This window comes from Pseudomonas morbosilactucae, assembly GCF_023241665.1.
GTDB lineage: Bacteria > Pseudomonadota > Gammaproteobacteria > Pseudomonadales > Pseudomonadaceae > Aquipseudomonas > Aquipseudomonas morbosilactucae.
Genome location: NZ_JALQCX010000020.1, coordinates 1 through 50921, shown reverse-complemented (window position 1 = coordinate 50921; position 50921 = coordinate 1). Strand labels below are relative to the sequence as shown.

Annotated in this window: 39 protein-coding genes and 4 pseudogenes; 17 read left to right on the top strand and 26 right to left on the bottom strand. The window is 61.9% G+C overall.

The window, feature by feature from the left end; translation table 11 throughout:
• Window positions 1-87: 87 nt before the first annotated feature.
• The 4 genes from M1B35_RS12685 to M1B35_RS12670 form a co-directional block, all read right to left on the bottom strand.
• The gene (locus M1B35_RS12685) at window positions 88-621 is read right to left on the bottom strand and encodes a hypothetical protein (protein ID WP_268262081.1); all 534 of its coding nucleotides are present in this window, start codon (window positions 619-621) and stop codon (window positions 88-90) included.
• A gap of 53 nt (window positions 622-674) precedes the next feature.
• Window positions 675-1565, bottom strand: coding sequence for a bestrophin family protein (locus tag M1B35_RS12680; protein WP_123335616.1), 891 nt, complete (start codon window positions 1563-1565; stop codon window positions 675-677).
• A 109-nt stretch (window positions 1566-1674) separates the two neighbouring features.
• On the bottom strand, window positions 1675-3078 hold the full coding sequence (locus M1B35_RS12675) for a sensor histidine kinase (protein WP_268262080.1): 1404 nt from the start codon (window positions 3076-3078) through the stop codon (window positions 1675-1677).
• Window positions 3075-3737, bottom strand: coding sequence for a response regulator (locus M1B35_RS12670; RefSeq protein WP_268262079.1), 663 nt, complete (start codon window positions 3735-3737; stop codon window positions 3075-3077). Before M1B35_RS12670 ends, M1B35_RS12675 begins: the two co-directional genes overlap by 4 nt.
• Before the next feature lie 170 nt (window positions 3738-3907).
• On the opposite strand from M1B35_RS12670, the gene M1B35_RS12665 reads away from it, so the two are divergent.
• From M1B35_RS12665 to M1B35_RS12645, 5 genes and pseudogenes are all read left to right on the top strand, one after another.
• A complete protein-coding gene (locus tag M1B35_RS12665) occupies window positions 3908-4174 on the top strand; it encodes a PepSY domain-containing protein (protein WP_268262078.1) in 267 nt (88 codons plus the stop codon).
• Window positions 4174-4718, top strand: a pseudogene (locus M1B35_RS12660) (cytochrome b/b6 domain-containing protein). Before M1B35_RS12665 ends, M1B35_RS12660 begins: the two are co-directional and overlap by 1 nt.
• Before the next feature lie 45 nt (window positions 4719-4763).
• On the top strand, window positions 4764-6059 hold the full coding sequence (locus tag M1B35_RS12655; RefSeq protein ID WP_268262077.1) for a sialidase family protein: 1296 nt from the start codon (window positions 4764-4766) through the stop codon (window positions 6057-6059).
• Complete coding sequence (locus M1B35_RS12650) at window positions 6059-6688, top strand: hypothetical protein (RefSeq protein ID WP_268262076.1); 630 nt, start codon at window positions 6059-6061, stop codon at window positions 6686-6688. The genes M1B35_RS12655 and M1B35_RS12650 overlap by 1 nt, the downstream gene beginning before the upstream one ends.
• A 3-nt stretch (window positions 6689-6691) precedes the next feature.
• Window positions 6692-8725, top strand: coding sequence for an LTA synthase family protein (locus tag M1B35_RS12645; protein ID WP_268262075.1), 2034 nt, complete (start codon window positions 6692-6694; stop codon window positions 8723-8725).
• A 9-nt stretch (window positions 8726-8734) separates the two neighbouring features.
• Here the strand turns inward: M1B35_RS12645 and M1B35_RS12640 are convergent, their stop codons facing one another.
• The 6 genes from M1B35_RS12640 to M1B35_RS12615 form a co-directional block, all read right to left on the bottom strand.
• On the bottom strand, window positions 8735-9682 hold the full coding sequence (locus M1B35_RS12640; RefSeq protein ID WP_268262074.1) for a PDR/VanB family oxidoreductase: 948 nt from the start codon (window positions 9680-9682) through the stop codon (window positions 8735-8737).
• Window positions 9679-11109 carry an amidohydrolase family protein gene (locus M1B35_RS12635; RefSeq protein WP_268262073.1) on the bottom strand — a complete coding sequence of 477 codons (1431 nt, stop codon included), beginning with the start codon at window positions 11107-11109 and terminating at the stop codon, window positions 9679-9681. Before M1B35_RS12635 ends, M1B35_RS12640 begins: the two co-directional genes overlap by 4 nt.
• Before the next feature lie 40 nt (window positions 11110-11149).
• The gene (locus M1B35_RS12630; protein ID WP_185039400.1) at window positions 11150-11878 is read right to left on the bottom strand and encodes an ABC transporter permease subunit; all 729 of its coding nucleotides are present in this window, start codon (window positions 11876-11878) and stop codon (window positions 11150-11152) included.
• A 96-nt stretch (window positions 11879-11974) separates the two neighbouring features.
• Complete coding sequence (locus tag M1B35_RS12625) at window positions 11975-12817, bottom strand: ABC transporter ATP-binding protein (protein ID WP_268262071.1); 843 nt, start codon at window positions 12815-12817, stop codon at window positions 11975-11977.
• Between the two features lie 57 nt (window positions 12818-12874).
• Window positions 12875-13900, bottom strand: coding sequence for an aromatic ring-hydroxylating dioxygenase subunit alpha (locus tag M1B35_RS12620; RefSeq protein WP_122284082.1), 1026 nt, complete (start codon window positions 13898-13900; stop codon window positions 12875-12877).
• A gap of 76 nt (window positions 13901-13976) precedes the next feature.
• Complete coding sequence (locus tag M1B35_RS12615) at window positions 13977-14999, bottom strand: ABC transporter substrate-binding protein (RefSeq protein WP_268262070.1); 1023 nt, start codon at window positions 14997-14999, stop codon at window positions 13977-13979.
• 675 nt (window positions 15000-15674) lie between these two features.
• Between M1B35_RS12615 and M1B35_RS12610 the strand changes: the two genes are divergently transcribed.
• The gene (locus M1B35_RS12610; RefSeq protein ID WP_268262069.1) at window positions 15675-16496 is read left to right on the top strand and encodes an outer membrane protein OmpK; all 822 of its coding nucleotides are present in this window, start codon (window positions 15675-15677) and stop codon (window positions 16494-16496) included.
• Between the two features lie 51 nt (window positions 16497-16547).
• Here M1B35_RS12610 and darG read toward each other — a convergent pair whose 3' ends face one another.
• From darG to M1B35_RS12590, 4 genes are all read right to left on the bottom strand, one after another.
• Entirely contained in the window at window positions 16548-17636 is a 1089-nt protein-coding gene (darG, locus tag M1B35_RS12605; RefSeq protein ID WP_268262068.1) for a type II toxin-antitoxin system antitoxin DNA ADP-ribosyl glycohydrolase DarG, read from the bottom strand.
• Window positions 17633-18277, bottom strand: a complete 645-nt coding sequence (darT, locus tag M1B35_RS12600) for a type II toxin-antitoxin system toxin DNA ADP-ribosyl transferase DarT (protein ID WP_268262067.1) — start codon at window positions 18275-18277, stop codon at window positions 17633-17635. Before darT ends, darG begins: the two co-directional genes overlap by 4 nt.
• Window positions 18274-18846 carry a DarT ssDNA thymidine ADP-ribosyltransferase family protein gene (locus M1B35_RS12595; protein WP_268262066.1) on the bottom strand — a complete coding sequence of 191 codons (573 nt, stop codon included), beginning with the start codon at window positions 18844-18846 and terminating at the stop codon, window positions 18274-18276. Before M1B35_RS12595 ends, darT begins: the two co-directional genes overlap by 4 nt.
• A gap of 315 nt (window positions 18847-19161) precedes the next feature.
• Entirely contained in the window at window positions 19162-19554 is a 393-nt protein-coding gene (locus tag M1B35_RS12590; RefSeq protein ID WP_268262065.1) for a DUF3077 domain-containing protein, read from the bottom strand.
• Between the two features lie 649 nt (window positions 19555-20203).
• On the opposite strand from M1B35_RS12590, the gene M1B35_RS12585 reads away from it, so the two are divergent.
• The 5 genes and pseudogenes from M1B35_RS12585 to M1B35_RS12565 all read left to right on the top strand — a co-directional run bounded on the left by M1B35_RS12585 (window position 20204) and on the right by M1B35_RS12565 (window position 28832).
• A complete protein-coding gene (locus tag M1B35_RS12585) occupies window positions 20204-24169 on the top strand; it encodes an NACHT domain-containing protein (RefSeq protein ID WP_268262064.1) in 3966 nt (1321 codons plus the stop codon).
• A 616-nt stretch (window positions 24170-24785) separates the two neighbouring features.
• Window positions 24786-25745, top strand: coding sequence for a hypothetical protein (locus M1B35_RS12580; protein ID WP_268262063.1), 960 nt, complete (start codon window positions 24786-24788; stop codon window positions 25743-25745).
• Complete coding sequence (locus tag M1B35_RS12575) at window positions 25745-26431, top strand: hypothetical protein (RefSeq protein WP_268262062.1); 687 nt, start codon at window positions 25745-25747, stop codon at window positions 26429-26431. The genes M1B35_RS12580 and M1B35_RS12575 overlap by 1 nt, the downstream gene beginning before the upstream one ends.
• 39 nt (window positions 26432-26470) lie before the next feature.
• Window positions 26471-26954, top strand: a pseudogene (locus tag M1B35_RS12570) (DUF4265 domain-containing protein).
• Between the two features lie 192 nt (window positions 26955-27146).
• On the top strand, window positions 27147-28832 hold the full coding sequence (locus M1B35_RS12565; RefSeq protein WP_268262061.1) for an alpha/beta hydrolase: 1686 nt from the start codon (window positions 27147-27149) through the stop codon (window positions 28830-28832).
• Window positions 28833-29035: 203 nt separating this feature from the next.
• Here the strand turns inward: M1B35_RS12565 and M1B35_RS12560 are convergent, their stop codons facing one another.
• From M1B35_RS12560 to M1B35_RS12545, 4 genes are all read right to left on the bottom strand, one after another.
• Window positions 29036-30358: an MFS transporter gene (locus M1B35_RS12560; RefSeq protein ID WP_268262060.1), complete on the bottom strand. Its 1323-nt coding sequence runs from the start codon at window positions 30356-30358 to the stop codon at window positions 29036-29038.
• A gap of 48 nt (window positions 30359-30406) precedes the next feature.
• Window positions 30407-31354: a LysR family transcriptional regulator gene (locus M1B35_RS12555; protein ID WP_268262059.1), complete on the bottom strand. Its 948-nt coding sequence runs from the start codon at window positions 31352-31354 to the stop codon at window positions 30407-30409.
• Between the two features lie 31 nt (window positions 31355-31385).
• Complete coding sequence (locus M1B35_RS12550) at window positions 31386-32801, bottom strand: FAD-binding oxidoreductase (RefSeq protein WP_268262058.1); 1416 nt, start codon at window positions 32799-32801, stop codon at window positions 31386-31388.
• 244 nt (window positions 32802-33045) lie between these two features.
• Complete coding sequence (locus tag M1B35_RS12545; RefSeq protein WP_268262057.1) at window positions 33046-33735, bottom strand: hypothetical protein; 690 nt, start codon at window positions 33733-33735, stop codon at window positions 33046-33048.
• A 284-nt stretch (window positions 33736-34019) separates the two neighbouring features.
• On the opposite strand from M1B35_RS12545, the gene M1B35_RS12540 reads away from it, so the two are divergent.
• On the top strand, window positions 34020-35981 hold the full coding sequence (locus M1B35_RS12540) for a methyl-accepting chemotaxis protein (RefSeq protein WP_268262056.1): 1962 nt from the start codon (window positions 34020-34022) through the stop codon (window positions 35979-35981).
• An 85-nt stretch (window positions 35982-36066) separates the two neighbouring features.
• On the opposite strand, the gene M1B35_RS12535 is transcribed toward M1B35_RS12540, so the two are convergent.
• The 4 genes from M1B35_RS12535 to M1B35_RS12520 form a co-directional block, all read right to left on the bottom strand.
• On the bottom strand, window positions 36067-38472 hold the full coding sequence (locus M1B35_RS12535) for an efflux RND transporter permease subunit (RefSeq protein ID WP_268262055.1): 2406 nt from the start codon (window positions 38470-38472) through the stop codon (window positions 36067-36069).
• Entirely contained in the window at window positions 38462-39619 is a 1158-nt protein-coding gene (locus M1B35_RS12530; protein WP_268262054.1) for a WD40/YVTN/BNR-like repeat-containing protein, read from the bottom strand. Before M1B35_RS12530 ends, M1B35_RS12535 begins: the two co-directional genes overlap by 11 nt.
• A gap of 94 nt (window positions 39620-39713) precedes the next feature.
• Window positions 39714-41066 carry a DUF1329 domain-containing protein gene (locus tag M1B35_RS12525; RefSeq protein ID WP_268262053.1) on the bottom strand — a complete coding sequence of 451 codons (1353 nt, stop codon included), beginning with the start codon at window positions 41064-41066 and terminating at the stop codon, window positions 39714-39716.
• 26 nt (window positions 41067-41092) lie between these two features.
• The gene (locus tag M1B35_RS12520) at window positions 41093-42742 is read right to left on the bottom strand and encodes a DUF1302 domain-containing protein (protein WP_425273406.1); all 1650 of its coding nucleotides are present in this window, start codon (window positions 42740-42742) and stop codon (window positions 41093-41095) included.
• A 4-nt stretch (window positions 42743-42746) separates the two neighbouring features.
• Here M1B35_RS12520 and M1B35_RS12515 point away from each other — a divergent pair, with 4 nt between their 5' ends.
• From M1B35_RS12515 to M1B35_RS12505, 4 genes and pseudogenes are all read left to right on the top strand, one after another.
• A complete protein-coding gene (locus M1B35_RS12515) occupies window positions 42747-42926 on the top strand; it encodes a hypothetical protein (RefSeq protein ID WP_268262051.1) in 180 nt (59 codons plus the stop codon).
• Between the two features lie 139 nt (window positions 42927-43065).
• Window positions 43066-44148: pseudogene (locus tag M1B35_RS32205) on the top strand (HAMP domain-containing protein); the annotation flags it as partial.
• A pseudogene (locus tag M1B35_RS32200) lies at window positions 44131-45005 on the top strand (methyl-accepting chemotaxis protein). The pseudogenes M1B35_RS32205 and M1B35_RS32200, both read left to right, overlap by 18 nt.
• An 86-nt stretch (window positions 45006-45091) precedes the next feature.
• Window positions 45092-45778: a GntR family transcriptional regulator gene (locus tag M1B35_RS12505; protein ID WP_123336113.1), complete on the top strand. Its 687-nt coding sequence runs from the start codon at window positions 45092-45094 to the stop codon at window positions 45776-45778.
• 89 nt (window positions 45779-45867) lie between these two features.
• Here the strand turns inward: M1B35_RS12505 and M1B35_RS12500 are convergent, their stop codons facing one another.
• Genes M1B35_RS12500 through M1B35_RS12485 form a run of 4 tightly spaced genes read right to left on the bottom strand, consistent with a single transcriptional unit; the run spans window position 45868 to window position 50426 of the window.
• Window positions 45868-47430 (bottom strand): bifunctional 3-(3-hydroxy-phenyl)propionate/3-hydroxycinnamic acid hydroxylase, encoded by a 1563-nt coding sequence (locus M1B35_RS12500; RefSeq protein WP_268262050.1) that lies wholly within the window; start codon window positions 47428-47430, stop codon window positions 45868-45870.
• Between the two features lie 54 nt (window positions 47431-47484).
• Window positions 47485-48915, bottom strand: coding sequence for an aldehyde dehydrogenase family protein (locus tag M1B35_RS12495; protein ID WP_268262049.1), 1431 nt, complete (start codon window positions 48913-48915; stop codon window positions 47485-47487).
• Window positions 48916-48974: 59 nt separating this feature from the next.
• Window positions 48975-49532, bottom strand: coding sequence for a VOC family protein (locus M1B35_RS12490; protein ID WP_123335697.1), 558 nt, complete (start codon window positions 49530-49532; stop codon window positions 48975-48977).
• 42 nt (window positions 49533-49574) lie between these two features.
• Window positions 49575-50426: a fumarylacetoacetate hydrolase family protein gene (locus M1B35_RS12485; protein ID WP_123335699.1), complete on the bottom strand. Its 852-nt coding sequence runs from the start codon at window positions 50424-50426 to the stop codon at window positions 49575-49577.
• Window positions 50427-50544: 118 nt separating this feature from the next.
• Between M1B35_RS12485 and M1B35_RS12480 the strand changes: the two genes are divergently transcribed.
• The coding region (locus M1B35_RS12480) for an amino acid synthesis family protein (protein WP_268262048.1) at window positions 50545-50921 on the top strand (377 nt) is incomplete at its 3' end.

Genomic DNA, 50921 nt, shown 5'->3' with positions numbered 1-50921 from the left:
GGTGTGTGATGGTCGGCAGGGTAGCAAAACACAGCACCCCGCCCCGTAGGAGCTGGCTTGCCAGCGATAGCGTCCGCAAGACCCCCCTCAGGGCATGGCATACCGCAGCGTTATCGGCGGTGCATCGGCCAAGCGTCGCCCGGACTTTGCCATCAAGTAACCGACGATTTCCTGGGGCGTCAGCTCGACGTCCAACAGGTCGGGGTCGTTGAACCAGTCGTCCGGCCAGAAGATCAGGTCCGATGCCTCGGCGTTGGCAAAGTTGATCTCCAGCAGCTTCAAAGCGTAGTGGACATCCGAATCATCGCCCTCGCTGTGGCTGACAAAACGGGCCAGGGCGCAGGCTTCTTCGAAGCTCAAGTCGTCGACGTATCGCTCGTGATGGAAGGTCGAGCGGATAAAGTCCTCGGCGTTGGTATGGCTGTGCAAATCGCGAAACTCATCAAACTCGAAAGGCCGGCCGACGAGGCTGTTCCACTGCTCGATCAGCGTGCTGATGGCGGCGTTTTCCTGTTCGTGGTTGAGCTCGATTTGTTCTTCCAGCGTGCGCAGCAGGATGCTCATGGCGTCCCACTGCGACGGGGTAGGTTTCAGCGGTTGCAGCCGTTCCGGAAGGGCCATGGATTTTCCTGTTCTGTAAGCGTGATAAGCACCTCGGCTGCCTGCGTCGGGCGTTAGCCAATCCGATCGCCACCCAGTGCATCGCGCTGCATCGACTGCAGGTTTTTCTCGATGGTTTCGCAGATGGTTTCCATCTGGATCTGGTGTTCGCTGGCGCGAAACGGGCTTTGCAGGTCGGTGCCGATGCGTTCGATGGCCAGCAGCATAAAGCCCACCACGGTGGATGCAAGGGGTGTGAACCAGCCCAGGGACTCCACCAGGCCCACGGGCACGATCAGGCAGAACAAGGTGATGAACAGCCGCGGGAAATACACGTAAGGGTAGGGCAGCGGCGTGTTGGCGATCCGCTCCATGCCGCCCTGGCTATTGGACAGTTCCACCAGGGTCGATTCCAGCCGCGCCAGACGAATGCTGTCCAGGCGCCCGGCCTTGTATTCCTTGGCCAAGAGGGCGGCGGAGCCATTGATGATGTCGTTGGCAAAGTTGTTGGTGCTGGGGTGGCGATCGAACTCTTCGGCGGGAATGAACGCCTGGACCTCGGCCGGGCAAGGCTCGCCCTTGAGGTGCGCGGCCAGGCAATTCACATAGGCCACATGGCGCCGCAACAGGGTGGATTTCACCGGGTTGACCTCGCTGCCCGGATCGTCCAGCAGGGTCAGCACTTGCCGAGCGAAGCTGCGGGAGTTGTTGACCATCGCCCCCCACAAGGTTCGCGCTTCCCACCAGCGGTTGTAGGCGCTGCTGTTGCGAAAGCTGATCAGCACCACCAGCGCCGAACCCAGCAGGGTCAGGGGCATCAGCGGCAGGTTGATCTTGGCGTTGAGAAACAGCATGAAATCCACGGTGACCGCCACATCCCAGATCAGCAGCCAGAACAGGGACCAGCCCACGTAACCCAGGGTCTTGATGATCAGGCGGTATTTTTTGACGATGGCAGCTTTCAAACGGGAACCTCGCGGCGAGCAGTAAGCATCAATGCCCTAGCTCGGACGCCGGTTGACGGTGAAAGGTTCGCCGCCACCGGCAATCAATGATCCCGAGGCCTGAAACGTTTCAGGCTGGCGCCGGTAGCGGATGCAACACGGGCCGGGTGCTGGCCTGCAACAACAACTGCGCGCACAGGCCACCTTGCGCCCGGTTGTGCAGTTCCAGGCGGCTGCCGATCTTGCCAGCGATCATCTCGACGATGGCCAGGCCCAGCCCGGCGCCATTCGCATTGCCCTGGCTGTAGAAGCGCTCGAACAGCCGCGCGCGCTCCTGTTCGTTGATACCGGGCCCGGCATCCTCCACGCACAGGTGGATCGTCCCTGAAGGCTGCGGCCGGATGCGCACCCAGACTTCGCTGCCCGGCGGCGAGAAGTTCAGGGCGTTGGTCACCAGGTTTTGCAGGGCAATGGCCAGGGCCACCGGGTCGGTGTCGACCAGGCACGCCTCGTCGCCGTCCAGCACCAGCTCGACGTCTTTTTCCAGGGCCAGGGGTGTCAGCTCCGCCAGCTCTTCGCGCACCAGGGCGGTGAGTGACACGGTGCTGCGCTGGGGGTTGTTGAGCTGGGGCTCGATGCGCGCCATGGTCAGCAACTGGCTGCCAATGCGCGTGGCGCGGTCGACGCCGCTGACCAGGAAGTCCAGGGCTTCCCGGCGCTGTTCCGGGGTGCCGGCGCTCTGGGCGTTTTGCGCGTGGATACGCAGGATCGCCAAGGGTGTGCGCAGTTCATGGGCGGCATCGGCGATAAAGCGCCGCTCTCGCTCTAGCAGGCTGTCGATCTGTGCCAGCAACTGGTTCAAGGCGGTCTGCATGGGCTCCAGGTCCACCGGCAGCGGCTTGAGCTGCAAGGGTTGCAAGGTCGCGGTGTTGCGCCCGCGAATCGCCCGGGCCATGGCTCGCAGCGGCTTGAGCCCCCAGCCGATGGTCAGCCAGATCAACAGCGCCAGCAGCGGCACGCCGATCAGGGTCGGCCACAGGGTGTGGCGCATGATGCGTTGGATCAGGTCCTGGCGAATGTCGTCGCGCTCGCCGACCCAGATCAGTAGCCCCTGTTGCTCGTCGGCCAGGAGGAAGGCGCACCAGTCGTTGCCGTTCTCGACAATGTCGTGGGAGCCCAGGGTGGTGGGGGGCGCAGCCAGGGTCGGGGCCTCGGCGGAGCGCACCAGCAACTGGCCGTCGCGGCGCCACACCTGGAAGGTCAGGCGGGTTTCATAGGGATGGGCCACGCCGTCTTCGCCGACCCGGCTCATGGCCTGGTCAAAGGCCTGGTACAGCTTGTCCCAGTCGGCTTCGCCGGGGTCACGCTGGCGCAATACGCCTTGCAACAGGCGCGCGCTCTGCGCCAGTTGGGCGTCGTACACCTCTTCGATTTCATGGTGGCTGTCGCGCAGCACCAACCAGCTGATCAGCACATCCCCCAGCAGCACCAGGAGCAGCACCGGCAGCAGAATCCGCGCCCGTACCGAGTTCATGGCTTGAGCTCCACCACGTAGCCGACGCCGCGTACCGTGCGGATCAGCTCGGCGCAGAGTTTCTTGCGCAGGTTATGGATCAGCACTTCCAGGGTGTTGCTTTCGACCCGGTCCTGCCAGCCGTACAAAGCCTGGGACAGGCGTTCGCGGGTCACCACCTTGCCCGGGCGCGCCATCAACTGGTGCAGCAACTGGTACTCCATGGGCGTGACCACAATGTCCTGGCCCTGGTAGCTGACTTGTTGGGTGGCCGGGTCGAGGCTGACCCCGGCGTGCTCCAGCAACGGTTGGGCCCGGCCCTGGCTACGGCGCAGCAGGGCGCGGACCCGGGCCTTGAATTCCTCGACGTCGAACGGCTTGACCAGGTAATCGTCGGCCCCGGCGTCCAGCCCGGCGATGCGCTCGGCGGTGCCGTCGCGGGCGGTGAGAATCAGCACCGGCAAGTCGTGCTGTTCGGCACGCAATTGCTGCAACAGCTCCAGGCCGTCCAGGCGTGGCAAGCCCAGGTCCAGCAGCAACAGGTCGAAGTTTTCGCTGCGCAGGGCGTGCAGGGCGCTGAGGCCGTCCTCCAGCCAGTCCAGGGTATAGCCCTCGGCGCTCAAGGCCACGCGAATGCCTTGGCCCAGGGCACGATCATCTTCGACAAGGAGCAAGCGCATGGCGGGTTCTCGGTAGGGCAGCGGACGCTGGAACGGCGGCATGATGACGCCCGCCGTGGGGCTCGGGCAGTGCCTTGTGTCGGGAAAATGTAACCGTTCGTTGCCAACTAAGGTTGCCCTAAGCTTGGTTTTGCACAGTGGGATCTCCCTCATTCGACGAGAGTGTTTCCATGCGCAAAATTCTTCTGCTGTCCCTGGTCATCGCCAGCCCCCTGGCCGTCGCCGGCCCGCAATGCACCACCGCCGAACGCTCGCAATGGCAAGATCAGAAGGCCTTCCAGGAACAGCTCAAGGCCCAGGGCTACGAGATCAGCAAGTTCAAGGTCACCGACGGCAACTGCTACGAGATCTACGGCTTTGACAAAGACAAGCGCAAGGTCGAGATCTACCACGATCCGGTCACCGGCAAAGCCGTGAAGAGCGAGATCAAAGGCTGATGCCGACGCAATCCCTGCGCCTCTGGGACCCGGTGGTCAGGTTGTTTCACCTGTCCATCGCCGGGGTCTTCGTCGCCAACTACTTCTTCAATGAAGCCGGTGACGACTGGCACATCTGGCTCGGCTACTACGCCATGGCCTGGTTGCTGGTCCGCACGGTGTGGGGATTCATCGGCCCGCGCAGCGCACGCTGGGCGGACTTCTGGCCGACGCCAAGCCGGCTCAAGGCCCATGTGCGCTCGCTGCTGGCCGGCGCCCGGCGCACCGCCTGGGGCACTCGCCCCTCGGTGCGCTGGTGATGCTGCTGATGCTCTTGGCGTTGTTGATCATCGGCCTCAGCGGCTGGGCCATGGAGGAAGTGGATGCCCTGTGGGGCGCCGACTGGCCGCTGCTGGTGCATGAAACTACCGCCAATGTGCTGTTGGGCCTGGTGTGTCTGCACGTCTGCGCCGCGTTGTTCGAGAGCTTCCAGGTGCGCGACAACTTGCCGTTGTCGATGCTCACCGGTCGCCGTCGACGCCTGCCGGATGACGCTGCACCCTGATCGTTCTTTCCCTGATTCCCACCCTGCATCTGCAACGGGCTCCTTATGCGTGCGCTTCCTTCTCGCCTGATGTTTATCGGTTGTGCCTTGCTCCTGATGGCGGTGTTCCTGGCGGCCTGGCGCAGCCATCCGCCCCATGTCCTGGCGCCGTTTGCCCAGGTCGGCCCTGCCACCACAACCACGCCGTCCGAGGCCCGCCCGCAATACAGCAGCCGCTTTGTGTCTTCGGAGCTGAAGGATTTTGTCCACTCGTCCTCGGTCACTGCCTTGCCCGGCGGCGACCTGATGGCCGTGTGGTTCGCCGGCTCCCGAGAAGGCGCCGCCGACGTCCAGGTGCGCACCGCGCGCTTTGACGCCAAGAGCGGCGAGTGGGGCGCCGAACAGGTGCTGGCCACCCGGGAAAGCACCCGTTCCGGCACCCAGCGCTACATCCGCAAACTGGGCAACCCGGTGATCGCCCTGGCCCCGGACAACCGTCTGTGGATGTTCTATGTCTCGGTGTCGGTGGGCGGCTGGGCCACCAGCGCGATCAACGTGATGGTCTCCGACGACCTCGGGCAACACTGGGGCGCACCGCGGCAACTGATCACCTCGCCGTTCTTCAACATCAGCACCCTGGTGCGTGCCGCGCCGGTGTTCCATGCCGACGGCTCCATCGGCCTGCCGGTGTACCACGAGTTCATGGGCAAGTTCGCCGAGTACCTGTACCTCAGCGCTGACGGCCAGGTGATCGACAAATTCCGCATCAGCCGCGGCAAAAATTCCCTGCAGCCGACCATCGTGCCCCTGGACGAGCGTCGCGCCATCGCCATGCTGCGTTATGCCGGCGACAACCATCATCGGGTCCTGGCCAGCCGCACCGAAGACGCCGGGCAGACCTGGAGCGAGCCCTATCCGCTGGAGCCGTCCAACCCCAACTCGTCCCTGGCCGCCGTGGGCACTGCCGACAACGGCTTGCTGGTGGCCCTCAACGACCTGCAGGACGGGCGCTTCAAACTCAGCCTGTACGGCACCGATGCCGAGCTGAATGAATGGCGCAGCGTGGTGGAACTCGACCAGTCCCCCGATCCCCTGGGCCAGCCTTTTTCCCCCGAGGCCTACAAAGAGATCATCGGTGAAGGCTTCCGCGCGTCCAGCGGCGCCCGGCGCCTGCCCCTGGAGCAACGTTTCCTGAGCAACCTGGATTACCGGGTGTGCAAGCCCCAAGGCTGTGATTTCGAGTACGAGTACCCGTACTTCAGCCGCAGCCCGGACGGCATGTACCACTTGGTGTACTCGTGGAATAACACCTTTATCAAACATGTCAGCTTCAACGAGGCCTGGCTGGCGGAGCGCCTGTGATGATGTCCCTGTGGCAAGCCCACCTGAGTTTTATCCTCCTTGGCTTTGTGCTGCTCGGCAGCCTGCGGTTGACCGCGCCCTGGCGCCCCTGGCTGTTGCCGGTGCTGGCACTGGTGAGTTTTGTGCCCATTGCAGAACTGCCCCTGGCGGCATATGTGCGCAGCTTCACCGATGACTTGGCCATCAGCACCCTGGTGTTGCTGGGCTGGGTCGGCCTGCAACGCCTGGGCGTGCTGGCGCCGCTGCAACACCGGCAGCGGGCCCAGGTCCTGCTGCTGTTTGCACTGCTGACCCTGAGCCTGTACCCGGCGACCCTGGGCCTGACCTATTTCGATCCCTATCGCTGGGGCTTCAACCCGCGACCGATGATTGTGCTCATGGGCGCAGCGGCCTTGCTCATGCTCTGGCTGCGCAATGCCTTGGGCGTGTGGATGCTGGCGGCCGGCACCTTGGCCTTCTCCCTGCGGCTCAAGCCTTCGGAAAACTACTGGGACTACCTGATCGACCCGTTGCTGGCGGGCTATTGCCTGGTGGCCGGCTGCGGGCTGTTGCTGATGGCCGGCTGGAACAGGCTGCGGCCCAGGGGCGTGCCGAGCCCGCTGAAACCTACTTTGACCACACAGAGGTAAACCATGGGGTGCTTGCAATCACGCCGCCTGCGCTACGGCGTGGGGGCGATCGGCTTGGTATTTGCGCTGCTGGCGCTGTTGCGGCTGGTGTTTGTGCTGGGCTTTTCCGGCATTGATCCGGTGGCGGCCGAGGACAAGGGGCCACTTCTGCAAACCCTGGGCATCGGCCTGCGTTTCGACCTGCGCCTGGCCCTGTTGCTGATGCTGCCCCTGGCGCTGCTGGCATGGCTACCGCGCTGGAACCTGGTGCGCGTGCCGGCCCTGCGTTGGCTGGCCCGGGGTTATCTGCTGCTGGTGCTGGGCGCGGTGGGGCTGGTGTACATCATCGATTTTGGCCATTACGCCTACCTGGGCGTACGCATCAATGCCACGGTGCTGCGCTACCTCGACGACGCGCAAATCTCCCGGCAGATGGTCTGGGAAACCTACCCAGTGATCTGGATCAGCCTGGCGTGGCTGGCCGGCGTGGGGCTGTGGTGGTGGGCGCTGGTCAAGCTGGAACGCGTGACGTTGGATCGTCCGCCTCAGCCCATCGGCACCCTGGCCGTGGTCTCGGCCACGCTGGTGGGTGGGGTCGCGGTGCTGCTGGCGCTGCTGGGACGGGTGGAAAAGCTCAACCTGGAAAACCCCGTGCCGCTGCGCTGGAGCGATGCGTTTTTTTCGGGTAACAGCCAGGTCGCGGCCTTGGGTCTCAACCCGGTGCTGTTTCTCTACGACACCCTCAAGGCCGGCCAGGCGCAATACGATGAAGCTCAGGTGCGCCAACACTACCCGGCTGTGGCGCGCTACCTGGGGGTGCAGCAGCCGGATGCGCAGAGCCTGAATTTCATCCGTGAGCAGGGCGTGCAGCCCTATCGAGCAGCGGGGCAGCGTCCGCCGAATGTGATCTTCGTGATGCTCGAATCCCTCGGCACCAGCGCCGTGGGCGCCTACGGCAACCCGCTGAACCCGACGCCCAACCTCGACAAGCTGGCGAGCCAAAGCTGGTTCTTCAAACACTTCTACGTGCCGGTCACCGGCACCGCCAAGACCGTGTGGGCCAGCATCACCGGCGTGCCCGACGTCACCCGCCAAGAGACCGCGACCCGCCACCCGCTGATCACTCGCCAGCACAGCCTGATCAACGCCTTCGAGGGTTACCAGCGCTTCTACATGATTGGCGGCAACGCCGGCTGGGCCAATATCAACGCGCTGATCCGCCAGAGCATCGACGGCGTGCAGCTGTATGACGAGGGCTACTGGAAATCGCCGCTGGTGGACGTCTGGGGCATCTCCGACCTCGACCTGTTCAAGGAAAGCGACCGCCTGCTGCGCGCCGTGCCCAAGGACCAACCGTTTTTCGCCTACCTGCAAACCTCCGGCAACCACCGGCCGTTCACCATCCCCAAAAGCAACGATGGTTTCGAGGTCAAACAGCTGACCCTGGAGCAGGTGCAAGCCGCCGGCTCCCGCAGCCTGGAGCAATACAACGCGGTGCGCCTGCTGGACTTCAACATTGGCCGGCTGATGGACATCGCCAAGGCGGGGGGCTACTACGACAACACGATTTTCGTGTTCTTCGGCGACCACAACACCCGCATCAGCCAGATCCCGCACATGGCCCCCGCCTTTGAACAGCTGGGTTTGGAAAGCAACAACGTGCCGCTGCTGATCCATGCGCCGGGGCTGTTGCAACCACGGTTCATTGAGGAAGCGGTGGGCTTGGCCGACCTGCTGCCCACGGTGGCCGGCATGGCGGGCATGCCGTTCAGCAACGGCGCCATGGGGCGGGATATTCAGCAGCCCGCGCCGGAAGGGGAGCGGGTGGTGCCGTTGGTGCTCAGGGAAGGCACCTTCCCGGTGATCGGCGGCGTGACCCAGGATTTTCTGTTGCAGATGCAGCACGACGGCAGCGGGCCGACCTTGCATGATTTGGCCTCGCCCACTCCGCGTGATGACGTGGCCCAGCAACACCCCGAGGAATTTCAGCGCTTGCTGGAACTGACCCGGGGGCTGCATGAGAGTGCGCGGTTGATGCTGTATCGCAATGTGCGCTGAGGCTGAGGTTCAGGCGTCCAGCACCAGCCGTGGGCTGCGCGCCCCGGAGACGCAGGGTGCGATCCATTCGCCGCTCTGGCGTTGGGCCTCGCTCAGGCAGTCGTCACGGTGTTCCGGCTGGCCTTCGAGCACCCGGCAGATGCAGGCGCCGCAGATCCCCACGCCGCACGAATAGGCCAGCTCCACACCGACCCGTGACGCGGCCTGGAGCAGGCTTTCTCCGGGTTGCACCTGGGCTTCGGCACCGCTGCGTTGCAGCACCAGGGCGTAGCGGCTTTGTTCATCGACGGTGGTGGGCGCGGGCGCCTGGAAGTGTTCGCGGTACAAGGCGGCTTGCGGCCACCCGGCCTTGAGCGCCGCCTGTTCGACGCTGCGCATAAAGCCCGCCGGGCCGCAGCAATAGAGACCGGCGTCGGCCTGCCATGCCGGGAACTCCGTGGCCAGTTGTTCGGTGATCTGCTCGGCCCGAAGTCCGCCGTGCCACTGGATGTCGGCGCCCAAGCGCTGGAGAAACGGCGCCTGGCGTGCATCCCGGGTGAAATACAGCAAGCGCACCGGCCGACCTTCGGCCTGGCATTGGCGATACATCGGCAGCAACGGGGTAATGCCGATGCCTGCCGCCAGCAAGGTCACCGGCCCGTTGCCCGGTTGCAGGGCAAACAGATTGCGTGGGGCGCTGACCTCGATCTGCGCACCCAGGCGCAGTTGTTCGTGGAGCCAGCGCGAACCGCCTCGGGAGGCCGGTTCGCGCTTGATGCCCAGGTACAGGTGGCCTTCTTCCGGCAGGCTCAGCAGCGAGTATTGGCGCACCGCGCCGTTGCCCAGGCGCAGGTCGACATGGGCGCCGGCGGTCCAGGTGAAGGGCAGGGGCGTGGCGTCGGCGGGGGCCAGTTCGATGCCCAGCACATCCTCAGCTTCCAGGCGCAGGCTGCGCACTTGCAGGGCGGTCCAGCTCATGCGCGTACTCCTGCGGCCTGTTGCAATCGGTGCACGGCGTCCCGGGCCTGGGCGCCGAGTTCGGCGAGGTCGAGGTCGGGCAACTGGTCGTTGTCCACCGTCAGCCTCCCGCCCACCAGCAAGGCGCGCAAGGTCGGGCGGCCGCCGCCGACCACCGGGCCGATGGCCGGGTCGTGCAGGCCGAAGTAGCGCGGCTGGTCCAGGCGGTAGATCGCCAGGTCCGCTGCCATGCCCACCTGCAGGCTGCCCACCGCGTCCAGGCCCAATACTCTGGCCCCGCCCGCCGTGCCCCAGCGCACCACGTCTTCCACTGTGGCCGCGTGGGCGCCGCCTTCTTCGTCACCGCCGGCATAACGGGGGCGGGCCCGTTCACCGGCCTTGGCCCGTTGCATCAGCCAGGCGGCGTGGGTTTCGCTGATCATGTCGCAGGCCTCGTTGGAGGCCGCGCCGTCCACGCCGATCGACACCTGCATCCCGGCGGCTTCCATGGCCACCACATCGGCGATGCCGCTGCCCAGGCGACCATTGCTTTGCGGGCAGTGGGCGATGCCGGTGCCGCTGTTCCCCAGCAGCTGGATTTCTTCGGTGCTGAGTTTCACCAGGTGGGCGAACCACACATCCGGCCCCAGCCATTCCTGCTCCGCGCAAAATGCCACCGGCGACAGGCCGTGGCGCTGCTGCACCTCGTTCTGATACTCCACGGTTTCGCTGAGGTGGCTGTGCAAGCGAATGCCCAGGCGCCGGGCGACCCGGGCGGTTTCCCGCAGGTGCTCCGGGGGCATGGAGTAGGGCGGGCTGGTGGGCGCCATCACCACCCGGCGCCAGGCGTCGGCGGCGGGGTCGTGGTAGCGCCGCACCAGACGCTCGACGTCGTCCAGGTACTGCGCCAGGGTTTCCGGCCCGGCAGCGGCCTGGCCTTCGGCCTGACGCACCTGCGTCGCCCCGCCCCGGCACAGCACAAAGCGCAGCCCCAGGCGCTCGGCTTCCTCGAACAGCACCTCGGCGCTGTCGAACTGCATGCCTGGCAGGTACAGGTAATGGTGGTCGGCGACGGTGGCGCAGCCGGAGCGCGCCAATTCCACCAAACCGATACGCGCCGCCAGGCGGAAGCTCTGTTCATCGAACAGGCTGCGATAGCGATAAGGCACCGCCCCCAGCCACGCCCCCAGGCTCTGGTCGATGCCGGCGGGAATGCCCTTGAGCAGCGACTGGAACAGGTGATGGTGGGTGTTGACCCACGCCGGATAGACCACGCAATCCCGGGCATCCAGTACGCGCTCCCCAGGCAGGGGTGGCAGGGTGCCGAGGGCGGCAATGCGGCCGTTGACGATGCGGATATCCGGCCCGGCATGGCGCGCGGCGGCGCCGGGCAAGCCGGTGAGAATCGCGCTGGCGTTGCGCACCAGCCAGCTGTGTTGAAGGTTCATATGAAGCTCCATGGGCCGCGTCTGCGGCGGACTCAAAAGGTTAGCCAATCTCGCTGTCGTGCCAATTGCGCAGGCTCAGGCGGGCGAGTAGCGCCATCAGGCTGAACAGCGCGACACCGGTCAGGGCGATCAGCACCAGGGCGGCAAACAGCCGGGGAATATTCAGTTGAAAGCCGGCCTGGAGAATCTGGTACGCCAGCCCGGCGCCGGTACCGCCGGTGCCGGCGACGAACTCCGCCACCACCGCGCCAATCAGCGCCAGCCCGCTGGCAATCCGCAGCCCGGCAAAGAAGCACGGCAGGGCACTGGGAATGCGCAGGCGCAGCAACACCTGCCAGCGGCTGGCGCGGTTCAGGCGGAACAGGTTGAGCAGGCCGGGGTTGACGCTGCGCAGGCCGAGCACGGTGTTGGCGATGATCGGGAAGATCGCCACCAGGGTCGCGCAAATCACCAGCGCCACCGTGGTGTTGCTGCACCAGATGATGATCAGCGGCGCCACCGCCACCACCGGGGTGACCTGTAACAGGATGGCGTAGGGAAACAGGCTGGCTTCCAGCACCCGGCTCTGCACAAAGACAAAGGCCGCCAGGGTGCCGATCAGCACCGCCAGGGCGAACGAGAAGAAGGTGATCTTCAGGGTCATCCACAACGCGCCAAACAGCATCGGGCCATCGCTGACCAGGGTGCGGCCGATGTCGGCCGGGGACGGCACCAGGTACACCGGCACCTGCCAGGCCACGCAAGCCAATTGCCACAGGCCCAGCAACACGGCGCCGAGCAACAGCGGCGAGACGATGCGCAAGACCGTGGGGTGACGCAACCAGGGAGTAAAGGATGGGCTCATGATCGGGCTCTCGAATTGGACTCAGCAAGGGTCGCCATTGGCCTGGGCCAGCAGCCGGGACAGGTGGGCGCACTGTTCGATAAAGGCCGGGGAGGTGCGGTAGGCCTCGTCCCGATGCAGTGGGCCGTCGATCGCTACATCGGCGATCACCCGCCCCGGTCGCGCGCCCATCACCACCACCCGCGACGACAGGTACACCGCCTCGAAAATGCTGTGGGTGACAAACACCACAGTCAGGTCGCGGCTGGCCCAGAGTTGGCGCAGGTCGCTGTCGAGCTTGTTGCGGGTGAACTCGTCCAGGGCGCCGAAGGGCTCGTCCATCAACAGCAGGTTGGGCTCGGTGGCCAGGGCCCGGGCGATGGAGGCGCGCATCTGCATGCCGCCGGACAACTCCCGTGGGTACACCTGGCTGAAGCCGCCCAGGCCCACCAGCGCCAGGGCCGCATCGACCTTGGGCTGGCTCTGTTCCTTGGGCATGCCGGAAAGATCCAGGGGCAGGCGCACGTTGTCGCTGACCCGGGCCCAGGGCATCAGGGTGGCCTCCTGGAACACCATGGCTAGGCTGCGCCCCGGGGTGTGGGTGGCCGGGCGGTCCTTGCCCCACCAACGCACGTGGCCGGCGGAGGGTTGCTCCAGGCCGGCGAACATCTTCAGCAAGGTGCTTTTGCCGCAGCCCGACGGGCCGAGCAGCGACACGAACTCGCCGCGCTGGATCGCCAGCTTGACCCTACTCAAGGCGTGGGTGCCGTTGCTGTAGGTTTTTTCCACTTGGTTGGCGAACAGCGGCGTTTGCACGCCAACGCTGTCGGCAGCGGGCAACGCCTGTGGCTGGGCGTTGGCCGGGGTCATGGTCTGCATCAACATCGCGCTCTCCCCTGGGGTCATGAGCGGCTGGAAAAGCCCCGGCGCACCGGGGCGCGGTCAGTGGCTGAGGAACACTTCGCTTTCGCCATGGGCTTCGAGCAGGCCCAGCAGTTGCCGGCGAATCACCAGCCCGGGCTTGTCCGAGGGCATGTGCAGCTCCACCCGGCGCCGGGTGTCGACACAAGCGTCGTAGTCGGTGGCTTCGAGAATGTCCCGGTCCTCGGCGGTGATCGCCGCGTCCCAGTCGATCAGTTCCTGGGTCGAACACTGTTCCTCGCTGTCATTGCGATACAGCCACTGCACCAGCATCAGCCGCCCGTCCTCCATGGGCGTGGCGCAGTTGTAGATGATGTGGTGGATGCCGCTGTCCGGGTACATGCAGCCAAAGCGCCGGGAGAAGGGCAGGTAATAGCGGTTAATCAGGTGGCGTTGGGTGATGGGCTCGGTGCTGCCAGTGATGCGAAAGCTTTCTTCGGGGTTGCGGATCGGCACCCGGGTTTCCGCTTCGAAGCCGTAGTCGGTTTCGCGGAACTCGTAGCCCGCCGGTTGCGGCTGGTCGAACAGGCCGAAGTTGGCCTTGTGCACAAAGGAAAAGTGCGAGTTGTCGAAGGAGTTTTCCATGACCCGCAACGGGCTGGTTTTCCACTCTTCATAAAACTGGAAGATGCGCCGGTAGCCCGGGGCGCCGTCCTCGGGGAACTCGGGGATGGGTTGTAGTGGGTCGTCGAGGGCGACCCAGGCGTAGCCGTACTTTTCCTGGCAGTGAAAGGCCTGCACCGAAGCGCCCGGGGGGATCATGCCGGCGGGGTTTTGCGGGATCTTCACGCAGGTGCCCGTGCAGTCGTATTCCCAGCCGTGGTAGCCGCAGGCGATGTTGCCGTCTTCGCTGACAAAACCCTTGGACAGCTTGGCGGTGCGGTGGCAGCAGCGGTCGCGCATGGCCACCGGAGTGCCGTCGGGGCGCTTCCACAGCACCAGGGCTTCGCCCAACAACGTAAAGGGCTGTGGCCCGGCGTCCAGGGCGGACATGGGCAGTAGGGCGTACCAGAAACGGCGCAGTACAGGTTGTTTGGTTACCAACATAACAAGTGTCCTCAGGGTCATCGTCGAGCCGGCTCTGGGGCCTGGCTTCGTGGCTATTCAGGTTGGTAGGACGTGGTTAACGGCTGGCGGCCTGTTCGGCGGCGGGCAGCACCTTCAAGTCCTGGACGAAGCGCGTGGTATAGGCCTTTTGCCAGGGCGCATCGGCACCCAGCAGGCCGGCCTCAACCATAAAGTTGCGGGTGGCTTGCCAGCGCGCATCGCTCATCACGCCGATGCCCTGGGTGGCGGCATCGCCCCCGGTCACCAGGCGGTATTGCTTGAGGGTCGACAGACCCCAAGCCAGCAGCTCATCGCTCATGTTCGGGTTGTCGGCCTTGATCAAAGGGTTGGCGCTGGGGTTGTCCAGGTAGCGCTTCCAGCCCTCCATGGACGCCCGGACAAACGCCTGGACCCGCTCGGGGTGCTGGTCGATCACGTCCTGGCGAGTGACCAGTGTGGAGCCGTAGGGCGGGTAACCGGCATCGGCGAACAGATAGAACTTGGCCTGCTCCCCGGTCTTCAGCGCCTGGAACAACTCCGAGCTGGCGTAGGCCTGCTGGGTGGTGTCGGCGCCCGCCAGGAAGGGTTGCAGGTTGAAGGTGTAGGGCCTGGCCTGGCTGTCCTGCAACTGGTACTTGCCCTTGAGCCACGGCCACCAGGTTTGCTGGCCGGAGGTGGACACCAGCACCTGCTTGTTCTGCAACCCGTCCAGGCCGCTGACATCGGCATGGGTCAGCAAACCCTGGGGGTCACCCTGAAAGGGCGCAGCCACCGCCACCACTGGCAGGCCCTGCTCCACGCTCTTGAGGATTTGCAGGTCGTAATTGACGATAAAGTCCGCCTGCTTATTCACCAGCAACTGCATGCCGTTGACCTGCGGCCCGCCCATGCGAATGGTCACGTCCAGGCCTTCTTTTGCATACAAACCGTCGGCCAGGGCCTGGTAAAAGCCGCCCTGTTCCGCCTGGGCGTACCAGGATGTGAGCAGCACCACCTTGTCATTGGCCAGGGCCAGGGAGGGCGCCACCAGGGCCGCGGGCAACAGCGCGGTGGCCAGCAGCGAACGAAGCGGATGACCCAAGGCAAAGCGAGTTTTCATGATGTGTTCTCCACAACGATTCGAAAACCGCCGCGCGCCAAAGCGGCACGCCAGCGAAGGCCGGTCGGAGAGAACGTGGGAAGAGAAAGGGCGCCAGGGCGCAACGACGTGAACACACGGCTGACACTTCTCTCTTGCCCGGGGCGCTGGCGCCGCGTTCAAGCATCCGATCGGATGTACGCCCCACAGGGGGCGCAAGAGCAATGTCCTATGCCATCGCTGGCACTAACCGCTTCTACTCGCCAGGAGCCAAAGCCAGAACTGTGCCAACTCGTCGCAGCCGCTCAAGCCCGGGTCTTCGGCTATCAGCGTGCAAAGCGAGGCGGGGCGGGATGAATCGCGACGGTGCGAACAGCGGCGAGCGAGCTTCAAGTTGGTGCGTAAACGCCTGGTATTTAGTGTTCATTCTGTTTATAGATTGTTCTGAATCGGTGTTTCAGATTGTATTCGATCACTTGGCACGACCCCTGCTAAGTCCCCAGTCGAGTAGAAGCGGTCAGCACTGAACGGGTCCGAATCCGGACACCTCAGCGTAGGGCATTGCTCTGGCGGCATCACGCCGCGCACCCGGCAGGGTCGTGCCTCAGCGCAAGCTGAGGGCCAGAACAATGGTCTGTCCGCAACCTGGGCATGCCTTGCCGGTGATATCCCCCGATCACCTATCAAGGGCCGTCCATGAAAGCACTCCGCATCGCCAAACCTTTACCTTCACGCCTGCGCCGCAGCCTGCTGCCACTCTGCGCCCTGGCCAGCGTCGGCGCCGAAGCCAGCCCCCTGTTGTGGAACGACAACAGCCTGAGCTACCTCTACGGCCAGCACTTCAAAGTCGACGGCACCGGCGACGACACCCAGCAAACCATCACCTTCGAACACGCCAGCGGCTGGACCTGGGGCGACGTATTCCTGTTCGTCGACAACAAATGGTCCAACGGCCTCTCCGGCAACGACGGCCACACCTACTACGGCGAATTCTCCCCACGCCTGTCCCTGGGCAAAATCAGCGGCCAGCCCCTGCGCTACGGCATCGTCAAAGACGTGCTGATCGCCGCCACGTATGAGCGCGGCGAAAACCGCAACCGCAAATACCTCCTCGGCCCCGCCGTCGACCTCGACCTGCCGGGCTTCGACCGCTTCTCCCTCAACACCTACTACCGCCAACCCGACGGCATCACCGGCAAAGCCGCTGGCCAATGGCAAATCAACCCCACCTGGGCCATGACCTTCCCCCTGGGCCGCTCCGACATCCTCTTCGACGGCTACCTGGAGTGGTACGTCAACGACGTCGGCACCAAAGGCACCTCCAACTTCGTGGCCAAAAGCTTGCACATCAACCCGCAGCTTAAATACGACGTGGGCAAAGCACTGGGGCAGAAGGCCAAACGGTTTTACGCGGGGCTGGAGTGGGATTATTGGTCGGATAAATATGGGATCGAAGACAGCCCGGGGTTCAAGACGGATCAGAATGCGTTGAGTGTGTTGGTGAAGGTGCATTTTTGAGGGGGGAGGGCGCGCATTACGCCCCAGCCTGAGTACAGAAAAGAGTAGCCTCTAACTGGCTACCATTTCGGGACGAAAACTACTGGAAGTCAGGCGCTTGAGAGCTATACCAAGCGCCTGATCGTCGAACAGTCGGCTCTTGCGAGCAGCCGCGCCGGCTCCGCCATCCCAATGTTTCAGGGCTTCGCGCACGGCAGGAATAGTCGGGGAAACCCCGTCCTGGCTCAGTAACCAGTCGACCGTCGCCAACAACTCCATACCGAATGGAGATTCAAAGCCATCGATCAGCTCAGCAGTGCGTTCAAGGGCGAGCGCGTAATCTTTGGCTTCTGTTTTTAGATAAGTTTGCAAAAAAGCTTTGCGCTCTTCATCAAACCAAATCACATCGCTTATACCTGCATCGCTGATGCGTTTATTGCAATGCAGATAGCTGCCATCCAGGTTATTGAGCAGGTGTTCCAGCCGGTTGGCGTAAGGCCCGTATTTGTGAGCCACGAACTGAAGCTCCAGAGGGTTCTTGGCGTTTGGCAGGTTTTTTATGGCGCGCTCAAGAAACCATGCCAGCTTTTGAATCTCAAGCAGGCTGCACTCCATACCTAACACCCAATAGCGCCGAACCAGTTCAGCAATGAGTGCGCGAGCAGGAGTGAGTTTTTCCACGCCGCTACGTTTGGCCACATTCAGATACTGATTGGAAGGCTCGAATACCAGCACATCGACATCCAGATCACTCAGTACCTCAACAATCTGCTCGCGAACCTCTGGCCATTTCAAACCACCGTTGCCCGCACCTAAGGGTGGAACTGCCACGGACTTAACATGGTTATCAATCAAAAAGCGCCGCAGATCGTGTAAACCTTCTGTGATCCATACCATCTGCGACGGTGATCGCCAGTGACGCTTGGTGGGAAAGTTCACGATCCACCGAGGTCCGTCCAGCTCGTTGACGGCGGTGACGTGCATTTTTCCTGTTACCACTTCACTGGCTTTGCAGGCTGCCGAGTACAGACGGTAATTCTCGGTAAAGCGCTCTTTAAACATCAACGCGATACCTTTGCCCATCACGCCCACGGTATTCACCGTGTTGACCAGGGCTTCAGTCTTGGCCTCCAAAAGGTTGCCTTGGGTAAAACGGATCATTGGAAATACCATCCCGGGCGCGCATGAACAGGCAAGGCCAAACCTCTGGTAGCCAGGTCTTGTTCTATACGATCTTTCATCGCGCTGCTGTAGCACATGATGCCAAGGAGTCCTGTAATCGGTAGATGATGGTGGATCAGCGCTTCGGCCTGATAGCGCTCCATTTTTTTAGGGTCATCAGGATCGCGCTTAAAATCGCGTCGCTGAAGGATAGACCAGTCGACCTGGCCGAGATCCGCCAGATCGCTGTAATAGTCTGTCCAATCTGGGTAGGCATGTGCGTTTGTGAAGACGAACGGTAACCCTAGCTGTTGGATGCGGTACAGGCTTGAGACCAGGATTACGATCTCGTCGTTGCTGCGCTGCTGAACACTCCACCCGGAGTGAATGTTTTTCATCATCACAGAGAAGGGTGTGAAGTAGAAGGGTACGTAATCGGCCAGCATTCCGCCCGGAGCAATCGGCACATGGCGGTTTCGGCGCTTGTCGATCAGATCAACGTTGCCAATGTTCACGTACTGCGGCGCCTGCATCTCAGAGCTGGCGCAGTGCAGGCCGTTGTCCAGAATCCAGGGCAGATTATCGCGGTGGACGATCCGCCAAATCAGAGCCTTTTCTGGATTCAGACTGCTGTAATTCATCGACGAAACATTCCAGGATTCACTCCAATCTGCACAAAAACACCAGCTTCGCGCATTTTAGCCCCGCAATGCTCTTCAACCTCCGAATTAGAGACAAAAATCTTGAAAAAATCATTAGCAGAAACAACGTTCGGAGACAGACATTCTGCCATGCAGACGCTTTTGCAATGTGGGTCGTGATAGTCCCTTTGGTTCATCGCATCCCAGTCAATGGCTTCGAAGCCTGTCTTATAGTCAAGCAATTGAATGGCGTCGTTCGCTAATGGATGTCGAGGAATGACCTTCCAATCATTTTCAATCGCGAAGGACCGGCGAATAGAAATGACTACGAATTGGGTATCGCGTTTATTGCCCTGAACGCTTCCGTCAAATGGGTTCGCGGCAAACCAATGAAAGGGGACGTAGTTTTCGAGTCCAAGCGTTTGTCGCTTTTTAAGAATTTCAGCATCAGCTACGTCTTTGAACCCTTGGAGTTGCGCACGTGGCTTGAGGCCGCCTTGAAAGATATTGCCTAAATTTTCAAGGGCAGTGAGGTGGTAAAGCAGCTTTTGTTCCTTGATATCTGCCATGTCGGTCTCCTTGACCTATGCAATTGCTGAGCGATTTCAGCCCTGCTACTTCTTCCGTGTGGACAACAACCTCAGGTAAATACTCACACGCTGGTGCGATTGAGCAGGGTGCTGGTGATGATTCTATTGCGCCATTATTCGGGGCTGCAAGGTCAATCTGGGCTTCGCCAGGCGACCAGCAATTATTCCAATTGATGCGGGCTTTTGTTGCTGTCAATCAGTCGATATTTCCGTTAGTTAGAGGAGTAGGTGTTGAAAGTGGTTTAGTCGGGCAGGACCGGGGTAAGTCACGTCTTACCCCATTTCTTCCTTCCTCTAGACCTGCTGAGGGTTTTCTGCCGGCTTGCCAGCATCCAGCAACGAATCCACCACGGCCCTGGCCATTTCCACCGAATGAATCATCGACCAAATCAACCCACGCTCCACGCAACTGGCGCGTTCGGTGATTTCATCACTGACTTGCACCGCGCAATCGAGCAGCAGCGATATATGAATCAGCGCTTCTTCAGCGCTGATGCCGGCGCGGACATTAAACAGGGCGTCGCGCCCGACGGGGGTGGAGGCTGTGTCTTTCAGGGAGCTGAGGATTGATGCCTCATCGTTGTTCGCGGCCAGGGCCAGGCGAATACGCTGGGTGTCACGATCGTGTTCGGGGGTTCTGAATTGCCCGGGTAAGGTCAGGGGCGGGTCGGGGACAAGCTTTTTCATGGTTTAACTCCTAGTACAGCTTTAGGAGCCATCACCGTCGCTGCTAAACGATAGGGTGGCGGCCGTTTGCAGGTTAGCAGACCGGTGTACTAGGAACCCGGCGCACCCGAAGGTGCCCTGCGCACGGCCACCATAAAACTGGGGCCGAAAAGAAGCGCCTCGTAAGAGGAGGCACTTTGCGCCTAGTACACGAGCTGCTAAACCCGGTCACTGATATGCAGTGACGAACCGAGCCTAGACAGCGCTTCTCATAGGCGCAAGCGGTTCGGATTCTCTAGGAAAAGTCGCTCAATGGAAAGCGAAGCGCCTTACGTGGAGTGGTGAGTGGGGGTGGGTTTTGGGTTTCGGGATGCTACGCAAACCTCACCTTTTCCTTGTCAGGTCACCCTTTATTGCCGATTTGAAATCGCTATCACTTACAACTGCAAAATTTCACTGCACTTGACTACCCGTTTGCATTCGACCTGACCACAGGTTGCATCGAACTGAGCAGCGCGCCTCGCAACCATGACCCGGCAGAGAGCGACCCATAGTTGCCCTTCGCAGAGATGCAGTCGCTGTCGTGGCTCTCAAATCGGTAGTGCTTCTAGGCATCAATAATTTAGTATCCGGGTAACTGCATAGGCTCCTACTGAGGCTCCTGTACGACATGAATGAATGCGCAAGTTTGATAGTGCATGTAGCCATCAAGCGAACACTTTGGTGTGAGACCAGCGATGGTAGATCTCATTTTCCACAGGACGACTTATTAAAGCGAACTGAACCGCTTGTCATTCTCGGTGAAGCGGGCATGGGGAAAACACATCTTCTCAACTGGCTTGGGATGTCTCCAGGTTTTTTCCGTTGCACTGCACGCCAGTTGATCAACCGTCATGACCCGACAACTTTACTAAATAATGCCGAAGTCTTAGTGATTGATGGGCTGGATGAGGTCAGCAGTCAGAAGGACGGAGACGCGGTGGATCTTGTCCTGCGTCAACTCGGCAAACTAGATTACCCTCGCTTCATTCTTGCGTGCCGAGTGGCGGATTGGCGCAGCGTCACGGGTCTTGAAGCTATTCACGAACAGTACCCTCAAAAGCCAGTAGAGTTACACCTTGAGCCATTCAACGAAGATGATGCGTCAGCCTTTCTAAGCGCCACACTTGGTGTCACTTCGGCCAGAAGTGTGATCGAGCATTTCAATGCACGAGGGCTCAATGGGTTACTCGGTAACCCGCAAACTCTTGAACTAATTGCACGCGTTGCGGGTTCAGGGACATTACCTGGAACGCGCGGCGAACTCTTCGAGCGCGCCATTGAGGTTTTACGAGTTGAGCATAGTGATACCAAGGTCAGTAATCAGGCAGGACAGGAAACTGGCCTTGATGCAGCGGGCGCCGCATTTGCCGGTTTGATCTTAACTGGTAGTGAAGCCATTGTTCGAATTTCCGCAGCAAACGTCGCAGAAGGTGAAGTGCAACTCTCCGATATCTCTATTCTTCCCGGAGGAGAGATCCTGGAATCTATGCTTGGTACCCGTCTGTTCAGATCTGACGGCGTCGAGCGGTTTACCTATATTCACCGCCGCGTCGGAGAATACTTGGGGGCTCGGTGGTTCACGAAGCAGGCAAATACTCCACAAAAACGCAGACGCCTTCTCTCACTTTTTCACAGCTACGGGCTTGTACCCTCGAGTCTTCGAGGCATTCATGCGTGGCTTGCTATGGATCCAGCTTTTACCAAAGCTGTTATCGCCGCAGACCCAATGGGATTGATTGAATATGGTGATGCAGATGAACTCACGGCCGACCAAGCTCGCTTGCTTATCAAATCACTGGAGCTTTTGGCAAACGATAACCCTCGTTTTCGCGACTGGGGTCCGTATGCGCTGCGGTGTTTCAGAAGTCCAGGCGTTATCGAGGACATACGGCGACTGATCTCCACACCTGAAACGTCATTCTACCTATGTCTTTTAATGCTAGAAGCAATAAAGGGGAGTGGAATTGCCTCAGCCCTAAGAGGTGAACTGCAGAAAATTGTTCTCGACCCCCAAGCGTATTTTGCGTGTAGGAAAATTGCAGGTGAAGTTCTTGTTGAAGCAAATGAAGACATTGATTGGCCGACCGTCCTCTACACGTTGGGTATCTCTGGAGATGAGCTTTCGATTCGGCTCGCAATCGAACTAGCTGATGAAGTCGGCTACGAACAATTAGATGCCAATTTTATTGTCAGTCTTGTGGTTGCTTATGCAGAAAGCGGTAGTCGTACGATCGGAGTATTGATGTACCTAGAGAAAAATCTTCCAGATGGTCAAATAGCAGGTGTCCTTGATTTTTTAGCTATAGCAGCAAAATCCTTTGGCAAGGGTGATGAGTGGCCTGGAAATAATGTGCTGACCGATCTTGCTTATCATCTAATCGTTCGTGGCTTAGAGGCAGGTGGTATCTCTGCACACAAGCTTTGGTCTTGGCTAGAGCCTTTTCACTCCCGTGATGGATATCAACGTGACTCTCATCAGAAATTGCACGAGCTCATTCGGAGAGACGACAATTTACGGCAGTCTGTTCAGCGGCTAGTGATATTAGAATTGCCCAGTGATTACAGCGCTTATCAGCAAGCGTGGCGGCTGAGCGATCGATCCACCGGCTTTACTCTGTCTGACACAGATGTCATCGCGCTACTTAACTGTCTTGACCCCACAGACCACAGCGACGAACGCTGGCGTGATTTAGTCCAGCTTTCACAGCATGACAGTGAAGCAGGTTCAGAGGTACGTGCCGTTGCACGACTCTTTGCTGCTCAGCGTCCAGATTTACTATTATGGATCGACAAGTTATCAGAGCCGACAATACCTGATTGGCAGATCAAACAGACCGAGCAAGAGCGCAAGCGTCGAGCAAAACAAACGGCCATTCATGCAGGACACCGGAGTAGCTATGTTTCTTGCATCGATCAAATGCGCGCAGGTGACTACGGTGCGATAGTTGATCCTGCTAAAGCCTATCTGAACCTTTTTAATGGCATTGAAGATGCACCTGCTCACAAGAGGATTGGGCAGTGGCTCGGAGATGATATTGGTGAGGTCGCGCATGCCGGGTTCGAAGCGTTTCTGATGCTTGATCCACCCCGACCTACAGCGCAGCAAATTGCGATGAGTCTTACTGAGGGCAAGCGGTACGATGCTACGTATATTATCGTTGCCGCACTCGCTGAACGGCAGCGACAAGGCGTAGGGTTCGATAACGTTACTAATGAGCGTTTAATGGCAGGGCTGTTCGAGCTACGCCGTAGTCGCATCGACGACCATGCAGGAGTTTCGGGTCTTATTGAGGCTGTTGAAGCTGCCATTCAGACTCGTGGTTGTTGGAAGGAGGCGATGACGCTCTACCATGAGCCGCAACTACAAAAGCGGTGTGTCAATGTAGATGGGCTTTTCACGCTGATGCACGATCAAGCACACGTCACGATGAGCACCGAACTCGCCGCCGAGTGGCTGGAGCGGTTCCCAGACTTGCCGATCGGTCCGGAAATCGAGCTAGCTGATAGACTCATCCGCTCGGGAAAATTCGAGGAGTTACGCCGAATCTCAGCGCTTCGCTCTATATCAATGGACGACGAGCGCCGTCGCAATTGGATTGCGATTGGCGCCATTGTTGATTTCCCGAGCATCAAAGCGCAACTCGGTGCTCAGCCAATTGAACCTGAATTGTTTTGGCATATACGAAATCGAATCAGCAATCGTTTTAGCGAAGACGTCACTGTACTTCTCAACGCTGAACAGAGTGAATGGGTAATCAATACGTTCCGTTCGGTTTGGCCGATGGTGGAACGCCCAAGCGGGCCTTCGTCAGGTAATTCAAACTTTTGGGATGCAAGCAATTTCATCGTCCAACTCATCCGCCGCCTTGGTAATGATTCCAGCGATGAGGCAATCGATGCTTTAGTCCGTTTAAGAGAAGCACCTTTCGATGGCTATTCTGAAGAGATCAAGGTCGTTATTGCAGAGCAGAAGCGCATCCGAGTCGAAGCAACCTATGTTTCACCGTCGCTTGCTGTTATTGCGGCGATAACACGCAGTCTTCCCCCCATGTCCCTTCTTGATCTACAAACTCTTGCACTTGAAGAACTAGCCATCACCCAGGCAAAGATAAAGAGTGACGATGCTGAATCCTGGCGCGGATTCTATGACGACACAAAAACTCCATTCGTCGAGGAGCGTTGCCGCGATCACCTTCTAGGCCTTCTACGCCAAGGATCGTCAGGGATCACTTTTGATCCTGAAACTCATGTCGCTGCGGACAAGGAGGTTGACATCACTTGTTCGGCTGGCACACTTCGGATTCCGATCGAGATCAAGGGGCAGTGGCATCCGGAGCTCTGGATGGGATCGGACAGACAGCTTGACGCTCTCTACACCCAAGACTGGCGAGCAGAGGGACGTGGTATTTATCTGGTGCTTTGGTTTGGAGAACAACTGCACACAACCAAGAGGCTGAAGCGTCCAGGACGACACCAGCCCTTTCCCGCGACTGCCGATGAACTGAAGAGCATGCTCGTCGCGACCAGCAAGTCTGCGCAAGAAGGAAGGGTCGCCGTTTTCGTGCTTGATTTAACCCGAGGAGATCCTAGCTGAAGACGAAGTTTGTGGCAGTAGGATCGAAGGGTATTAAAGAAACTGAGCTGTTTCTAGTTAAACGCATAATGTAGGCAGGTATAGCAACGTACGCCATTGCATATATTGTCGATAGATCGTGGCAGGTTTGCAGAAATTCTGCCGACGAATGCCTAATTCTGTCTGAAAGCTACCATCCATGACCGGCAGCTCCCGGCCAATTCTGTTGAAAAAGTCCAACTCCGTTCCCAAAATAGAAAAGTACGTACAGGAGATTGAAATCGTTATTCTCAGCAGATGCTTCCGGACGTTGATTTCAAGTAGCGGCGTGCAAAAGACGTGTTTGTAGTCATCTATACTCGAGCGTTTGGACAAGCCGACTTTTTCAACAGCATCGGCCGATAACTGCCTTCCATAATCGTCTGTTTCTAAATCACAGCTACGAATCAGAGTCGATTCTGAGTTCTCTCTAGTAGGGCCGCGAAGCCCTCTCTCTGAGTCATCAGCAAACGTTTTGAACTTTAGGCGTTGAGATAATTACAGCCAACAGCATCACTGTAAGAACCCTCTTCTTTACCCGTAAAACCAGAACGATTTTGCTATCCTGCGCCCCTTTCCCCCAGCAAGGAGCGCCCGCATGAACCCGTCCATTGGTGGCTGTACGCAAACAAGGGCTGGCAAGCGGCGTTACCTGCCACACTTCCTGGCCCCAGCCCTCCTGCTAGGCCTCGCCCTAACCACCCCCAGCGCCCAAGCCAACCCCACCACCACCTACCGCGGCACCCTCGGTTCCACGCCGGTTGAGCTGGCGCTGACCTACGACTCGCAATACGGCGGTGGCTTTTCCGGTTATTGGTTTACTGAAGCCGAGCGCTTACCCATTCCGTTGGAGCTGACGCCGTTTCGCCAGGGCGCGGGGTTGCTGATCAATATCATGGACAATCCGACCTTGCCGGCGGCGGCCGTGTCGTTGCTGCCTTTCACTGAAGGTGCTGATGCGCTGCAGGGCTCGTTTGTCGATCTGCGCACGGGCGCGCAGCAGCCGTTGCAGTTGCAGCGGGTAACGCGTTTTGGTGACAGTCAGCGGGATGCCTTTGACGGTGAGTTGTTGCAGCCGGTGCAGGACAAGGATTTCTATTTCAGTGTGCATGCCGCGCGCAAGGCCGGGGAGGAGGTGGCGCGGGTTGACCGTATTCGGGTGATGAGTCGTGTCACGGGGGCGCAGGTGCAGGAGATCAGTGGGTCGTGGTGCATGCCTGCGGTGGGCACCGGGACGCTGACTTTCGGGCATTTCCAGGCTGGGTCGCCGATGGATTTTCAGGCCCAGCGTTATCGCCTGGCTGAGTCGGATGGCCGGTTGTGGTGCGGGCCCACTCAGTACTACCTGTACAACCGTGAGAACCGTGAATACTTGCGCCATCCGTTACTGGAGCAGTTCGCCGTGGACGGCACGTTGCGCTTTTCGCCCAGTGGCCAGATGGAGTTCAGCAAGCAGGACTTTATCAATTTCGATCAACGCACGCGGCGTTGGGATTATTACCGGGTGATCAGCCCGGATCGGCTGGAGTTTCTGTCGTCGGGCGAGGAGCGTTTCTGATGGGGTGGGGTGATGTTTATCGCGGATTGGCGACAGGGCTGTTGGTGCTGTGGATGCTGCCGGCGCAGGCGTCCCATGGGGTGTATGAAGGCACGTTGGGCAAGCAGGCGATTGTGCTGACCCTGGGTAGCGAGAATGCCCTGTACCAGGGCACTTATGCCTACCAGCGCTATCGCACGCCGATCCGGCTCAAGCCGACCTTCAGTTTCAGCAATAAGGTGCTGGCCATGGATGAGCTGGACGAGCAGGGCTTGCCGGTGGCGCGTTTGCAGTTCAATGACTTGATGAATTCCCGCCAGCAGGAGCAGGTGCGCGGCAGTTGGACCAGTTATCGCACAGGCAAGACCCTGCCCATCAGCCTGAAGCTGGTGGCCCTGGTGAACTCGGATTATTCGTGGCCGCAGCTGAGCACGGCGCTGTTGCAGAGTGCATCGACCCCGCGTTGGTATTTCCAGTTGCCCATGCAAGGTAATGATCGGCGGGTGACGGCCATTGAGGTGCTGAGCAAGGCCACCGGCAAGCCCTTGCAGACCCTGGCGCTCGCCGAGCCGGGCTGCCCGAACCAGGGCGTGGATACGTTGCAGGTGCAGGCCGAGGGGGAGAGTGTGCGGATCAGTTTGAGTGGTTGCACGTTGCCGGGGTTTGCGTGGAATAAAGGCAGCGGACGGTTTGAGGCGTCGCCGTGAGGCGGGTCAGAACCTGCCAGTTAATCTGTGGAGCTCACTATGTTGGATAAACCATCACCGGTGCTGATTCAGGTGTACATGGCCGATGACGGTGGCGCCGTTCGCGAGGAGCTGCTGGCGCGGCAGATCGATCAGGACACTTACGAGTTGCTGTCCTCACCCGGCCTGGCACAAAACCTGGCGCGGGGCGATATCGTTTCAATCCGCAATCCCGATGCACCGGCCGAAGTGCTGAAGCGGGGCGGTAATTTCTGTATTCAGATCTATGCCGATTACATCGATCCGGCGGTGATTACGGCGCTCGAAAATGATGTCATTCGTGAGCTCAACGGAACCTTGGATGGGGTGTGCCAGGGGACGCTAGCGTTGGCTGTTCCTGCCAAGAACGGCATGGAGAACATCAACAGTTTTTTTCGACGGCTTCCGCGAAAAAACCGGCATCCAGTGGTATTACGCGAACGTCTATAAAAACCTCGATGACGATGGAAACGAGACGTTGTTGAATTGGTGGTTGGAGTACTAAGGGCGGCTGCTCAGCAGGTTTGGCATGCCGTCAGCGTTGCACCAAGCGCTGCCACAATGCCTTGCGCCGCGAGCCAGCGGCAAAAAAAGCATCTGACACAAGCGCGGAGTCTGGAAAAGAACCTATACCTAAGCTGGCGCGACGCCAGCACTGCTCGGTGGCATCGTGATTCAACCCACAGGGAGGTGCTCCATGCGCGAACAACCACTCATTATTGTGGTCGGTGGTCTCGGTAATCACGATGGGGCCTGGAGGCGACTCGAGGCCAAGTTGCGAGAGCAGGGTATTAGCGGTGATTGGCATCATCACGACACACGCGGCTTGAGGAATCTGTTCCGAGCGGCACGGGTGCGGGATTTGACCCTGGCGCTGATCGCCGAGATCGATGACCTGGCTCAGGAGTACAGCCGAATCATTCTGGTCGGGCACAGCGCTGGCGGAATGATCATCCGCGATGCCTACCTGTTCGCGGCAGGTGCTTATCCGGACCATCCACAGCGGCGTGAATGGTGGAATAAGGTCGAGTCGGTGCTGTTATTCGCTTCCATCAACCGAGGATTTCGGCCTTATGCCACCACTTGCTGGGCTTTGGGCCTGGCACTGATGAAGCTGATTTCCTTGCAGTGGTTGTTGCTCAAACCGCCGTCCTGGTTTGCCCTGGGCTGGCTCATGGAGTTGGAAAAGGGCTCGTTTGTGGTCACCGACCTGCGCCTATCCTGGATGCGTCATTTCCATGAGCGGGACGATGAGCGCCGGCCCTTTGTCGTGCAGTTTTTGGGTGACATTGACGGTGTGGTGGCTCGCGAGGATGTGCGGGATACCGAAGCGTTTGCCAACTCCTACACGGTCACCATCGAGGGCGCCGACCATAACAACCTGTTCGACCCGCAGGCGCCTCCTGCTGTGGCGGGTTTTGCTCGGATACTGCAAGTCTTCCAGAACCCGGATCCGCGTGTGAGTGAGCCTGAGCAGGCGCAGGAACTGGCTGCTACCGGGCCTGGGATGGTGGTGTTTGTGCTTCACGGTATCCGTGATGGTAATTCGGGGTGGGTCACTGATATTGCCGAGGCCATCGAGCAACAGTGCAAGGCCGACCAGGTGCAGCACCAACCGTTGAATGCGCTGTCACGCTGCGAGCCTCTGCGGTCGGAGCCGCCGGTGTTGGTGGACCGCTCCACCTACGGTTGGTTTTCGGCAATCAAGTTCGCCTTGCCCTGGGTACGACGCCGGAACTTGTCCTGGTTTCTTGACCGCTACAGCTACCATGTGGCGCGTAACCCCGACGTGAAGTTTCATTTCGTCGGCCACAGTAACGGCACCTACATCCTGGGTACCAGCCTGCTTGAAGTGTCATCGCTGATGTTTGACCGGGTGTACCTGGCAGGCAGCGTGCTGCCTCGGGAATTCCCCTGGAAGCGGATGTTGGCGCGTCAGGTGGTGACGGTGGCAAATCAGTGCAGCTCAGAGGATTGGCCGGTGGGTGGGTTGTGCAGGGGATTGCATTTGATCGGCTTTCGAGATGTGGGAACTGGCGGCGTCGACGGCTTCGATGAGCTTGATGATCCGGCGATCCAAGCCCAGACCCTCTGGTTCAAGGGCGATCATGGCAAACCCTTGCAACGCCCGAATCAACCGAAGATCGTCAGTTATCTGTTGTCGCCGAACACGGTTAACCCTTTGCTACCTGCTCCGACGGGGGCCGATTTGTGCCAACGGCCGTCGTTTTGGTTCATGGTCAAGATGTATGGTTCTGCGTTGTTAGTACTGGTAGGGGTTTGCGTGCTGGCCTTTGGGGCCTGGTGGGGCTTTACCCATGATCATGAAGGCCTGGTGATCATCGGTATTTTGCTGCTGTATTTCGTACTGGACACGATCTGATTCTGATTTAAAAAATGGCCTGTTGAGGGAGTGCCCATCGGTTAAGAACAAACGCCGCTTTCTCTTCACGGGAAAGCGACTAATGGGGCCCGGCGATTGTTCCAGTTCGGCCGTGTAGCGGTCGTAAGCCGGAGTACGCCGCCGCCGGGCACCATCACTCACCCAGGCCATAGAGTCCGCGTTTATCGCCGGCAAGCCGGCTCCTACACGGTGGGTGCTAGTTGGGCCGTCTTGCGCACGTGGTTGACCATCAATCCCAGTACGCCGCCAATCATCAGAATGGCCGCCATAAAGTACATCGCCGCCTGGGTATTCCCCGTCACTTGGGTCAGCCACCCCATCACAATAGTGCTGAAGAACCCCGCCACATTGCCCAGGGTATTGATCAACGCCACCCCGGCCGCCGCTGCTGCACCACCCACCACCGCCGTGGGCAAACCCCAGAACACTGGCAGGCTGCTGATCATAGCGGCGGTGCCGATGATCAGGCCGAGCATGGCCAGCATCAGGTTGTCGCCGAAGAAGGTGCCGAAGGCTACGCCTAGCGCGCCAATCCCCGCGCAGACTGCCAGGTGCCAGCGGTATTCGCCATGGCGGTCGGAGCTGCGGCCTACGATGACCATGGTCACCGCTGCGGCGGCGTAGGGCAGGGCGGTGAGGACGCCGATGGCCCAGGGCTGCTGCACGCCGCTGTTGCGGATGATGGTGGGCAGCCAGAAGCTGATGACGTATTGGCCCAGCACCAGGCAGAAGTACACCGCACCCAGCAGCCAGATTTGTGGGTTGAGCAGGCCGTCGCGCAGGCGGTGGCTTTGTTTGTTCGCGGCTTCGCGGTCGATGGCGGCTTGCATGCCGTGGCGTTCTTCGGCGGTGAGCCAGTGGGCGTCGGCGATGCGGTCGCGCAGGAGGAAGAACACCGCGGCGCCGAGGGCCACGGCGGGCAGGCCTTCGATGACGAACAGCCATTGCCAGCCGGCGTAGCCGGAGACGCCGTTGAGGTGTTGCAGGATCAGCCCCGAGATCAGCGAGCCGAACAGGCTGGAAATCGGCAGGGCCATGATGAACAGGGCGGTCATCACCCCTCGGCGTTGGCTGGGGAACCAGGTGGTGAGGTAGAAGATGATGCCGGGGAAGAAGCCGGCTTCGGCAATGCCGATCAGCAGTCGCAGCACGTAGAAGGTCAGCGGCGTTTCGATAAACATCATGGCCGCCGACAGCAGGCCCCAGGTGACCATGATTCGGGCGATCCAGCGTCGGGCGCCGAAGCGGTGCAGGGCGATGTTGCTGGGGATTTCGAACAGCAGGTAGCCGACGAAGAAGATCCCGGCGCCGAGGCCGTACACTGCTTCGCTGAACTTGAGGTCGTCGAGCATCTGCAACTTGGCGAAGCCGACATTGACCCGGTCCAAGTAGGCCACCAGGTAGCACAGCACCAGCAGCGGGATGATGCGCCAGGCGGTCTTGCGGTAGGCCGAGTGCAGGGCCGCGTCGTCGAGGGCCGCGGGCGGCGGGGAAGGTGGGTTCATGGCGAGCCTCTTTATTCTTGTTGTTGAAGCGATGGGTAAAACAGCGGTTCAGCCTTCGGGCAGCAGGCGGGTGGCGGGCCATTCGCCGGAGCGGCACATGTCGCGCACCACCTGGCCGATCAGGGCGGCGATCAGGGTTCGCAGGTTGCTGTTGGGCAGGGCTTCGCACACGCAAATGCCCAGGGTACGGAACACCACGCGCGGGGTGATGGCGTGGGCCACCAGCCGGCCCTCGGCGACTTCGCGCAGGGCCAGGTTGAGCGGCATGATGCTCGGGCCGATGCCGGCCTCCACCGCGCTTTTAAGGATGTGCACCGAGTTGACTTCCATGGCCACGGTCGCTGGCGGCCACTGTTGCTGGGCCAGGGCCTGGTCGACAAAGGCGCGGGTGCTGTGGCTGTGGGCGCGGCTGGGGAACACCAGCGGTTGCGCCACCGCCTGGGCCAGGGTCACGTCGCCGGGGGGCGGCATGTGCGGGGCGTCGGCGCGGTGGATCAGGTAGAAGTCTTCTTCGATCAGCGGGCTGAAGCTCACTTCCGAGGGCAGGCCGATGGCGGTGAACAGGGCGATGTCGACCCGGCCGCGCACCAGTTGGTCCACCAGGTTGCCGGTGAGTTCTTCATTCAAGTGCAGCTGCACCTGGGGGTAGGTACGGGCCACGGCCTGCATCAGCGGCAGGGCGACGATATTGGCCACGCTTTGCGGCAGGGCCACCACGATTGAGCCGCTCAGGGCCGCCGGCTCCGGGTTGACCGCCGCCTTGGCCGCGCTCAGGTGTTTGAGAATGCCCTGGGCGTATTCATAGAACACCTTGCCCGCCTCGTTGGCGACGATGCCGCTGTTGCTGCGATGGAACAGCACCGCGCCGAGTTCGGTTTCCAGGGCCGACATCTGCTTGCTCAGGGCCGATTGGGCCACGTGCACGTCCCGCGAGGCCCGGGACAGGCTGCCGGCATCGACCACGGCGACGAAGTATTTGAGTTGCCTGATTTCCATAAGCCTTCCTTGCGCGCTTGGTGGCTGGCGCCTAAACGGCTGGCGTGCCGCGGGCGAAGATCTTCCCCGGGTTCATCAGCTGTTGCGGGTCGAGGGCGGCCTTGATCGCGGCCATGATATCCACCGCGTTCTGCCCGTGCTCCAGGCGCATGAAACCTTGTTTGGTCAGGCCGATGCCGTGCTCGCCGGTGCAGGAGCCGTTCATGGCGATGGCCCGTTCTGCCAAGCGATGGGCCACCTCTTCGGCGCGCTGCACTTCGGCCGGGTCCTCGGGGTTGACCAGGATCACCGCGTGGAAATTGCCATCGCCCACATGGCCGAAGATCGGTGCCAGCAAGCCGTTTTGCTCCAGGTCGGCAGTCGTGGCTTCGATGCATTCGGCCAGGCGCGAGATCGGCACCACGGCGTCGGTGGTCAAGGCCCGGCAGCCGGGGCGCAGGGCGATGGCGGCAAAATAACCGTCGTGCCTTGCCTGCCACAGGCGGCTGCGGTCTTCCGGGTGCACGGCCCAGTCGAAGTCCTGGCCGCCGTGTTCGTCGGCCAGCAGGCGGACGGTTTCCACCTGTTCCTTGACGCTGGATTCGGAGCCATGCAGCTCGAAAAACAGCGATGGCGCCTCGTGCAACTGGGTCTTGCTGTAGGCATTCAGGGCGCGCACGGTGAGGGCGTCGATCAGCTCGATACGGGCAAACGGCACCCCCAGCTGGATGGCTTGGATCACCGTGCGCACCGCTTGGTCGACGCTGGGGAAGTTGCACACCGCGGCGGAAATCGCTTCCGGGATCGGGTGCAGTTTGACCGTCAGTTCCGCCACCGTGGCCAGGGTGCCGCCGGAGCCGATCAGCAGATGGCCGAGGTCATAACCGGCCGAGGATTTACGCGCCCGGCCACCCGTCTGGATCACTCGACCATCGGCCAGCACCGCGGTCATGGCCAGGACGTTTTCGCGCATGGTGCCGTAGCGCACGGCGTTGGTGCCCGAGGCCCTGGTGGCGGCCATCCCGCCCAGGGAGGCATCGGCGCCGGGGTCGATGGGGAAGAACAGCCCGGTGCCGTGCAGCGCCGCGTTCAGCTGCTTGCGGGTCACCCCGGGTTGCACGGTGACGTCCATGTCGTCGATGCGCACCTCAAGAATCTGGTTCATCGCCGACAGGTCAAGGCACACCCCGCCATGCAGCGCATGCACCCAACCTTCCAGGGAACTGCCGCTGCCGTAAGGGATGATCGGCACCCGATAACGGTGGCAAGCCTGCTGCACCGCGACGATTTCCTCCAGGTTGTGAACGAAGGCCACGGCTTGCGGCGGCATGGGGTCGAGGGCGGAGATATCGCTGCCGTGGTGTTCACGAACACTGGCCGAGGTGCTTAGGCGCGGGCCCAGCAGCTGGGTCAGCTCATCCAGCAAGGCACTGGGCAGCGTGGGCGTAGCAGGGGCGGTGGGCAGCATCGAGCAGTCTCCGGTTTTATTGTTCCTCGGGTTCGGCAGCGTGGCACCGGGCCCGGGCGGGGAGTTGCCCATATCCTAACTGTATACATTGGGGGTCGGTCGTGCAGATTCGAGATGGCGTTATCGCAAGGACAGATAGGCCCGTCCCCATTTCTCAAACCACCCCCCATCCGTAGGAGCTGGCTTGCCAGCGATAAAGCCAGCGATAAAGCCCGCACGGCCGCCATCGCCGGCAAGCCGGCTCCTACAGTAAGGTTTTACACCTGACCAACGCCAGATAAACGCCAGCGTCTTTCCCAGGCTCGATGTAATGCGCGCCTTCAAGGTCGGCGATCCGGGTCGGGACCATCACGCACTCCAGTGGCGGTGCGCCTTCGTACCAGTCGTCGTTGTCGTCCAGGCCGCGCAGGAAAGCGTCGAGGAAGTCCTGGCAACTGTCGAACTGGCCGTAGCTGTAGCCGCCTTGTTGGTCGCTGTAAAAGCGTGAGTAGCTCAGCAGCACGATGCCCCAGCGTTCAATGGGTTCCTGGGGCGAGGTGCGCGGGATGGGTTTGACCAGGTCCTTGCGGATTTCGCGGATTTTGTAGAAAGCATTTTTGTTGTTGTGCACCACCTTGAATTCGAGGGCCGTGGAGGGCTGTTCGGCGTAGCTGTCCTCGATCCAGATATCCACCTTGCGACGCTCGGCGGCGATCAGCCAGCGCGGGACATTGGCGCGTGCCGCCAGGTGGTTGGCGGGGCGGTAGTCGGCGCGCTCGTCGAGTTGGCCGCCGAGGCCGAAACGGTCGCGGTGAATGTCCAGCAATGCGGCCGATTCCAGGCTCAGCCACAGCTCGGGGGCGACGGTGACCATGATGGATTTGAGCATGCGCTGGCGTTCTTCCTGCTGCAGGTGCGTCAGCAGTAAATCGGTAAAGGCGGGGACAAAGGACATGGGATCTCCGTATCAGGTTTGAAAGGTCCGTCGTTTCATGTGTGGCGGCTGGGGAGGCTTCCCTGTTCTCCAGATGTTTGGGTGGCGCGGCGTTTTATTGATCCAAGTCAATGAAATGGCAGATTTCCGCTTCAGGAAAGGTATTGCAACGAAACAGTGGGGCGTCTTCAGTGCTGGCACTTGGCTATTAACGTACCATCGCCGCCGCATGCGCAGGGACAACAAGGGACGGTTAGGAACATCGCGCGCCAATGAATTTAATGTGAAATGAGGCTTGAAGGGAAATGCTCAAGAATGCACCGCTGCGTCTGAAACTGCTGTTGATTCTGCTACTGCCGTTGCTGGGGTTTCTGATCCTGGCCGGGGTGTTTGTGGTGGACAACTACAAGACGCTGCGTGATATGAACGCGACGGTCACCGCCAGCGCCACGGCCCAGAAGTTGAGCCAATTGATCACCACCTTGCAGCGTGAGCGGGGCGCCAGCGGGGTCTTCCTGGGCAGCGGTGGCAAGTCCATGGGCGAGCGCATGTCGCAGATGCGCCAGGACTCCAGTGCCTCGGTTGAGGTGGTGCGCGGCCTGTCCGCGACGGGCAATGGGCAGTTGGACAAGGTGCTGAATGCATTGGATCAGTTGCCGGTCGTCCGCGGGCAGGTCGATAAGCTGAGCATCAACAGCACCGAGTCGGGCGCCCGTTACACCGAGATCATTCAAACCCTCATTGGCTACACCCACTCCCTGGAAGCCAGCGTCAACAACGCCACCATCGTTCACGCACTCGGCGCGTTGAATCAGTTCATCGAGATGAAAGAGCGCGCTGGCCGCGAGCGGGTGGTGCTCGGCCTGGTGTTCAACCAGGGGCGTTTCGATGAGGCGCTGCTGTCGCGCTTCAGTCGCAACCTCGGCGAGTTCACGGCCTACTACGATGCCTTCCGGCGCAAGGCCCCGGCGGCGTCGCTGCAACAGTTCGACCAGCAAATGCAAAGCCCGGCGGTGGTCGAAGTCGGCAAGTTGCAGCGCCTGGGGTTCGAGGTGCCGATGGGCCAGGCGCTGGGCATCAAGCCTGAAGCCTGGTTTGAACTCGCCACCCAGCGCATAGACCTGATGGGCCAGGTGGAGGAGGCCCTGGGCCAAAGCGTCAGCGGCCTGGCGATGCACGAGCGGGATGACGCCAACCGTGCGCTGTGGCTGACCATCGGCGCGGTGATCGTGTCGCTGCTGGCGGTGTCGGTGCTGTCGTACCTGATTATCCGCATGATCGATTCGGCGGTGCAGGACCTCAACCGCGCACTCAACGACCTGGCGCAACGCGACCTCACGGCCCGGGCCACCTACGAGAGCAAGGACGAGTTCGGCCAGATCTCGCGCAACCTCAACCGCATGGCCGATGAGATTCGCGGCATCGTCCAGGAAATTGGCAGTGCCACGGCGCAAGTGGCCACGGCGGCCGAAGAGTCGTCGGCGGTCACCCTGCAGACCAGCCAGAGTGTCGAGCGGCAACGCCAGGGCACCGAGTTGGTGGCCACCGCCATCAGTGAAATGAGCGCCACCGTGCGCGAGGTGGCCCACAGCACCAACGACGCCGCGCAAATGTCGCAGCGGGTCAACACCAGCACGGCCCAAGGGCGCACCGAGATTGAAAGCACCATCGGGCTGATCCGGCAACTGTCGGGCCAGGCCGAGGAAACGGCGCTGATCATCGGCGACTTGAAGCACGAAAGTGATGCCATTTCTTCGGTGCTCGATGTGATTCGCGGCATCGCCGATCAAACCAACTTGCTGGCCCTGAACGCCGCCATCGAAGCGGCGCGTGCTGGGGATCATGGCCGTGGTTTTGCGGTGGTGGCGTCCGAGGTGCGCACCCTGGCGCAGAAAACCCAGGAATCCACCGGCAACATTCAACTGATGATCGCCAACTTGCAGGCCGGCTCGGACCGGGCGGCCACCTCCATGCAAGAGACCTTGGTCAAGGCCCAGGATGGCGCGAGCAAGGTCGAGCGTGCCGGTGAGTTGTTGGTGGAAATTGCCGAGGGCGTGGCGGGCATCAGTGACCGCAACATTCAAATCGCCTCGGCGGCGGAAGAGCAAAGCGCGGTGTCCGAAGACATCAACCGCAACGTCAATGAGATCAACGACCTGGTGATCCAGGTGAGTGCCGGTGCAGAGCAGACGGCGATCACCAGCCAGGAGCTGGCGCGCCTGGCCGAGTTCCAGCAGCAGTTGGTGGGCCGCTTCAAGATGGCCTAAAGCGCTGGCGACAATCGCCTGAGTGGTTTTGAGCCCCTCTGATGCTTGCGCACCGAGGGGCTTTTTTACGCGCCGTGGTTACCCCTCAAGCCATGATCGGAACGCTGGCCTTGGGCTTGAACAGCACGCAGGCCAGGGCTGGGGTGAGGATCAGCGCGCCGAGCATGTTCCAGATAAACATGAAGGCCAGGAGGATGCCCATGTCGGCCTGGAACTTGATCGGCGACAGCACCCAGGTGGCCACCGCCACGCCCAGGGTGACGCCGGTCAGCACCACCACTTTGCCGGTGGAGAGCAGGGCGGTGTAGTAGGCGTTGGACAGGCTCGCGCCCTGGCGCAGGTGGGCCAGGGTGATGCTGAGGATGTACAGCGAGTAGTCCACGCCGATGCCTACGCCGAGGGCGATCACCGGCAGGGTCGCGACCTTGAGGCCGATGTCCAGGCCGACCATCAGCGCCTCGCAGAGGATCGAGGTGAGCATCAGCGGCAGCACCGTGCACACCACCGCACGCCAGGAGCGGAAGGTGATAAAGCACAGCACGATCACCGCCAGGTACACCACCAGCAGCATCTGCATATTGGCGCGCTTGACCACGATGTTGGTGGCGGCCTCGATCCCGGCGTTGCCGGCGGCGGACATGAATTGCAGCTCGGCGGTGTTGTGCGTCGCGGCAAAGGTTTCCACGGTGCTGGCCACCCGGGTCAGGGTGTCGGCCTTGTGGTCGGTGAGGAACACGTTGACCGTCAGCAAGTCGCAGTTCTGGTTGAACAGCTCCCGCGGGGCGCGGGTGATGATCGCGTTGAGCAGGCCCTGGTTACGCGGGATTTCATACCAGCGCAGGCTGCCTTCGTTCATCCCTGCTGCCGCCTGTTTGCTCAGGGCCGCCAGGGAGCTGGTGGAGACCACCCCGGGCAGTTGTTGCAGGCGCGCTTCCAAGGCATCGACGGTGACCAGGGTGTTGTAGTTGGCGCAGTAGAAGGGCGGGGTCTTGACCATGACCACGTACTTGTCGCTGCTGGCCGCGTAGTTGCCCACCATAAAACCGTTGTCGCGGTTGTAGCGCGAATCGGCCCGCAGCTCCGGGGCCCCGGGGTTGAGGTCGCCGACCTTGACGTGCAGGCTCACGGCAAACCCGGCCACCCCCAGCACCGCCGCCACGGCAATCGCCAGGCGCGCCCATTTTTTCTGGGTGAAGCGGTCGAGGAACGACCACAGCGGGTGGCGCCGATGTTCCAGGTCGCTCAGGGCCAGGCGTTCGGCCTGGGCTTCACGCTCGGCGGCGCGGCGGCTGACACCGGTGTACGACAGCAGGATCGGCAGCAGCACCAGGTTGGTCAGCACCAGCACCATCACCCCCAGGGTGGCGGTGATCGCCAGGTCCTGGATCACCGGGATGTTGATGATCATCAGCACGGCAAAACCCACGGCGTCGGCCATCAGCGCCATCAGCCCGGTGAGGAACAGGCGGCGGAAGGTAAAGCGCGCGGCCACCAGCTTGTCCGCGCCGCGGCCGATGTCCTGCATGATCCCGTTCATCTTCTGCGCGCCATGGCTCAGGCCGATGGCGAACACCAGGAACGGCACCAGGATCGAGTACGGGTCCAGCTGATAACCCAAGGTCGGCAACAGCCCCATCAACCACAGCACGGCGATCATCGAGCAGGACAACACCAGCACCGTGCTGCGCAGGCAACGGGTGTACCACAGCAGCACCAGGCCGCAGATCAGCAGGGTGCCGGCAAAAAACACCTGCATCAGCAACAGGCCGTCCATCAAGTCGCCCACCACCTTGGCAAACCCGGTGATGGCGATGGAATAACGCTCGCTTTCATACTGCTGGCGCAGCTGTTCCAGGCGTTGGGACAGGGCGTGGTAATCCAGGGGCGCGGCGTCTTGCCCGCTGGTGTCCTGCAACGGCAGGAGGATCACGCTGGAGCGCAGGTTACCCGCCACCAGGCGCCCCAGTTCACCGGAGCGTTCGACGTTCTGCCGCACTTGATCGATGCTCGCCGCCGAACCGTCGTAGTCGTCGGGGATCACCGGGCCGCCGTCGAAGCCTTCCTCGGTGACGCCGATCCAGCGGGTGGCCGGGGTCCACAGGGACTTCATGTAAGGCCGGTCCACGCCGTCGAGCAGGAACAGCTCATCGTTGATGCGCTTGAGGGTGTCCAGGTACTCGGCGTCGTAGATCGTGCCTTGCTTGGCCTCCAGGGCAATGCGCAGGGTGTTGCCGCCTTCCCCCAGTTGGCCCCGGTATTTGAAGTAGTTTTCGATGTAGGGATGGCCCACCGGGATCATCTTTTCGAAGGCCGCGCTGAGCTTGAGGTGGGTGGCCTGGTAGCCCAGCACCGCGCTGAGCAGCAGACACAGGGCTACCACCAGGCCGCGATGGTTGAACAGCAGGCGTTCCACCAGGCTGCCGGAGCGCTTGTCGAACAGCAGGAATTCCGCGGCCGTGTCGCTGTGAGGGTCGTGCACTTTACTGTTCACGGGCGCTGCTCCGCTGGCTGTCATTCAAGGAAAAGGTGTTCAGGCCCCGAGCGCCGGCGGCCACCAGGCCACCGTCGGCGCTTTGCACCAAGGCGTTGAGCGCGGTGTTCTGGCCCAAGGCGGTGGCTTTGAAGCTGCGGCCGTCATCGTCGCTGCGCAACACGCGACCGGTTTCGTCCACCAGCAGCAGGCTGCCGTCATCGACCTGGAGGCCGGCGGTGAGGGTCACGGGCTGGTTGTTGGCGACGGTGCTCCAGCTCTCGCCCTGGTCATCGGAGCGGTAGATCTTGCCGCGCAGGCCGAACGCCAACAGATGGTGCTGCTGGCTGGCGAGCAGGCCGAACAAGGTACCGTTGGCCGGGATCTCGACCCGGGCAAACGACCGGCCCTGGTCGGTGGAACGCAGCAGCAGGCCTTGCTCGGCGGCGATAAACAACGTGCCCTGCAGGTCGAGAATGCCGTACAGGTGCAGCGCCGACGGGTTGTCCAGGCGGGCGCTGATGGGCTGCCAATGCTGGCCGCCATCCTGGGTCTCGAAGGCCAGGCCGTAGGCACCCACCACCAGGCCCTGCTGTTCATTGAAAAAATGCACGGCGAGGAAGGGTTTGTCCGGGCCGTCTTCCAGCAAGCGCTGGGCTTCGTCCACCCGCTGCTGGGCGTCGTCACCGGGGTTTTCGCTCAAGGCGCTTTTGGCCACGTCCAGCGACAGTTGCGCGGCCTGGTTGCCGTCCAGTTGCGTGGCCCAGGTCAGGCCGTCGTCGGTGCTGTGCAGGATCACCCCGGCGTGCCCGACGGCCCAGCCTTGGCGGGCCGAGGGGAAGGTCACTTGGGTCAGGGTCACGCTGACCGGCGAAGGCATCTGCTGCCAGGACTGGCCATTGTCCGTGGAGCGCAGGATAAACCCGCGCTCGCCCACGGCCACCAAGGCCGTTCCGGCCCGGGCCACGCTGAGCATCAGCGAGCGCGGCGCCAGTTCGCTCTGCAGCGCCGGGCGTTGAAAGAGTTCGGCGTCGCCCGGTGCCTCGGCCAGGGCCAGGGGCGCCAGGCCGAGGCTCCCGCTCAGCCCCAGGCACAGGGCCAGGGCGCGGCCGGGGCGGGCGGCGAGGGTGGTGCTGAGGAGCGTTCGTATGACGAGCGCTGGTATCACGCAAGTACGTATGAATAGCGGCTTGGACATCTTGACCTCGACAATCCGGAAATGGGGCCCGCCACGTGCGGGCCCCATGTGCTGCGTCACAGAGTCAGCGCACCGAGCCCGAGGCCACGGCGTTACCGGTGAAGAAGTTCTCCGACTTGCGTGGCACCACTTTGTAGGTCTCGCCGTTGAGGCCCTGGACCACGCTGTAGGTCTTGGCCTGCAAGTTGTAAATGACCACCGGCTTGACCACCACCGCCGGGATCGACGGCACCACGAACGGCAGCGCCTGGGTCACGCGCCACAACTTGCCTTGGGCGTCATAGCCGTCGGCCAGGGCGATGGTCCAGCTGTCCTCGTCGATGTAGAAGCGGCGCTTGGGCACGGCATGGCGCTTGCCCGGCGCGACGGTGGCTTCCACTTCCCAGACCCGGTGCAGTTCCCAGCGCATCTTGTCGGAGTTGAGGGTTTTCTCGGTGAACACATCGTCCGGTTTCTCGGCGTGGAACTTGTTCAGGTTGTAGGGGATGTACATCTCCTTCTTGCCGATCAGCTTCCACTCGTAGCGGTCCGGGTGGCCGATAAAACCGTGCACTTCATCGAAGTAGTTGGCGCCCGAGGCCACGAAGTCCGGGGTGTCGTAACCCACGGTTGGCGCGCGCCGCACCCGGCGTTGGCCCACCAGGTACTGCCAGGCTTCACGGGGGTTGGCAGCGTCCACGCTGTCGTGGGTCACCAGGGATTCACCGGCCTTGAACGGCGGTTCGCTGGTGAGGAAACGCAGCAGCACGTACTGGCCGGACCACTTCTGCGCATCGCCGTCTTTGTAGTAATAGGGGTATTGCCAGTTCTCCACGCCGCGGCTGGCCAGGGTCCGCGAGCCGTCGGAGTTGCCGATCATGTTGCGGTAGCCGTGCTCGATGGACTCGGCCTCGGTGCGCAGCAGGAAGTTCCAGATCAGTTCACTGCCGTTGGCTGGAATCGGGAACGGCACGCCGCCGTAGCAACCCTGGACCGAGAGGCCGTTCTGGGTCAGTTGGCATTGGGTGGCATTCTTCTGGGTGTTGTCGTAGGTCCACTGGGGCGCCGCGGCGCTGCGGTGGGTGGGGTAGACGTTGAGGTGGAAGTTATCCGGGTACTGGGCCAGCAGGGCGCGGGTACCTTCACTGAGTTTGTCGGCGTACTGCGCGGCGTTTTTCGCATTGATCTGCAACAGCGGTTTTTCCCCGGGGAAGGGGTCCGCCGGCACGTCGCCGAACTTGGGCCCGGCCACGTCCTGGGTCAGGCCGCCGGTCCAGGCGGGGATGCTGCCGTCCTTGTTGCCGGCTTTTTCCGCCCCCATGGGGGTCAGGGTGGTTTTCAGGGTGGCGGCCTGGTCGGCGGACACCGCGGCCAGGGTCGGGCCCGAGACCAGGCCGAACAGGGCCAGGGCGCAAAGCGTGGGGGCGTGCTGTTTCATGGGGGTTCTCCGGAGCATGGCAGGCATCAGAACGTGCGCTGAAGCGAGAAGGACACGAAGTCGCGGTCCTTCATGTTTTGTTTGAAGGTGTAGGCATTGGTGGAGTCGATGATCGGCCCGCCATCACCAAAGAAATTGGTGTAGCTGAGGGACGCGTACCAGGTCTTCTGGTAGTCGGCCTTGAGGCCCAGGGTGAAGTCGCCGCCGTGTTCCGGGGAGAACGCTTGCGGGGTCACCGACGAGCGACCGTAGGGCGTGTAGCCCACGGTGATCGGCACTTGCACATCGACCCCGGGCATCACCTGGAAGTACTGCGGCTCGAAGGTGAAGCGCAGCGAATAGGCGTCGCGGGTGGTGTTGGGGTCCAGTTGGTCTTCGTTTTTCTTCACGCTCAGGCGACGGTTGAAGGCCAGCTCGCCGACAAAGGACGCCGCGTCCCAGACCTGGTTGCCGCCGTAGATGTTGATCATCGACACCTGGGCATGCAGCGAATCGCCGATCGGGTAGGCGGCGTTCTTGTCGTTGTCGGCACCCAAGCCTGCGATCACCACGCCACCGGTAGGCGCCAGCGGTGTATCGACGCGCATCGACACCTCACCGGCGACGTTGGCTTCGCCCACCAGGGTGCTGAAGCTGGCGCCGAACACCTTCACGTCTTCGGCATAGACGTTGACGTAGCTGTCGTCGTTGCCGGGTATCAGGGCGGCCGGGCGGAAGTAGAAGATCGGGGTTTTCTCGTGGTACTTGGCGGCGTAGAGGCCGAATTCCCAGTCTTCGAGGCTGAACTTGAACTGCGCACCGAACTGCCCGGAATCCTTGGCATTGATGCTGGCGCCACGGGTCAGGCGGCCGGTGGGGAAGAACACGCTTTCAGCGCCATCACCGACAAAGTCACCGCCGCTGAAGTAGCTGCCGGAGCCGGGCAGGCGGGTCTTGTTCCACTCGAACTGGTAGTAGGCGCCGATGCTCACGGTGTCGCTCAATTGCCAGTTGCCCGACACCTGTTTGGTCGGCAGGAGAATTTCCTTGAACTGCGAGCCGGGCACCGATTGCAGCTTCACCAGGTCGATGGTGGATTGGGCGTTGGCGATGCCGTTGGCACCGAAGAACAGGCTTTCACCGTAGATCTGGGTGAACTGGCCGAGGCGCCCGGACACCCGGGTTTCACCCACGTCTCGCGAGCCGTAGACGAAGGCGTCGAGCAACTCGCCCTTGCGTCCATGAAGCTTGCGGGTGTCGTCGGTGAAGTGGTTGTTGCGCACGCTCAGGGCGTTGGCGGTGCCCGGCGAATCGTTGTCGTTGCTGTCGTTGTACTCCGTGTCGTACCAGGCCGCGCCGCTGAGGCGGGCGCCGACATCCTTGTAGCGAATGTCCAGTTCCGAAAGCAGGTCGACGCGGTTGGAGATCAGGCCGCTGCTGAAGTTGCGGTCACCGTCGTCCATGTTGGGGTTGGCCACCGAGGTGCCGGGGCCGCCGGACACGCTGCCCTCGCGACCCTTGAGGCGAAAGGCGTTGCTGTACTTGAGGGTGTTGTCCCAGCTGGTGCTGAGGTCGGGGATGCCGGTGTCGAACTGGAAGGCGACGGCATTCACCGAGGTGCACAAGGCAATGGCGGCGCCGACGGTGCCGGTGGCGCGGGCGAAGCACTGGGGACGGCCCGGGCGGCTGTGGGGCATTTTCATGGAAACCTCTTCTGCTTTTTTATTGTTGTTGAAGCGAATCGATTTATGGCTGGCAGCAAGCAACGGCGATCTGGCGTGGGGCGGCTCCTGTGGGGTTCAACGGCAAGGGGTCGGGGTGAAGCCAACGGCCTTGGCGCTGGCGCCGAGAACATGGCATGGATTATTATTTTGTGCATGATTCATTTTAATTTGCCCTAAAAATGAATTTGTGCACAAAAAGTAAATCCGCAAAAATCCAATGTCAAGGAAAACCGCAGGCGCTGCCACGCCAAGGGCGATTGCCTTGATTGCCGTTTCTCAGCCCAGGAAAAACAACAATGAATAATCTGCCCGGTGCTTTTGCTCGTCCCCTGTCCATCAGCGCCTTGCTGATCACGGGGTTCAGTCTGTTGTGCGGCCTCACCGTGGTCCTTGCCGGGACCGCAGCCTATGCCTTGCAGGCGGTGTTGGAGGGACAGGCGCGGCTGCTGCACGTCAACGAATGGCACGCCAGCGTGCTTGGGGCCCGCGCCGCGGAAAAAACCTATCGGGTGGACGCTGCCGACAGCGCTCGGGACCAGGTGTTGAGTAGCGTGCAGGGCCTGATGCAAGAGCTGACCCAGGGCTTGCCGGGCGGCCTTGCCACAGACCCGGCCTTGTTGCGTGCTAGCCAGGACTACCTGGCCCGCTTCCAGGGGTTCAGTGCCACGCGCCAGCGCACCCAGGCGACCCAGGCCAGCATGCAAAGCCAGGCCGAAGCGGCCAAGGGCGGTTTTGAAGGGGTGGAACAGGACCTGCTGGAAGCCCTGGGCGAGGCCATCGACCAGGGCCGCGCCAGCCTCGACCTGGTGACCCAGGCCGACAACGCCATGGCCCTGATGCGCAAGCTGATGGCGGTGCGCAGCAGCGAATGGGCCTTTGCCCGACAGCCCGATGGCGCCCGTTACGACCAGTGGCTGTTGCTGATGAGCGACTTGCAATCGTCCACCCAGGCCCTGGCCAACGGCGCCGCCGAAACCCAGCGCCAAACCCTGGAGGCGGCATTGCAAGCCCTGGGCGGCTATCGCCAGGCGTTCGAGGAATACCGCCTGCGCGCCGAGGAAAGCCGCGCCAGTGAGCAGTCCATGGACGGCCTGGCGCAGCAGATGCTCACGGACTTTGTCGCCTTGAAACAGCAGGTCCTGGTGCAGCAGCAGGCCCTGGATCGGCGCGCCTATGCCTGGCTGCTGGGCATGACCCTGCTGGCCCTGGTGTTGAGCGCCGCGGCAGCCTGGTTGATTCGCCGGCGGATTGTCACGCCGCTGCGCTACACCGCCCAGGTGGCCGGCGAGGTGGCGGCCGGGAGCCTCAGCCCGTCCCTGGTGGTGACCCGCCAGGACGAACTGGGCCAGGTGTTGTTGGCCATGCAGGGCATGACCCGCAGCCTGCACCAGATCATGAGCCGCATCGACCAGGGCAGCCGTCGCCTGACCCTGGCGTGCGGCGAGCTGTCCACGGCCACGGCGGCCGCCGAGCAGGGTGCCCGCGAGCAGTCCCGGGAGGCTGACAGCACGGCGGCGGCCATGGAGCAGGTCAACGCCAGCCTGGCCCAGGTGGCCCGGCACACCGAGCACAGCCTGCAATCGGCCCAGGCCGCCCGCAGCGGTTACGAAGCCGGCGAGCGGGACGTGGCGGCGGTGGCCTTGCAGAGCCGCGAGCTGACCGGGCAGATGGACAGCGCCAGCCAGGCCATGCAACGCCTGGACGAAGAGAGCGGGCGCATCGCCGGGGTGCTGGCGGTGATCCACGCCCTGGCCGAACAGACCAACCTGCTGGCGCTGAATGCGGCCATCGAGGCGCCCGGGCCGGTGAGCAGGGCCGGGGCTTTTCGGTGGTGGCCGATGAAGTGCGGCACCTGGCCAACCGCACCCAGGAAGCGGCGGCGCAGATCGGCGCCATGACCCAATCCCTGCAACGCCAGACCCAGGGCGCGGTGCACGATATCGAGAGTGCCCGGCAACAGGCGCAACTGACCCGGCAACTCTCGGCCCAGGCCAGCGTGGCCCTGGCTCAGGTGGCGGAGAACCTGGGCATCATGCACGGCCTCAACCAGCAGATCGCCAGCGCCACCCAGGAACAGTGCCAGGTGGCTCAGGGCGTTGGGCGCAGCATGCTCAAAGTGCAGCAAACCTGTGAACGCAACCTCTCCAGCAACCAGCAATTGGACAGCGCCAGTAAAGACCTGGAGCGTCTAGGGCAGGAGTTGCACGGCATCCTGCAGTTTTTCCGTCTGTCCTGAGGTGCAGAAAGTCACGGAGTAAATTGCACAAAGCCATTTTTGCGCATAAAATCGCCAACAGTGCAATATCTATCAGGTCCATGAACATGCTCAGTAATCAAAGCGGGTCGTTGATTGAGGTGGCGTTGCAGCAGATGAAGAAGTCGATCATCTGCTGCGATCTGGCTCCCGGCGAAAAGCTTAAAGTGGCGGAATTGTCCAAGGCCTATGGCTTGAGCAGTTCGCCCATCCGCGAGGCGCTCAACCGCCTGGCCCAGGAAGGCATCGTCGAAGCCAGCGAGAACAAGGGCTTTCGCGTCGCTGGCCTGTCGGTGGAGGATTTCGGTGAAATCACCCACCTGCGCTGCCTGCTGGAGCGCGAGGCCCTGGCCAATGCCATCGCCCATGGCGACGATGCCTGGGAGGCCGATATCCTCGGCGCCTACCATCGCTTGAGCCTGGTGGAAAAGAAGCTCGGCAGCCTGCCAGTGGCCCTGGACGATGATTGGTCGGAGCGGCACAAAGCCTTTCACTTCGCCCTATTCTCGGCCTGCCAGTCGTCCCTGTTGCTGCGCACCGTCGACTCGCTGTTCGACCGCGCCGAACGTTACCGGCGTTTCTCGGCCCTGCGGCGCAAGGTCGAGCGGCATAAAGGCAACGAGCACAAGCGCCTGATGGATGCGGTATTGGCACGGGACACTGAGAAGGCCGTGGCCTTGCTCGACAGCCATATCAGCGAAACCCTGAGCCGGGTCAGCGATGCCTTGCTGGGTCAGCATTCCACCCTGCAATAAGCCCCCGGTAACAAGCGCTCGGCAATAAGCACAGAGCAAAAAAACGCCGCGCCAGATCACTCTGGCGCGGCGTTTTTCATGGGGCGCGGTTAGCCATTCAGGCTGTGCAGTAAGCGGTTGATCAGGGCCAGGGCCTGGTCGTCGCTGATGGCGCTGCCGAACACATAGTGGTCGGGGCGCACCAGCAGGACCTTGCACTGGCGTTCGTTCATCCACTGCCCCAGTAGCCCGTCCTGTTCCTGATAGTGATCGATCGGGTCGCCGGCAGCGGGGGCCTGCTCCACCAGACGCACAATCTGCAGCGGCAGGCGTTGCAAGCCCTGGGGCAGCTGTTGCAGCAGGCGCTCGCCGTCAAAGTCGGCGGCCAGCACCAGGCGCAGGCTTTGCCCGGTGAAGCTGTCGAGCAGGCCTTGCTCGCCGTCACGGTTGCGCACCCGGGGTTGGGGGAACAGTTCGCCGGCCGCAGGTGAACTGTCGATCAGCCCGGCATTCAGGTGCGGAATCAGCGATTGGCGGATCATGCCGTTGGGCGTGGCGCGCATCTGTTCCAGCAGGCGCAGGTCACGCTCGGCGGCCCGCTGCGGGTCCCGCTCGCAGATGGTCTGGCCGAAGCTCTTGGCCACCTCGGTGGTGCGTCGCACATGGGGCGCGCGCTCGGCCTGGTAGCTGTCCAGCAGCCCCGGGGCGGCCAGGTCGCGGTTCACCAGGGCCAGCTTCCACACCAGGTTCAGGGCGTCGCGAATGCCTTGGCACATGCCTTGGGCCAGGAACGGCGGGGTCATGTGCGCAGCGTCGCCAAGGAAGAAAATCCGTTCGGCGCGCCACTGGCGCAGGATCAGCGCATGGAAGCGGTAGCTGGACGCGCGCCAGATCTGATAATCCTCGGCCGGCAGCCAACGGGCGATCAAGCGGCGGATCGACTCGGGGCGAGCGATGTCCACCGGCGACTCATCGGGGTTGATCATGAACTCCCAGCGCCGATGGCGACCCGGGCCCACCACGAAGGTGCAGGGGCGCTCGGTTTCGCAGTACTGCACGTTGGTCTCCGGCAGGGTTTCGCCGGCGCCCTCGTTGAGCAGCACGTCCACCACCAGCCACGGCTCGTCGAACGTCAGGTCTTCCATGCCGAGGTCGAGGCGAGTGCGGATCTGGCTGGTGCCGCCGTCGCAGGCCAGCACATGGCGGGCACTGTAGGTGTGCTCCTGGCCCTGGGCATCACGCACCAGGACTTCGGCCTGCTGCTCGCCGGAACGCACATCCAGCACCTCGACGCCCAGTTGCACGCGCACATGGGCGTAGCTGTCGATGCGTGCGCGCAATGCACGCTCCACCGGCGGTTGCGAGAACACGTAGTTCGGCGACCAGCCCAGCAGGTGCGGCGGCTTGGCGGCGTCGATGCGCTTGATCAGGCGGGCGTCGCTGGACACATAGTGCGAGGCCCGATAGGGCATGGTGTGGCTGGCAATGGCGTCGGCCAGGCCGAGGTTGTCCAGGGTGCGCATCACTTCGTGGTCGAAGCCCATGGCCCGTGGGTTTTCATAGATGTCGGGGGCCTTGTCCAGGGCCAGGGTCTTGAGGCCCCAGAGCCCGGCGAGGTTGGCTGCCGTGGCGCCCACCGGGCCCATGCCGACAATGATCAGATCGTAATCCATGCTGTGCTCCATCTTCTTGTTGTGGTGCCCGGCCGAGGGGAGTGTGGACACGCCTCAGGCCTGGGTGTAAGCGGTTTTGACCGTGGTGAAGAATTCCACCGCATGGCTGCCCTGTTCCCGAGGGCCGTAGCTGGAAGCTTTGCTGCCGCCAAAGGGCACGTGGTAATCGACCCCGGCGGTGGGGGTGTTGACCATCACCATGCCGCTCTGCACTTCCTGCTTGAAGTGACTGGCGTGCTTCAGGGACGTGGTGCAGATCCCCGCCGAGAGGCCGAACGGCGTGTCATTGGCCAGTTGCAGGGCGTGTTCATAATGATCGGCGGCAATCAGGCAGGCCACCGGGCCGAAAATCTCCTCCCGGGCGATGCGCGCCTGGGGATCGGTGTCGACAAACAGTGCCGGGCTCATGAAGTAGCCGTCGGTGCCTCGCCGCAGCGGTTCGCCGCCCCAGGCCAGGGTCGCACCCTCGGCCTTGCCGATGGCCACGTAGTCCAGGTTCTGCCGCAGTTGCGCGGCATCGGCCACCGGGCCGATCTGGCTCTGCGGGTCCAGCGCGTGGCCCACCCGCAAGGCTTGCAAACGCTCAGTCAGGGCGGCGGCGAAGGCCGGGTAGATGGCCTTCTCGACAATCAACCGCGACGACGCCGTGCAGCGTTGCCCGGTGGAGAAGTAAGCGCCTTGTACTGCGCACTCCACCGCCTGATCGAGGTCGGCATCGGCCAGCACCACCAGCGGGTTCTTGCCGCCCATTTCCAGTTGCAGCTTGGCGAAGCGCGCCCCAGCCACCTGCATCAACTGGCGCCCGGTGTCTTGCGAACCGGTGAAGCTGATGGCTTGCACCCGCGGTGCTTCGAGCAGGGCCTGGCCGACCACACTGCCGCGGCCCATCAACAGGTTGAAGGTGCCGTCCGGCAAGCCGGCGCGGCTGATGATTTCGGCCAGGGCCCAGGCACTGCCGGGCACCAGGTCGGCGGGCTTGAACACCACGCTGTTGCCGTAGGCCAGGGCCGGGGCGATTTTCCAGGCGGGGATGGCAATCGGGAAATTCCACGGGGTGATGATGCCGACCACGCCCACCGGCCGGCGCAGGATATCCACTTCGATTCCCGGGCGTATCGAAGCCAGGTGCTCGCCACGGACGCGCAGGGTTTCCCCGGCGAAAAACTTGAAGATCTGCCCGGCGCGCACCACTTCCGCCGTGGCTTCGACCAGGGTTTTGCCTTCTTCCCGGGCCAACAGATGGCCCAGTTCATCTCGGCGTGCGAGCAATTCGCTGCCGATGAAATCCAGGGCATCGGCCCTGGCTTGCGGGCTTTTGCCGGCCCAGATCGGTTGTGCGTCGCGCGCCGCCAGGATCGCCTGGTACGCGTCGTCGGCGCTGGCCTGGGCGTACAGCCCGACCAGGTCATGAATGTCCGAAGGGCTGAGGTTCTCCCTGATGCCGCTGCCTTCGACCCACTGTCCCGCTATCAGATTCTTGTGCATGGCATGACTCTGCGTGCATGTGTGGGCGACCGGCCCGACGCCGGTCGCCGCCAAGGGGCTTACCAGCGCACGCGCTGTTGGGCGATGCGCTCACTGATCGATTGCATCCACTCGTCTCGGGTCTGGAAGCCCGGGCGACGCTTGCACATGGCCAGGGTCTGGGCCCGGATCTGCTCGGCGCTCTGCTCCAGGTCCAGGGGCTCGCGGCACGGCTGGTTGGTGTAGTAGGGCGCGTCGACGTACATCTCGATCGGGTTGCCTTCCGGGTCCTTGAAGTACAGGGACCAGGCATTGCCGTGGTCGACCTGGTCGATCGGCCCGATGCCGTTGGCCTTGGCGAACTGGTAGTAGCGCTGCAGGTCTTCGAGGGAGTCGAGGAGGAACGACAGCTGGTTGATCGGGTTGAAAGCCAGGTCCACCGGCTTGCCGTCAAACAACACCAGTTGATGGTGGACCTCGGGGTTCTGGGTCATGAAGAACAGGCGGTGACCGGTGGAGGCCACGCCCTTGTCGCTGACGATAAAGCCCAGCTTGCTGCAATAGAACTCGACCATGTTGTCCAGGTCGGCGCAGAAGGTCCCGGTGTGGGTGAAGTTGATTCGCGGAAGGGTGTTCATGCTTGGCTCCTGATTATTGTCATTGTTTGCGCGAAGCGTGCTTCAGGCCTCGTCGGCCACGGGGTTGGACAGGGTGCCAATCTGCGTAATCACCACCTCGAACACATCCCCCGGCTTGAGGAAAATCGGCGGCGTGCGCTTGAAGCCGATGCCGCTCGGGGTGCCGGTGGCGAGGATGTCTCCGGGGTTCCAGGTCAGGGCCTTGGACACGTAGGCGATCAGGGTCGGGATGTCGAACGCCAGCTCGTCCAGGGAACCTTCCTGCAACTGCTCGCCGTTGAGAATGCCGCGAACTTGCAGCGCGCGATAGTCGGCAATTTCATCGGCCGTCACCAGCCATGGGCCCAAGGCACCGGTGCTGCGGAAGGTCTTGCCCATGCCGTATTGGTGGGTGTGGAACTGCCAGTCGCGCACGCTGGCGTCGTTGAAGCAGGTGTAGCCCGCGACGTGGTCCATGGCGTCTTCGACGGCGATGTGGGCGCCGCCCTTGCCGATCACCACCGCCAGCTCCGCCTCAAAGTCGAACTGCTCGGACACCACCGGGCGCAGCAGCGGTTCGCCGTGGGCCAGCAGGGTTTCGGCAAAGCGTTGGAAGATCACCGGGTACTGGCCGACCTTGCGCCCGGCTTCCTCGGCGTGGGCCACGTAGTTGATGCCGACGCAGATGACTTTGCCCGGCGCCGGGATCACCGGGGCCAGTTGCACGCTGCTCAACGGGTAGTCGGGCTGCACGTCGGCGACCCGCGAGCGGGCCTGTTGCAACAGTTCTGGATCGGCCAGCAGGGCCGCGAGGTTATCGACACCGGGGAACTGCTTGCCCAGGTCGATGACGTGGTCGTCGACCACGGCGCCGAAACAGGCTTGCTGGTTGTGGTGATAGGAGATCAGTTTCATGGAGTGCATTTCCTTTTTGTGCATAAAACATAATTTCTTGCACCATACATTACATAATGCATATTATGGAAGCCCGCCAAGCAACTTCTTACAGGCGGGTGTCTGCCGGAGATCAAGCATGTCGTTGGTGAAGATCCGCAAATTCAAACTGGATATAGAAGAAGTGCATCACGAGGGCGGGCCGGTGGTGGCCGAGCCCCTGTTGATCGCCGTGGCCGTGGCCGTGGTGGAGAACCCCTACGCCGGGCGCTATGAAGAAAACCTGCTGCCGTTCATGGAGCAGTTGCGGGCCCTGGGCAGCGAGTTGTCCCAGCGTTTGATCAGCGCCCTGGGCGGTGCGGATCGGGTCCAGGCCTATGGCAAGGGCGCCATCGTCGGTGAAGACGGCGAACTGGAGCACGGCGCGGTGTGGCACGAGGCCGGCGGCTGGGCCATGCGTGAAGCCCTGGGCAACCCCAAGGCGATTGTCCCGGCGGCCAAAAGCATTGCCGGGCC

Excerpts from the sequence above, each read along its gene's own strand:
- M1B35_RS12525 (WP_268262053.1), bottom strand. The coding sequence starts at position 41,066 with ATGAAACAGCACGCCCCCACGCTTTGCGCCCTGGCCCTGTTCGGCCTG.
- darG (WP_268262068.1), bottom strand. The coding sequence starts at position 17,636 with ATGATCCGTTTTACCCAAGGCAACCTTTTGGAGGCCAAGACTGAAGCC.
- M1B35_RS12505 (WP_123336113.1), top strand. The coding sequence starts at position 45,092 with ATGCTCAGTAATCAAAGCGGGTCGTTGATTGAGGTGGCGTTGCAGCAG.
- M1B35_RS12580 (WP_268262063.1), top strand. The coding sequence starts at position 24,786 with ATGAACCCGTCCATTGGTGGCTGTACGCAAACAAGGGCTGGCAAGCGG.
- M1B35_RS12585 (WP_268262064.1), top strand. The coding sequence starts at position 20,204 with ATGAATGAATGCGCAAGTTTGATAGTGCATGTAGCCATCAAGCGAACA.
- M1B35_RS12595 (WP_268262066.1), bottom strand. The coding sequence starts at position 18,846 with ATGGCAGATATCAAGGAACAAAAGCTGCTTTACCACCTCACTGCCCTT.
- M1B35_RS12665 (WP_268262078.1), top strand. The coding sequence starts at position 3,908 with ATGCGCAAAATTCTTCTGCTGTCCCTGGTCATCGCCAGCCCCCTGGCC.
- M1B35_RS12540 (WP_268262056.1), top strand. The coding sequence starts at position 34,020 with ATGCTCAAGAATGCACCGCTGCGTCTGAAACTGCTGTTGATTCTGCTA.
- M1B35_RS12675 (WP_268262080.1), bottom strand. The coding sequence starts at position 3,078 with ATGAACTCGGTACGGGCGCGGATTCTGCTGCCGGTGCTGCTCCTGGTG.
- M1B35_RS12545 (WP_268262057.1), bottom strand. The coding sequence starts at position 33,735 with ATGTCCTTTGTCCCCGCCTTTACCGATTTACTGCTGACGCACCTGCAG.
- M1B35_RS12625 (WP_268262071.1), bottom strand. The coding sequence starts at position 12,817 with ATGTTGATGCAGACCATGACCCCGGCCAACGCCCAGCCACAGGCGTTG.
- M1B35_RS12670 (WP_268262079.1), bottom strand. The coding sequence starts at position 3,737 with ATGCGCTTGCTCCTTGTCGAAGATGATCGTGCCCTGGGCCAAGGCATT.
- M1B35_RS12615 (WP_268262070.1), bottom strand. The coding sequence starts at position 14,999 with ATGAAAACTCGCTTTGCCTTGGGTCATCCGCTTCGTTCGCTGCTGGCC.
- M1B35_RS12590 (WP_268262065.1), bottom strand. The coding sequence starts at position 19,554 with ATGAAAAAGCTTGTCCCCGACCCGCCCCTGACCTTACCCGGGCAATTC.
- M1B35_RS12520 (WP_425273406.1), bottom strand. The coding sequence starts at position 42,742 with ATGCCCCACAGCCGCCCGGGCCGTCCCCAGTGCTTCGCCCGCGCCACC.
- M1B35_RS12515 (WP_268262051.1), top strand. The coding sequence starts at position 42,747 with ATGGAAACCTCTTCTGCTTTTTTATTGTTGTTGAAGCGAATCGATTTA.
- darT (WP_268262067.1), bottom strand. The coding sequence starts at position 18,277 with ATGAATTACAGCAGTCTGAATCCAGAAAAGGCTCTGATTTGGCGGATC.
- M1B35_RS12560 (WP_268262060.1), bottom strand. The coding sequence starts at position 30,358 with ATGAACCCACCTTCCCCGCCGCCCGCGGCCCTCGACGACGCGGCCCTG.
- M1B35_RS12550 (WP_268262058.1), bottom strand. The coding sequence starts at position 32,801 with ATGCTGCCCACCGCCCCTGCTACGCCCACGCTGCCCAGTGCCTTGCTG.
- M1B35_RS12650 (WP_268262076.1), top strand. The coding sequence starts at position 6,059 with ATGATGTCCCTGTGGCAAGCCCACCTGAGTTTTATCCTCCTTGGCTTT.
- M1B35_RS12635 (WP_268262073.1), bottom strand. The coding sequence starts at position 11,109 with ATGAACCTTCAACACAGCTGGCTGGTGCGCAACGCCAGCGCGATTCTC.
- M1B35_RS12555 (WP_268262059.1), bottom strand. The coding sequence starts at position 31,354 with ATGGAAATCAGGCAACTCAAATACTTCGTCGCCGTGGTCGATGCCGGC.
- M1B35_RS12565 (WP_268262061.1), top strand. The coding sequence starts at position 27,147 with ATGCGCGAACAACCACTCATTATTGTGGTCGGTGGTCTCGGTAATCAC.
- M1B35_RS12485 (WP_123335699.1), bottom strand. The coding sequence starts at position 50,426 with ATGAAACTGATCTCCTATCACCACAACCAGCAAGCCTGTTTCGGCGCC.
- M1B35_RS12490 (WP_123335697.1), bottom strand. The coding sequence starts at position 49,532 with ATGAACACCCTTCCGCGAATCAACTTCACCCACACCGGGACCTTCTGC.
- M1B35_RS12500 (WP_268262050.1), bottom strand. The coding sequence starts at position 47,430 with ATGGATTACGATCTGATCATTGTCGGCATGGGCCCGGTGGGCGCCACG.
- M1B35_RS12645 (WP_268262075.1), top strand. The coding sequence starts at position 6,692 with ATGGGGTGCTTGCAATCACGCCGCCTGCGCTACGGCGTGGGGGCGATC.
- M1B35_RS12575 (WP_268262062.1), top strand. The coding sequence starts at position 25,745 with ATGGGGTGGGGTGATGTTTATCGCGGATTGGCGACAGGGCTGTTGGTG.
- M1B35_RS12685 (WP_268262081.1), bottom strand. The coding sequence starts at position 621 with ATGGCCCTTCCGGAACGGCTGCAACCGCTGAAACCTACCCCGTCGCAG.
- M1B35_RS12495 (WP_268262049.1), bottom strand. The coding sequence starts at position 48,915 with ATGCACAAGAATCTGATAGCGGGACAGTGGGTCGAAGGCAGCGGCATC.
- M1B35_RS12640 (WP_268262074.1), bottom strand. The coding sequence starts at position 9,682 with ATGAGCTGGACCGCCCTGCAAGTGCGCAGCCTGCGCCTGGAAGCTGAG.
- M1B35_RS12610 (WP_268262069.1), top strand. The coding sequence starts at position 15,675 with ATGAAAGCACTCCGCATCGCCAAACCTTTACCTTCACGCCTGCGCCGC.
- M1B35_RS12620 (WP_122284082.1), bottom strand. The coding sequence starts at position 13,900 with ATGTTGGTAACCAAACAACCTGTACTGCGCCGTTTCTGGTACGCCCTA.
- M1B35_RS12655 (WP_268262077.1), top strand. The coding sequence starts at position 4,764 with ATGCGTGCGCTTCCTTCTCGCCTGATGTTTATCGGTTGTGCCTTGCTC.